We start from the raw sequence: 56584 nt of genomic DNA, 5'->3' as shown, positions 1-56584 counted from the left end.
AGTTGTGCAGGACCTACAACCTCTGGAGGCTCGGCTTGAAGCTTGAAGCCGCCCCTCAGACCGTATGCAGGTACCAGTTGTATTCGAGGTCGGAAATCGAGTGTTCGAACTCGGCCAGTTCGCTCTCCTTGCAGGCCACGAAGATATCGATGTAGTCGGGGCTGATATAGCGCGCCATGATCTCGCTGTCGTCGAGCACCCGCAGGGCGTCGCGCAGGTTGGTCGGCAGGCTGGGCTCCACCTGTTCGTAAGCATTGCCTTCGGTCGGCTCGCCCGGTTCTATGTGATTGAGCAACCCATGGTGGATGCCGGCCAGTACCGAGGCCATCAGCAGGTAGGGGTTGGCGTCGGCGCCGGCGACGCGGTGTTCGATGCGTACCGCATCGTCGCTGTCGGTCGGTACGCGCAGGGCTACGGTGCGGTTGTCCAGCCCCCAGGACGGGGCATTGGGCACATAGAACTGCGCACCGAAGCGCCGGTATGAATTGACGTTCGGGCACAGGAAGGCCATGGACGCGGCCATGGTCTCCTGCAGGCCGCCGATGGCATGCCGCAAGGTCTGGCTTTCCAGGGGATTTTCGCAGGCGAAGATGTTCCTGCCCTGCTTGTCGAGAATCGAGATATGCACATGCAGCCCGTTGCCGGCCTGGCCGGGATAGGGCTTGGCCATGAAGGTGGTGTCCATCTCATGGTCGTAGGCGATGTTCTTGATCAGGCGCTTGAGCAGCACCGCGTAGTCGCAGGCCTTGAGCGGGTCGGCGACGTGATGCAGGTTGACTTCGAACTGCGCCGGGGCGCTTTCCTTGACGATGGCGTCGGCCGGGATGCCCTGTTCCTTGGCGCCTTCGAGAATGTCCTGCAGGCAGTCGACGTATTCGTCCAGGTCGTCGATCAGGTAGACCTGGGTCGATTGCGGGCGTTTGCCGGAAATCGGTGAGCGCGGCGGCTGCGGGCGGCCGTTCACGTTCTCCTGGTCGATCAGGTAGAACTCCAGCTCGAACGCGGCGCACAGGGTCAGCCCCAGTTCGTCGAACTTGCTTACCACCTGGCGCAGCACTTCCCGCGGGTCGGCGAAGAACGGCGAACCATCGCGCTCGTGCATGGTCATCAACAGTTGTGCGGTGGGGCGGCGCTGCCAGGGCTCCCTGGCCAGGGTGTTGGGGATCGGGAAGCAGATACGGTCGGAGTCGCCGATGTCCATGCCGAGGCCGGTGCTTTCCACGGTGCTGCCGTTGATGTCGAGGGCGAACAGCGACGCCGGCAGGTTAATACCCGCTTCATAAACCTTGTGCAGACTGGCGCGCTCGATTCGCTTGCCGCGAACCACACCGTTCATGTCGGCGATCAGCAGGTCGATGTAGAGAACCTCGGGATGCTCCTTGAGAAAGGCGTTGGCTTCATTGAGCTGAATGGCACGTGGCGGCGGTGACATGGCGAAGTACCTTTCTTGTAGAAAATATGATCATTCCGCGACTTTACCGTGAGTCAACCGAAAAGCCCTGCGGCTGTCAATAGCGCCGCAGCGCCCTGAAAACGGGCGTCGTGGGCGATTTCGGAGCGATATCGAAGGGGCCGCTGGAAGTGTGCATGCTACGACGAACCAACGGTTGTCCGGGAAAATGAACAGGATTAATCTCATCGAACACACTGCAAGGAAGGTGATCAACCCATGCCCCGCTCGCCCTTGATCGGTGTATCCGCCTGTAGCCGCAAGCTCGAAGATCATGATTTTCACATCGCCGGGGACAAGTACCTGCGCGCCGCCGCGTTGGCGGGGTTGCCTCTGGTGATCCCTGCCCTGGAATCCCTGAAGCTGGAGGACCTGCTGGAGAATGTCGACGGGTTGTTGTTCACCGGCTCGCCTTCCAACGTCGAGCCCCATCGCTACAGCGGTCCTGGCAGTGCGCCGGGCACACTGCACGATCCGGCGCGTGACGACCTGACCCTGCCGCTGATTCGCGCGGCGGTGGACGCCGGCATTCCAGTGTTCGGTATCTGCCGGGGCTTCCAGGAAATGAACGTGGCCTTCGGTGGCAGCCTGCACCAGAAGGTGCATGAGCTGCCCGGCTATCTCGATCACCGTGAAGACCCCGAAGCGCCGTTGCCGGTGCAATACGGTTTCAGCCACGACCTGCTGCCGGAGCCGGGAGGCTTGCTCCAGCGCCTTGGACTGGTGCAGCGTTGCCAGGTCAATTCGCTGCACAGCCAGGGCATAGATCGCCTGGGCGACGGCCTGAGGGTGGAGGCGCGTGCCCCGGACGGATTGATCGAAGCCATTTCCGTCGAGGGTGCGCGCAGTTTCGCGCTCGGCGTGCAGTGGCATCCCGAATGGGACGTGCAGGCGGTCCCCCATTATCTGGCCCTGTTCCGGGGCTTCGCCGACGCCTGTCGCGCACACGCAGAACAGCGCTGAGCGCTTTCGTTCCAGCCAATCGAGGCCAACATGTCGAACAAGCTCGACCAGCTCACGGGCTGGCTCAAGGATCACAAGATCACCGAAGTGGAATGCGTCATCAGCGACCTGACCGGCATTGCCCGCGGCAAGATTTCGCCGACCAGCAAGTTTCTCGGCGAAAAGGGCATGCGCCTGCCGGAAAGCGTGCTGCTGCAGACCGTCACCGGCGACTACATCGCGGACGACATCTATTACGAACTGCTCGATCCGGCGGATATCGACATGATCTGCCGGCCGGACCCGGATGCCATATACAGCGTGCCCTGGGCCATCGAGCCGACCGCGTTGGTGATCCACGACAGCTACGACAAGCAGGGCAACCCCATCGAACTGTCGCCGCGCAACGTGCTGAAGAAGGTGCTGGCGCTCTATGCCAATCGCGGCTGGCAGCCCATCGTGGCGCCGGAAATGGAGTTCTACCTGACCAAGCGTTGCGAGGACCCGGACCTGCCGCTGCAGGCGCCGATCGGTCGCTCGGGCCGCCAGGAAACCGGGCGCCAGTCATTCTCCATCGATGCCGCCAACGAGTTCGACCCGCTGTTCGAGGATATGTATGACTGGTGCGAGACCCAGGGGCTGGATCTGGACACGCTGATCCACGAAGAAGGCACGGCGCAGATGGAAATCAACTTCCGTCATGGCGAAGCGCTGCACCTGGCCGACCAGATCCTGGTGTTCAAGCGCACCATGCGCGAAGCGGCGCTCAAGCACAATGTCGCCGCCACCTTCATGGCCAAGCCGATGACCGGTGAGCCGGGCAGCGCCATGCACCTGCACCAGAGCGTCATCGACGTGGCCAGCGGGCGCAATATCTTCTCGGACGAGAGCGGCGGCATGAGCCAACTGTTCCTCGATCACGTCGGCGGCCTGCAGAAATACATCCCCGAGCTGCTGCCGATGTTCGCCCCCAACGTCAATTCGTTCCGCCGTTTCCTGCCCGATACCTCGGCGCCGGTCAATGTCGAGTGGGGCGAGGAGAACCGTACGGTGGGCCTGCGGGTACCTGACTCCTCGCCGGACAATCGCCGGGTGGAGAACCGCCTGGCCGGGGCGGACGCCAATCCCTACCTGGCGATAGCGGCCAGCCTGCTGTGTGGCTATATCGGCATGACCGAGGGCATCCCGCCCAGCGCGCCGGTCAAGGGGCGCGGTTACGAACGACGCAACCTGCGCCTGCCCTTCACCCTGGAAGCCGCGCTGGAGCGGATGGAGAGCTGCCAGGACCTGCACCGCTACCTGAGCCCGAAGTTCATCCAGGGCTATGTCGCGGTCAAGCGCACCGAGCAGGAAAACTACAACCGTGTGATCAGCTCGTGGGAGCGCGAATTCCTGCTGCTTTCGGTATAGAAAATGCACCGTTATGGTGCGCAAAATTAACAGGCTCTTCCGATAAAGGTGCTGGAGGCTGGAAAGCTGGACGAAAAACAACGGGGTCGCCGCGCTCTTTCGTTCAGCCTCCAGCCTTCCAGCGCTGTTTGCGGCTTTTTGCAGCGTCATCCTGGGCAATTGGCGTTGGCGGTGGACGCCGGGTTTTCCGGCACCCTATTTGCTAAAAGACACTGTGGGTCGAGCACGCTGGAAAAATTGTCTCTGGAGCTGTGTCAGGTGTTTAAAAATGGTGACGAAGTTGCCAGACTGCGCGGGTTTCCAGGCCTGCCGGGAATCCTCGCGGACCAGACAGACGAAGCCTGATCTTGCCCTGAAAACAATCTATCAACGACAGGAGTTGCACTGATGAAACCCTTTGCCAAGACCCTCATCGCCTTGACACTCGTCGGTGCCGCCGCCGGGGCCGCGCAGGCCAAAGACAAGGTCCTGCACGTCTACAACTGGTCCGACTACATCGCTGAAGACACCCTGGAAAACTTCACCAAGGAAACCGGCATCAAGGTGGTCTACGACGTGTTCGACAGTAACGAAGTGCTGGAGGCCAAGTTGTTGGCCGGTGCTTCGGGCTACGACATCGTCGTGCCTTCCAACCCCTTCCTGGCCAAGCAGATCAAGGCCGGCGTGTTCCAGAAGCTGGATCGTTCGAAGCTGAGCAACTGGGAAAACCTCGACAAGGACCTGCTCAAGGCCCTGGAGCCGAGCGATCCGGGCAATGCCTACTCGGTCCCCTATATGTGGGGCACCATCGGTATTGGCTACAACGTCGACAAGGTCAAGGCGGTACTGGGCGAGAATGCACCGGTCGACTCCTGGGACCTGGTGTTCAAGCCGGAGAACATCGAGAAGCTCAAGTCCTGCGGCGTGGCCTTCCTCGACTCGCCCACCGAGATCCTGCCGGCAGCCCTGCACTACCTGGGCCTGCCAACCGATAGCGGCGATAGCGGTGAATTGAAGAAGGCGGAGGACCTGTTCCTGCAGATCCGCCCGAACGTGGCCTACTTCCATTCCTCCAAGTACATCTCCGATCTGGCCAACGGCAATATCTGCGTGGCCATCGGCTATTCCGGGGACATCTACCAGGCCAAGTCCCGCGCCGAGGAAGCCAATAATGGCGTGAACGTGGGCTACAAGATTCCCAAGGAAGGCGCCGGCAGCTTCTTCGACATGCTGGCAATCCCCTCTGACGCCAAGAACGTCGAGAATGCCCATGTCTTCCTCGACTACCTGCTGCGCCCGGAAGTGATGGCTCCCATCGTCGACTATGTGCAGTTCCCCAGCGCCAACGCGGCGGCGACCCCGCTGATCGACAAGAGCATCAGCAGCGACCCGGGCATCTACCCGAGCCAGGACGTGCTGCAGAAGCTGTATACCTTCCCCGATCTGGAGGCCAAGACCCAGCGCGCCATTACCCGTAGCTGGACCAAGATCAAATCGGGCCGTTGAGGGTCCAACTGAAACCGGGTTGTCGCCAACGACTGTTACCGTCGCTGGCGCCCCGGGCTGGAATGTCGGTGACGCGCCTGCTGAAAGGTGCGTCGTAGCCATGGGTTTTCAGGGTTGCGGAACGGCAACACATTGCAGGCCGGAAGGCCTGGTGTCGTTCCCCCGCTGCCCGACATCCGTACCAGGCCTTGCCTGAACCTGAAGACGATCGGCCACTGGCCGCCCCCACCATTCTGAATTCGGGAGTTCGCGCATGGCCGTAGCCTCCAGCGCCTACAAGAAAGCCCTTTCGGGCGAAAGCAGAAGCAGGCAGGTGCTGCTGAAGATCGACCGCGTCACGAAGAAGTTCGACGAAACCGTCGCGGTCGACGAGGTTTCCCTGAATATCCACCAGGGCGAGATTTTCGCCTTGCTCGGCGGTTCCGGCTCCGGCAAGTCGACGTTGCTGCGCATGCTGGCCGGCTTCGAGCGGCCGAGCGAAGGGCGCATCTACCTGGATGGCCAGGACATCACCGACCTGCCGCCCTACGAGCGGCCGATCAACATGATGTTCCAGTCCTATGCGCTGTTCCCGCACATGAGCGTCGAGCAGAACATCGCCTTCGGCCTCAAGCAGGACGGCCTGCCCAAGGCCGAGCTCGCCGAGCGCGTGGCCGAGATGCTCAGGCTGGTGCAGATGAGCCAGTACGCCAAGCGCCTGCCGCACCAGTTGTCCGGTGGCCAGCGCCAGCGCGTGGCCCTGGCGCGCTCGCTGGCCAAGCGCCCCAAGCTGCTGCTGCTCGATGAGCCGATGGGTGCGCTGGACAAGAAGCTGCGCTCGCAGATGCAACTGGAGCTGGTGGAGATCATCGAGCGGGTCGGCGTGACCTGCGTGATGGTCACCCACGACCAGGAAGAGGCCATGACCATGGCCGAGCGCATCGCCATCATGCACCTGGGGTGGATCGCCCAGGTCGGCAGCCCGATGGACATCTACGAAACCCCGGCCAACCGCCTGGTGTGCGAGTTCATCGGCAACGTCAACCTGTTCGACGGCGAACTGATCGAGGACCTGGAAGACCATGCGGTGATCGCCTGCCCGCAACTGGAGCGGCCGATCTACATAGGCCATGGCATCAGCACCCGTGCCGAGGACAAGCGCGTGACCTTCGCCCTGCGCCCGGAAAAGCTGCTGATGAGCCTGGACAAGCCGGAGCTGGAGCACCCGGACTACAACTGGGTGGTCGGTACCGTGCATGACATCGCCTACCTGGGCGGGCATTCGGTCTACTACATCCGCCTGGAGTCCGGCCTGCTGCTGCAGGCTTTCGTCGCCAACGCCGAGCGCCATGTGAAGTGGCCGACCTGGGAGGAGCAGGTCTACCTGTACTGGCTGAGCGACAGCGGCGTGGTGCTGCAGGCATGAAGCGGGTAGCGTTGAACAGGGGGCGCCGGCTGGTCATCGGCATTCCCTTCCTGTGGTTGATACTGTTCTTCCTGCTGCCGTTCGCCATCGTGCTGAAGATCAGCTTCTCCGAGGCGGACGTGGCGATCCCGCCATATACGGAGGTCTTCAGTTACGCGGACCAGCAACTGCAGGTACTGATCAACCTCGGCAACTACATCTTCCTCAGCGAGGACGCGCTGTACCTGGCGGCCTACCTGGGCTCGCTGAAGATCGCCTTCTTTTCCACGCTGCTGTGCCTGCTGATCGGCTACCCGATGGCCTATGCCATCGCCCGGGCGCGCAAGGATGTGCAGACCGTCCTGCTGCTACTGATCATGATGCCGACCTGGACCGCGATCCTGATCCGCGTCTATGCCTGGATGGGCATTCTCAGCAACAACGGCCTGCTCAACAGTGCGCTGATGGGCATCGGCCTGATCGACCAGCCGGTGCAGATACTCAACACCGACCTGGCGGTGTATATCGGCGTGGTCTATTCCTACCTGCCGTTCATGATCCTGCCGCTTTACGCCAACCTGGTGAAGCACGACATGAGCCTGCTGGAAGCGGCCGCCGACCTTGGCGCCAGGCGCTTCACCAGCTTCTGGAAGATCACCGTGCCGCTGTCGAAGAGCGGCATCATCGCCGGCTGCATGCTGGTGTTCATTCCGGTGGTGGGTGAGTTCGTCATTCCCGAGTTGCTGGGTGGGCCGGAGACGCTGATGATCGGCAAGGTGCTGTGGCAGGAGTTCTTCAACAACCGCGACTGGCCGGTGGCTTCCGCGTTGGCGGTGGTGATGCTGGCGATCCTGCTGGTACCGATCATTCTGTTCAACCGCAACCAGGCGAAGGAACTGGAGGGAAAACTATGAGCAGCCGATCGTTCTGTTCAAGCGGTGTTCCATCCAGATGCGTGGCGAAGCAGTTGGAAGGAAAACTATGAAGCGCTACAGCTTTTCCAACCTGATCCTGGCGCTCGGCCTGCTGTTCATCTACCTGCCGATGGTGATCCTGGTCATCTATTCGTTCAACGGCTCGCGGCTGGTGACGGTATGGGGCGGCTGGTCGGTCAAGTGGTACACCGGCCTGCTGGACAATACCCAGTTGATGAGCGCGGTGATGCGTTCGCTGGAGGTGGCGCTGTACAGCGCTATCGCGGCGGTGGCGCTGGGCACCATGGCGGCCTTCGTGCTGACGCGCATCCCGGTGTTCCGTGGCCGCACCCTGTTCGGCGGGCTGGTCACCGCACCGCTGGTGATGCCCGAGGTGATCACCGGCCTGTCGCTGTTGTTGTTGTTCGTGGCCATGGCGCAACTGGTCGGCTGGCCGGCCCAGCGTGGCATCGTCACCATCTGGATCGCCCATACCACCTTCTGCTCGGCCTATGTGGCGGTGATCGTGATGGCGCGCCTGCGCGAGCTGGACCAGTCCATCGAGGAAGCGGCGATGGACCTCGGCGCACGGCCCTGGAAGGTGTTCTTCGTCATCACCATGCCGATGATCGCGCCGTCGCTGGTGGCGGGGGGCATGCTGTCCTTCGCGCTGTCGCTGGATGACCTGGTGCTGGCCAGCTTCGTTTCCGGACCCGGCTCGACCACCCTGCCGATGGAGATATTCTCGGCGGTGCGCCTGGGGGTGAAACCCGAGATCAACGCGGTGGCCAGTCTGATCCTGCTGGTGATCTCGCTGTTCACCTTCCTCGCCTGGTATATCACCCGCCGCGCCGAGAAGCGCCGCGGTCGTGCATTGCAGCAGGCGCAGGAGGAAGCGGCGGCGGCCTGACCTCAGCTCCCGGGCAAGCCTATGCCCTGCTTGAGGGGCGAGGCAGTGCGACCGGATTGGCAATAGTGAGTCTGGCTTCAGGGCCGTACAGCGCGATCTCGGGCTCAGCGTTCCTGTGCGAATGCCAGGTGGCGGGACGGGGCCTTCGCCGCCAGGGATGGCGGCGAAGAGCTACAGGGATGTATTCACGCGTGCCCCGTCCCGCCACCTGGCATTCGCACAGCCACTATCGGCGGCGCCTGAAAGAAACAGCCTGTGAAACTGAAAGTCCTGCGAATAATTCATTCGCCACGCATACGGCTCTTTCCATAGTCGCCACGGTAGCTCGACGCGAGCCCGGCCAACCCCGCTACGAAACCTTCGTCGACAGGGATGTCAGCGAAGAGCACCCCTTATTCATATTGGCGACAGGTTCATGCGTGTTTCGCAGCGGGGCTGGCCGGGTTCGCTACACCACGGGCACCAGGACACCACCAGCGGCGTACGATGAAACGCACACTGGATTGCCAATCCGGACGCAACGAGGCAGCTCTACGGCGAAGGCGCAGAGGATATTCGGTCGCGACGAAACGTCAACAGACCCTAGGACCGGCCGGCCGGGGCCGTCCGCCCATATTCGCTGGGGGCCATGCCGTGATGGCGGCGGAACACCTTGGCGAAATGGCTGGGGTTGGAGTAACCCACCGCCAGCGCCACCTCGGCGACCCGTTGCCCATCCGCCAGGCGCCATGCCGCCTGCTGCATGCGCAGGTCCTGCAACAGCGCGTAGACGCCCTTGCCATGCAACTGGCGGAAGCCTTCCTTGAGCTTGCGCAGGCTCAGTTGCGCTTCGTCCGCCAGGCTCTCCAGGGTCCAGGCGCGATCGAGGTTTTCCGTCAGCAACCGATGGGCACAACGCAGGCGGGCCATGTCGCGCCCGCCGAGTGCCCGTGGTTGCCCGTGCGACTGCAGGTGGTCCAGGGTTTCAGCCAGCATCTCCAGTGCCTTGCCGCGCAGGAACAGGTCGCGGGCGATGCCCGGCAGGCGGCAGTTGAGCATCTCCAGGCCGATCCGCCGCAGCGGCTGGGGTGCCGGGAATTGCAGCAGGTGCGCCTGGCCATCGCTCGAGTTGGCCCGCTCCCAGGGGCCGGAGGCTTCCAGCAGTTTTTCGCCGATGCCGAGGCGCGCCAGGGTGTCTACCGAGAAGCTTACGTTGACCCCGCGCAGACGCTCGCCTGCCGGTAGAAAGCCTTCGCCTTCCAGCGCCACCGAGGCGTGATAGAGGCAGCCGCAGCCATCGCGGAACGCCAGTGGCGCGGTGTCGGCGAACTGTCGCCAGCCGCTGCCGTGTTCGTAGTAGGCGACGGTGAGGGAAGGCTCGCTGTGTGCGAAGGCGCGGCTGTCGTGGGGTAGCAGTGCCTCGATCAGGCGGATGTCCAGTTCTTCATCGGCCAGGCCGAGCAATGCCGGCGGCAGGGGCAGGTCGGACAGGTAGTGGTTGATGGCCATGGCGCGGGCTCCTTCTGCAAGCGCCAAAGATAAACGAGAACACTTATCACTAAAAGTGCCGATCGCAGGTATCCGCGCCCCGATCCCGCGCGCAAGCCCTGGCGCCTGCCGCCATCATGGCGGCATATTCGTTTTCAGGAGCACACCATGCGCCGTCATCCTCTCAGCCTCGCCGTCTTCCTCGGCCTGCCGCTGGCTGCCCAGGCCGCCCTGGACCTGCCCGGTATCGTAGTGACCGCGAGCAAGCGCGTCACGTCGCTGGAACGGACCGATATGGCACTCTCCGTGGCTGACGCGGAGGAGCTGCGCCAAGCCAATATCAGCAATACCGATGAGCTGAACCGGGTATTCCCCGAGCTGTTCGCCAGCGATACCGGCTCGAGCCTGTTCCCCAGCCTGAGCCTGCGTGGCATTTCCTCATCGGACCCGTACAACGCGCCAGTGGCGGTTTATGTCGATGGTGTGCCGCAGGCCGTTGGCGGTTTCAGTCAGCGGTTGCTGGATATCGAGCGCATCGAACTGCTCAGGGGGCCGCAGGGGACGCTGTACGGCCGCAATGCCCATGCCGGAGCGCTGAACATCATTACCCGCCAGCCCGGCAACGAGGCGCGCTTCGGCCTGCAGGGCCGTTACAGCAATCTGCATCGCGAGATCGGCACCAGTGCCAGCGGAGCCTTGCTGGAGGACCGTCTGTTCGCCGAGGCGGCGCTTTACCACGACGACATCCAGGGCGAACTGCATGGCACCAGGCGCCATGGGGACGGCGACAACGGCGGCGGCCGCTTCGCGCTGACCCTGACGCCGAACGATGATTTGCGCCTGCGGCTATCGTATTCCCGCGACCGCCTCACTTCCCATGAGGAGCATTACCTGCCGTTCCACGGCTATTCGCGGCGTGACATCGTGCCCGCCTGGCGCGAGTCCAGCTACACCCGCCGGGTGGAAACCAGCAGCGCGACCCTCGACTGGATGCTGAACGACGACTGGACGCTGACTTCCGTCAGTGCCTATCAGCACTACCGCCATTCCCGGCTGCTGGGCGATTTCGGCCTGTTGCACCCGGAGCAGGAGCGCAGTTCCAGCCAGGAATTGCGGCTGGGCAGCAACGGCGAGGGGCGTCGCTGGGATGCCACCTTCGGTTTCTACTGGCAGGAGCGGGAGATTCATGCCCGGCGCAGTGTGGCGGCCGGTGGCCCCTACGACGGTTTCCTCGGCGCCGCCGACAGTCGCATCGACGGTACGGAGAAGGCGCTCTTCGGCGAGTTCACCTGGCACTTCGACCCGCGCTGGGATCTGACCCTCGGCCTGCGCCATAGCCGCGAGGATGCCGATACGCACTTCGAGCAGCAGGGCAGCCTGCTCGGCGCGGGCTTTGCCTATCGTGGCAGCGACCGTTTCACCAGCACCACGCCGAAGGTCGCCGTTGGCTTCCAGGCCAGCGACGAACTGCGCCTGTATGCCCTGGCCAGCGAAGGCTTCAAGGCCGGCGGCTATAATCGCATCGGCGCCAGCACGGCGGATGCCGTGGCTTTCGATCCGGAGCGCTCGCTGAACCTGGAGGTCGGTGCCAAGGCCACTCTGTTCGAACACCGCCTGAGGCTCAACGCGACGCTTTACTGGATGCGCATCGAAGACGTTCAGCAGTTTGTCGGGCCAGTGGGCATGCAGTCATTACAGAACATGGGGGAGGCGCGCAGTCGCGGGGCCGAGCTCGCCCTCGACTGGTTGCCGGACGAGGACACCCGGGTGCGTCTGGCCGGCAGCGTCAACGATAGTGAATTGACGGATTCCACTGTACGCCAGGGCAACCGCCTGGCGCTGGCGCCGCGCTCCAGCCTGCGCCTGTCCGGCGAGCGTCGTCTGCGCTGGGACGGCCTGCCTGGTGAACTGGTGCCGAGCGTCGGCTTCTCTTATGTCGGCCAGCATTACTTCGATGTCGACAACGTGCTGGCGCAGGGTGGCTATGGCCTGTTCGACGCGCGCCTGGCCTGGCGTCCCGCCGAGGGTTACGAACTGGCGCTGTATGGCAACAACCTGAGCGACAAGGACTATCGCAGCTATGCCTATACCTCCGGTGCCAGCGCCTTCGCCCAGGCCGGCGCGGGACGCGAGCTAGGGCTGGACCTGAAGCTGGAATTCTGAAGCGGGAGGTCCGTTCCTGTACGGCCGGTACAGGGACGGGCTTCGTTTGTGGCTGCTCTTATCTGAACACAGTGGCTTCAATACCAGCGCTTTTCCCCGTCCGGCCGCTGCTTGAAGCGTTTCATGCTCCACATGTACTGGTCCGGGTAGTCGCGCACGTAGCGCGCCACCACCTCGCTCATGGCCGCCGCGCTGATGTCCGCGTCCTCGCTGTACATGGCCTCGGGCGCGGCCTCGAGAATCACGCGAAAGCCGCTGCCATCCTCCAGCCGCAGTGCATGCAGGAATACGCCCGCGGCCTTGCCGCCCTTGAGCATGCCGGGGACGAACCTGCTGGTCAGCGCCCGGGTGCCGAGGAAGGGCACGAACACACCGCTGGAGCGGCTGGGCTCGGGGTCGGCGGGGATGCCCACCGCGCCGCCCCGGCGCACTTCCTTGATGACGCCGAGAATGCCTTCCTTGGTCGAGGGGGCCACGCGGTTGCCCAGTTGCACGCGCTGCTTCTGCAGCAGGTCGTCGAGGGCCTGCAGCTTGGGCGGGCGATAGAAGATGATCGGCTTGCATTGCGAGCAGTAGAAGTGATTGAGCACTTCCCAGTTGCCCAGGTGGCTGGTGATGCCGACCACGCCCTTGCCGGACGCCAGGGCCTGCTCCAGCACTTCCAGCCCCCGTACCTCCTTGACCAGGGCCAGCGATCTTTGCGCCGGCCAGATCCAGGCGCAGGCACTCTCCGCCAGGGACTTGCCGATACCGCGCAGGCTCCTGCCGAGCAGCCTCTCCAGTTCGGCTTCGCTCAGTTCAGGGAAGCAGTGGCGCAGATTGATACGCGCCACCTCGCGGGAGCGATTCGGCAGTTTCCACATCAGCCAGCCGATCAGCGCGCCACTCTTCTGCACCAGTGGCCACGGTAGCGAGGCCAGCAGGCGCAGGAAGCCGACGGCGAGTACACCTTTGAGCTTTTCCACAGGAGTGCTTCCGGACCCGAAAGGGGCGCATTGTAACCAGCAGGCCGGCCGGGGCGTTAATCCCCTGCTGCTGTAGGGTGTGCCGTGCGCACCAGCAAGCGACGCGCCATCACCCCTGGTGCGCACGGCGCATCCTACGGGAGTGGATAGCGGTCGCAGTCGATGGTGTGGTCCATCACCATGCCGCTGGCCTGCATGAAGGCATAGCAGATGGTCGGGCCGACGAAGGTGAAACCGGCCTTTTTCAGCGCCTTGCTCATGGCCTCGGCTTCCGCGGTGACGGTGGGTATTTCGCCGCGCCCGCGCCAGTGATTGACGATGGGGGCGCCGCCGACGAACGACCACAGCAGGGCCACCGGGTCGTCCTGGGCCAGCCAGGCGCGGGCATTCTGCCGGGCAGCCTTGAGCTTGAGGCGATTGCGGATGATGCCGGGGTCCTGCAGCAGCGCCTCGATCTCGTCGTCGCTCATGCGTGCCAGGCGTTCCGGCTCGAAGCCCCAGAGCACCTGCCGGTAGCGTTCGCGCTTCTTCAGCACGGTGATCCACGCAAGCCCGGCCTGGAAGCCCTCCAGCAGCAACAGCTCGAACAGCGCCCGGGGCTCGCGCAAGGGCACGCCCCACTCATGATCGTGGTAGGCGATATACAAGGGGTCGTCGGTACACCAGAAGCAACGGGGCATGGGAAATCCTACAGCCTTAATACAAACGGGGTGATCGCGCTAGGCACTCGAAGAGCCGAAAACAGCGCTGGAAGGCTTGGGGCTGGACGACAAGCCTGTGCGGAAGCGGAGTCTCTACCTCCAGCTTTCCAGCCTCCAGCGCTTTTAATCGAAGCCTTTGTAGCGCAATAGCAGCGTAGCGCGAGCGCCCTGCCTATACAAAGGCTGCATCTTGCGTTGCAAGCCAGGGGCCGACATTATCTGCGCCCCTTTTCTGGCGATCGCCAATCCATACAGATGAGACAGCGTCATGCCTGATACGCGTGTGTTGGAGGGGGCGGTGGAGAAACCCGCCTTCCTGTCGAAAGAGCGGATCACCGCCAAACCCGGATTCAACCGCTGGCTGGTCCCACCGGCGGCCCTCGCCATCCACCTGTGCATCGGCATGGCCTACGGCTTCTCGGTATTCTGGATACCGCTGTCCAAGGCCATCGGCATCGACAAGGCGGTCGCCTGCGCGCCCGGGATCGGCTTCTTCGAGCAACTGTTCTCCAGCCAGTGCGACTGGCCGATCTCCATGCTCGGCTGGATCTACACGCTGTTCTTCGTCTTCCTCGGCTGCTCGGCGGCGGCCTGGGGCGGCTGGGTGGAGCGGGTCGGGCCACGCAAGGCCGGCCTGGTGTCCACGCTGTGCTGGTGCGGCGGCCTGCTGATCTCGGCGCTGGGTATCCATCTGCACCAATTGTGGCTGCTCTGGCTCGGTTCCGGGGTGATCGGCGGCATCGGCCTGGGGCTGGGCTATATCTCGCCGGTTTCCACGCTGATCAAGTGGTTCCCGGACAAGCGTGGCATGGCCACCGGCATGGCGATCATGGGCTTCGGCGGCGGGGCGATGGTCGGTGCGCCACTGGCGGCGCTGCTGATGGAGCATTTCTCGACGTCGCAGGGTGTCGGCGTCTGGCAGAGCTTCGTGGTGATGGCGCTGATCTACCTGCTGTTCATGATCGGCGGCGCCCTTGGCTACCGCGTGCCGCCGGTAGGCTGGAAGCCCGAAGGCTGGGTGGTGCCCCGGGCGAAGGTGGACAACGCGATGATCACCCGGGGCCACGTGCATGTGAACACGGCCTGGAAAACACCGCAGTTCTGGCTGATCTGGGGCGTACTCTGCCTGAATGTGTCGGCGGGTATCGGCATCATCGGCATGGCTTCGCCGCTGTTGCAGGAGGTGTTCGCCGGGCGCCTGATCGGCCTCGAGCTGTCCTTCGACCAGCTCGACAAGGCGCAACTGGCCGAGATCGCGGTGATCGCTGCCGGCTTCACCGGGCTGCTCAGCCTGTTCAATATCGGCGGGCGTTTCTTCTGGGCCTCCTGCTCGGACATCATCGGCCGCAAGGCCACCTATTTCGTCTTCTTCGGCCTGGGCTTCGCCCTTTACGCCGCCGTGCCGCTGCTCGGCCAGTGGGGCAACCTGGCGTTGTTCGTGCTGGCGTTCTGCATCATCCTGTCGATGTACGGCGGCGGCTTCGCCACGGTGCCGGCCTACCTGGCCGACCTGTTCGGCACGCAGATGGTCGGCGCCATCCATGGTCGCCTGCTGACCGCCTGGGCGGTGGCCGGTGTGCTCGGGCCGGTGCTGGTCAACTACCTGCGCGAATATCAGTTGGGCATCGGCGTGGAGCAGGCCGCGGCCTACGACATCACCCTGTATATCCTGGCCGGGCTGCTGGTGCTGGGGTTCATCTGCAATGCCCTGGTGCGCCCGGTGGCGGCCAGGCATTTCATGAGTGAGGCGGAACTGGCCGAACTGCGGGCGCATGGCGCAAAAGCGGTGCCGGCCTGCGCCGAGCTGGAGTGGTCCGCCGATCCATCCAGCAGGCCGCTGGTGATCGTCTGCTGGCTGCTGGTGGGTATCCCAATGCTCTGGGGCATGTGGATCACCCTGCAGAAGACGGTGGTGCTGTTCCAGTGATTCCGACTCTTTAAGAATCTATTCACCATGGCACCGTAGGGTTCGCCGTGTGCACCGGGGTGATGACGTGTCGCTTGCCGGTGCGCGCAGCGCACCCTACGTGGTGATCGTCACCATCCGTACAGAACCACAAGCTTCGAGCTTATGGCTTGAAGCTTGTAGCTGTGTCTGCCGCTTTCAGCGTGCGTTGCGTACGCCTTCGGCCAGCGCGGCGCACAGGCCGAGTACGCCGTCGATGGCCTGCCGGTCGTTTTCCGCCTTGGCGATATGGTCGATCAGCGCCGAACCCACCACCACGCCATCGGCCAGGCGGGCGATGGTCGCCGCGTGTTCCGGGGTGCGGATGCCGAAGCCGATGCTGACCGGCAGCTCGGTATGGCGACGCAGGCGCGCCACGGCCTGTTCCACATGTTCCAGGGTGGCGCTGCCGGAGCCGGTGACGCCGGCCACCGAGACGTAGTAGACGAAGCCCGAGCTGTTCGCCAACACCTTGGGCAGGCGTACATCGTCGGTGGTCGGCGTGGTCAGGCGGATAAAGTCGATACCTGCGGCCTGGGCCGGTTCGCACAGGTCGGCGTTGTGCTCCGGCGGCAGGTCGACGACGATCAGGCCATCGACGCCGGCGGCTTTCGCATCGGCGACGAAGCGCGCTACGCCATAGCGGTGGATCGGGTTGAAGTAGCCCATCAGCACGATCGGCGTGGCCTGCTCGTGCTGGCGGAACTCGCGCACCATCTGCAGGGTTTTCAGCATGTTCTGCCCGTTGGACAGGGCGCGGATATTGGCCAGCTGGATCGCCGGGCCATCGGCCATCGGGTCGGTGAACGGCATGCCCAGCTCAATCACGTCGGCGCCGGCGGCCGGCAGGCCCTTGAGGATGCTCAGGGAGGTGTCGTAGTGCGGGTCGCCGGCGGTGATGAAGGTCACCAGGGCGGCGCGGTTCTGTTGCTTCAGTTCGTCGAAGCGGCTCTGCAAACGGCTCATGCCTGCTTCTCCTCCAGGGTCAGGTGGTGCATCACGGTCTGCATGTCCTTGTCGCCACGGCCGGACAGGTTGACCACCATGATGTGCTCCTTCGGCAGTGTCGGCGCGCGCTTGAACACTTCGGCCAGCGCATGGGCCGACTCCAGCGCCGGGATGATGCCTTCCAGGCGGCAGCACTGGTGGAAGGCGGCAAGGGCTTCGTCGTCGGTGATCGAGGTGTACTCGACCCGGCCGATATCGTGCAGCCAGGCGTGTTCCGGGCCGATGCCGGGGTAGTCGAGGCCGGCGGAGATGGAGTGGGCGTCGATGATCTGGCCGTCGTCGTCCTGCAGAAGGAAGGTGCGGTTGCCGTGCAGCACGCCGGGCAGGCCGCCGTTCAGGCTGGCCGCATGCTTGCCGGTATCGATACCGTGGCCGGCGGCTTCGACGCCGACGATCTTCACGCTCGGTTCGTCGAGGAACGGGTGGAACAGGCCCATGGCATTGGAGCCGCCGCCGATGCAGGCGACCAGGGAGTCCGGCAGGCGGCCTTCCTTCTCCTGCAACTGCTCGCGGGTTTCCTTGCCGATCACCGCCTGGAAGTCGCGCACCATGGCCGGGTAGGGGTGCGGGCCGGCGACGGTGCCGATCAGGTAGAAGGTGCTGTCGACGTTGGTCACCCAGTCGCGCAGGGCTTCGTTCATCGCGTCCTTCAGGGTGCCGGTGCCAGAGGTGACCGGGATCACCTCGGCGCCCAGCAGCTTCATGCGGAAGACGTTGGCCTGCTGGCGGTCGATGTCGGTGCTGCCCATGTAGATCACGCATTGCAGGCCGAAGCGCGCGGCCACGGTGGCGGTGGCCACGCCGTGCATGCCGGCTCCGGTCTCGGCGATGATGCGCTGCTTGCCCATGCGCCGCGCCAGCAGGATCTGGCCGATGCAGTTGTTGATCTTGTGCGCGCCGGTGTGGTTCAGCTCCTCGCGCTTGAGGTAGATTTTCGCGCCGCCGCAGTGCTCGCTCAGGCGCTCGGCGAAATACAGCGGGCTGGGGCGGCCGACATAGTCGCGCTGGAAATACGCCAGTTCTTCGAGGAAGGCCGTGTCATCCTTGGCTTTCTCGTATTCGCGGCCCAGTTCGAGGATCAGCGGCATCAGCGTCTCGGCGACGTACTGGCCGCCGAATGCGCCGAACAGGCCGGTGGCGTCGGGGCCGTTGCGCAGTGTGGTCATGGTGGGTTCCTTGCAATCCGGTGGCGCCGGTGACAGCGCGGTGCCGTCATTCTACCGCTGGCGCTCATGGGGAAAAGCGATTAGATTGCCATGACCTGTCAGGAAATCTCACATATTCCATGAGTCGCGACCTGCCTTCCCTGAATGCCCTGCGCGCCTTCGAGGCCGCTGCCCGCCTGCTCAGCATCGGCAAGGCCGGTGAAGAGCTGCATGTGACCCATGGGGCGATCAGTCGGCAGGTGCGGTTGCTCGAAGAGGAACTGGGCGTGGCCCTGCTGGTGCGCGATGGGCGTGGCGTAAAACTCACGGATGCCGGGCAGCGCCTGCGCGATGTGGCCGGCGAAAGCTTCCAGCGCCTGCAGACGTTGTGTGGCGAACTGCGGCGACAGCCGCTGGATGCGCCCTTCGTCCTCGATTGCCCGGGCAGCCTGCTGGCGCGCTGGCTGATCCCGCGGCTCAGCCGTATCGACCGCGACCTGCCGGAACTGCGCCTGCAACTCTCCAGCAGCCAGGGCGAACTGCAGCCGCTGACCTCTGGCGCCCATGCCACCCTGCTGTTCTGCGAGCCGCCCTGGCCGGCGGATGTGCGTGTATACGAACTGGCCAGCGAATCCATCGGCCCAGTGCTGAGCCCCCGCTACGGCCATTACCCGCAATTGTGCGGGGCCGCTCCAGACGCGCTGCTCGGCGAGGCGCTGCTGCACACCGGCTCGCGCCCCCAGGCCTGGCCGCAATGGGCGCTGCGCAATGGCCTGGCGCCAGAGGAACTGCGCTTCGGCCAGGGCTTCGAGCACCTGTACTACCTGCTGGAAGCGGCGGTGGCCGGCCTCGGGGTCGCCATCGCGCCTCGGCAACTGGTCGCCGACGACCTGGCCTCCGGGCGCCTGGAGGCGCCCTGGGGGTTCGTCGAGACCCAGGCCCGGCTCGCTCTCTGGGTGCCGGCCAGGCAGGCCGATCCGCGTGCCGAACGGCTGGCGGCCTGGCTGTACCGGGAACTTGGCGAGCGGTGAAAAAATCTGTGACCCATGGGCGTGTCGCGCTGTCCATCTAAACGTGAATCAGACCTGATCGGGAACAGCATAATGAGCAAGAAAAACAGCCAGCCGGAAACTGCCGAAGTCGCCCTCCAGCATATCGTCACGGGTGTGCGGCGCTTCCGCGAAGACGTATTCCCGGCGCAGCGCGAGCTGTTCAAGAAGCTCGCCCATGAGCAGACCCCGCGCGCCATGTTCATCACCTGTGCCGACTCGCGCATCATCCCCGAACTGATCACCCAGAGTTCGCCGGGCGACCTGTTCGTCACCCGCAACGTCGGCAACGTGGTGCCACCCTATGGGCAGATGAACGGGGGCGTCTCGACCGCCATCGAGTTCGCCGTGATGGCCCTGGGCGTGCACCACATCATCGTCTGCGGCCACTCGGACTGCGGTGCGATGAAAGCCGTGCTCAACCCGGCGGAGCTGGAGAGCATGCCCACGGTCAAGGCCTGGCTGCGTCACTCCGAGGTGGCCAAGACCGTGGTGGCGGAAAACTGCGGCTGCGCCGACCACAACACCCTTGGCATCCTCACCGAGGAAAACGTCCTGGCCCAGCTCGACCACCTGCGTACCCACCCCTCGGTGGCGGCGCGACTGGCCAGCGGGCAGTTGTTCATCCACGGCTGGGTCTACGATATCGAAAGCTGCGAAATCAGGGCCTACGACGCCGCCAAAGGCGAGTTCCGCCCGATCGGCGATGGCCCGTTGCCGATGGCGACGCCGAAGGCGCGCTATTCTTCGGAATAACCCGAAACATTTAGCAGTGGCGCTATGGCCCGACGCTGGGCAACATGGCGTGCGTAAACCCACCAGATAAAGCGGAACCCCCTAATGCAACGAGTGCTCAGCCTTTTCATGGCCCTTTCCCTGTGTGTCGGCCTGACCTTCAGTATCGACGCCGAAGCCCGACGCATGGGCAGCGGCAAGAGCTTCGGCGCGGCCCCCAGCCACCAGACTCGCCAGGCGCAACCGCAACGCAACGACACCGCCGCCGCGCCGGCCACCGCTGGCCGCCAGACTGCCGCCAGCGGCGCTTCGCGCTGGCTCGGCCCGCTGGCCGGCATCGCCGCCGGCGGTCTGCTCGCCTCGATGTTCATGGGGGACGGCTTCGAGGGTATCCAGTTCCTCGACATCCTGATCTTCGGCCTGATCGCCTTCCTGCTGTTCCGCTTCCTCGCCGCCCGCCGCCAGCAGCAACCCGCCGCTGCCGGGCATGCGCCGTTGCAGCGTGAAGCCGCACCGCAAGCGTCGATCTTCGGTGGCAGCGCGCCCGTCGCCAGTGTGGCGCCGGTGATCAACGCGCCGGCCTGGTTCAACGAGCAGAGCTTCGTATCGGCGGCCCGCGAGCATTTCCTGTCCCTGCAACAGCATTGGGACGCCAACGAAATGGACAAGATCGCCGAGTTCGTCACCCCGCAGATGTTCGAATTCCTCAAGCGTGAGCGCGCCGAACTGGGCGACGGCTACCAGTCCACCTATATCGATGGCCTGGAAATCCAACTCGACGGCGTCGACGACAATCCGGAGAAGACGGTCGCCACCCTGACCTTCTCCGGTGTCTCGAAGAACTCGCGTTTCGACCAGGGCGAAGCCTTCAGCGAAAGCTGGCGCATGGAGCGCCAGCAGGGCGAGAACCAACCCTGGCTGGTCGCCGGTATCCGCCAGAACGGCTGATACGCTTTCATTGCGCTACAGGAAACCCGGGCTTGCCCCGGGTTTCCTTGTTTCAGGGTGCCCATTTTAGCTGGGCATACCTCTCCCCGTACCTGGTATCGCCTCAACGATCCGTTGTCGTGGCGGCTGACGGCACCCTACACAAGGCATTCGCGCGCAGGCCGATGGGTATTTGATTTCGATCAAGGCTCGCGGGGGTATTGCCAGGAAATAAGAATCAATGGCGGGTTGGTGATGGCAAAAGGATATTCGTCCTTTATCATTTCCCCGCCGCTATTCATCCGTGGCAGTCAATCACAGACATTCAAGGAAGATCCGATGATCCCCTCTGGTTTTTGCAAGACACTGCTCGCCCTCGCTGTCACCGCAGCGGCATTGCCCGCCCTGGCGCAGACCGTGCAACTGAACGACAGCGGCTTGCTGTCGGAGAACCAGGCGTATACCGACAGCCTGGAAATCACCGGTGCTTTCAGTGGCAGTGCTGCCGACGCGGTGCGCCTGACCAATGTATCCATCGCACAGGGGCTGACCCTGGATGCCGGCATCGAGAATGCCGGGGGCAATGGGGTGGTTTTCGATGAGGTCTTTGGCGAGGGCCTTGTTCTCAGCAATGTGGGTGGGGATCTGCTGAACAAGGGCAGTATCTCGGTCCTGAGCGATGCCAGCAGCGCCTTGCGGATCGAGCAGGTCGGCATCCAGGGCAGCCTGCTCAACCAGGGGAGCCTGGCGGTCCAGGGCAACGGATCGAGCGGGACTCTGTCCATCCATAACAGCACCATAACCGGCGATCTGCACAATCAGGGCAGTATCACTACCGAGGGGTTGAACACCACGGCTCTGGATATCCGCCACGATACCTACCTGGTCGGCAGCCTGATCAACTCCGGCCTTATCCAGGCCCAAGGTTTGGGGGACCCGGTTACCGATATGATCTCTGCCATCCATATACGCGATAGCGCTATCGATGGGGATATCCATAACGAGGCAGGGGCGACTATCCGGGCGGTAGGCTTGAATAGCAGCGGTATAGGTTTGCAGGGGGTCGAGCTGGCCGGCAGCCTGATCAACGACGGGACCATCGAGGTCGTTGGCGATGGCGTGGCTATCGATCTTTATCGAGGGTTTCAATACGACAGCCAGTTCGAGTGGCTTGGCCCCACTACACTCAAGCAACTGGTCAACAATGGCAGCATCATCGGTCGTGACGAAGAGTCCATCGCTATTCTGGTCGATGGCGCAACCTTTACCGGGGAGGGGCCGGGTATCCTCAACAATGGCCTGATCCAGTCGGTCGACGATGCGATCACTTTCGACGCGAACGGGTTGGGGGAGGATAATGCCTTCCTGCTGGTCGAAAACAACGGCGATATCATTTCCCAGGCCAATGCCATCGATGCCAGCTACCTGGAAAATGGCGAGAGCATCTATCTCGACTGGAACAGCGGTCGCATCGAGGGCAACCTGGTCGATCTGACCAGCATCAATATCATGGGCGAGGTGGCCTTCTCCGGTACCGATATCACTGAAACCGGCGCCAATATCCGCATGAAGGACGGCGGCTGGATCGACATCGGCGCTACCTCGGACAATATCGTCGGGCATCTTGAGCTGGTGCAGGCCCATACCCTTATCGACGGCAGTCTGAACCTGGCCGGCCCTTCGTCCCTGGGCATGACCCTGAGCAGCGCCACCGATGCCGAAAAGGCCGTGCTGGAGGTATCCGGTATTGCGGAGTTCAAGAATGGCTCGCGTATCCGCCTGGCGGCCCAGGGCGAGGACTTCAGCCCTGACGGTAGCCAGTACATCCTGGTCAAGGCCGGTACCCTGGATGACCAGGGGCTGAGTGTGGTCAGCAGCTCGGCCCTGCTGCGGGTCGATACCTATGGCAGCGAAAACGACCAGGTGACGGCCACCGTATCGCTGCGCAGCGGTACGGAGATCGACGATATCGTCGTCGGCAATGGTGGTTCGCGCAATGCCGGTCGTGCATTGAAGTCCTTCAGCGGCATCTTGGGCCAACTGGAACAGCGCGATCCGCCGTTGTTCCAGGCCTTCGCCAATGCCGACCAGGCCCAGGCCGCCAGGCTGGCCGGCGAGCTGACGCCGGATATCCATGGTGCCGCGCGCGAGGCGGCGCAGAGGGGCCATCAACTGATCGGCAATGCCGCCAGCAACCGTACCGGCAGCCTGCGCAGCGGGCTTTCCTCCGGCGACGGGCTGAGCCGGACCGGCGCCTGGGGGCAAGCGCTCTACAGCGAGAGCGACCAGGGGCTGCGTGATGGCATCACGGGCTATAACGCCTACAGCCGGGGCGTGGCCATCGGCGCCGACGGCAAGCTCGAGGAGCGACTGACCCTGGGCCTGGCCTACAGCTTCATCGACACGAGCGTCAATGGCAGCGATGGCGGCAATCGCACCGAGATCGAAAGCCATGCGTTCTCGCTCTATGGCGGCTTCGAGCAGGGGCCATGGTTCGCCGATGCCAGTCTCACCTATGGCCTGAACGATAACCAGGGCCGGCGCCGGGTCGCCAGTACCCTGGCCAAGGCCGACTACGACAGTCGCCTGCTCGGCCTGAACCTGGTCGGTGGCTATGGCTTCCAGTTGCATGACGGCCTGCTGCTCGAACCGCGCCTGGCGGCCCGCTACAGCCTGGTGGATATCGATGGCTACCGCGAGCAGGGCTCGTCTGCCGCGCTGCGTGTCGATGACCAGCGCTATGAGGTGGCCGAGCTTGGCGCCGGGCTTCGTCTGGCAGGCCGCTATCCGCTGGCGCATGGCACCCTGGAGCCGCAGGTACGGCTGATGGCCTACCACGACTTCGCCGCGGACAGCAGCCGCAGTACGTCGACCTTCCTGGTTGGCGGTACGCCTTTCGTCACCAGCGGCACCAGCCCGGTGCGCAACAGCTATGAGGCCTCCGTGGGGCTGGACTACCTGCTGGGGGCGGTGACGCTGGGCGTCAACTACGAGCATGTCGGCAAGAGCGATTTCAACGCCGATACCTTCGCCGCCAGGGTGCGTTACGACTTCTGAGGGCTGCGTCTTTCAACGCCCTCGCAAGAGCGCTAGCGGGGCGGGGCGACGGCAGGTCACAGGCTTGAAGCATCATTTCCGCAGGGTGCGCCGAAGCCTGTGGCCGCGCGGGTATGGAAGACCTGGCCAGAACATGAACTCGGGCTTGCACCTGGGTTCATGTTCTGGTTGTAACGCGCTTGAAAGTCGGCTTAGGATAATAAGAATTATCATTAGCAAATTTTCCCATGACGCAGCCCGATAGCGAGATATCCGAATTCCAGGCGCTCTATAGCGAACACCATGGCTGGCTACAGGTCTGGTTGCGCCGTCGCCTGGGCAACAGCAGCGAAGCTGCCGACATCGCCCAGGACACCTTCGTCAATGTCCTGGCCAGCGACAAGGCCAGGGATATCCGCGAACCACGTCCCTTCCTGGCCACGGTTGCGCGCAACCTGATTTCCCATCGCCTGCGGCGCAAGCGTCTGGAAGAAGCCTACCTGGAAACCCTGGCGAACCTGCCCGAGGCCCAGGCGCCTTCGCCGGAAGTACGCTGGCTGGCCCTCGAGGCCCTGCAGGAAATCGACCAGGCGCTCGATGGCCTGCCCGCCCGCGTGCGGCAAGCCTTCCTGCTGGCGCACCTGGAGGGGCTCAACTATGCACAGATCGCCAGGCGCATCGGTGTTTCCAGCAGTTCGGTCAAGCAGTACCTGACCCGTGCCAACCGCCACTGCCTGTTCAGCCTGAAATGAGCGAGCGCAACCTGCTGGCCGGCGGCCTGCCCATCGACGCGAAAATCGCCGACGCGGCGGCCGACTGGTTGACCTTGCTGATGTCCGGCGAGGTCAGTGCGGCGCAACTGGCCGAGTTCCAGTACTGGCGCCAGGCCCATCCCGACCATGAGCGCGCCTGGCGGCATATCGAGAATGTGACCGGGCGGCTGCGCCACCTGCCGGGCGAAACGGTCTATCGCACCCTCGCCAGTGTTCCTCCCGGTTGCCAGCGGCGGGCCGTGGTCAGGGGCTTGTTCTGGGTCGGCGCGCTTGGCGCCAGCGGCCTGCTGGTCGGGCGCAGCGGCGCCTGGCAGCAGTTCAGTGCCGATTACGCCACGGCCACGGCCGAGCGGCGAACGGTACAGTTGCCTGATGGCACGCGCCTGCTGCTGAATGCGCGCAGTGCCCTCGACCTGGCGTTCGACGAGCGCCAGCGCGGGGTGCGCCTGCTGGAAGGGGAGGTGCTGGTCAGCACCGGCCATGGCGATACGCGGCCTTTCGTGGTCGCCGCCGGCCCCGGGCGTATCCAGGCGCAGGCTGGCCGCTTCAGCGTACGGCGTGTCAGCGGGCAGTGCCGGGTCGCGGTGTTCGAGGGGGCGGTGGATCTCGATGCTGCCAGCCAGCGCCGGCGCCTGGAAGCGGGCCAGGCCAGTGATTTCGACCATAAGCATATCGCCGCGCCCGTTGCTGCCGCCGAACAGGACATCGCCTGGAGCCGGGGGCAACTGATCGCAGACAACCAGCGCCTGGGCGATTTCATCGATGAACTGGCGCGCTACCATCATGGCCTGTTGCGCTGCGACCCGGCGGTCGCCGGGCTGCGCTTGTCCGGCGTGTTTCCCCTGGATGACAGCGAGCGCATCCTGCAGACCCTGCCCAGGGTCCTGCCAGTGCATATCGAGCGGCGTACGCGCTACTGGGTGACGGTGCTGGCGACAGAGCGCTCCTGAGACCCAGGCCTCTCAACACCTTTGAATAAATGCTCTGGCGCCTTCGGTGCCCATGCTGTCGAAGCCAGTGTTCGTTCAAATCCCGAGTGAATTCGGATGGGTTGAGCGCCGCGATACCCACTTGCGCCCTATGTGCCTGAAAAGCCGACAAAAGCGCTGGAAGGCTGGACAGCTTGATGCGGGCAGAACACGAACGGCTTGTCGTCCAGCCTCAAGCCTCGGCCTTGTCTTGTGAGGCCGTGAACAGCTTCTGCGCGGCGCAGGCCTGCTCTCGAGAATGTGGAAATAATTCACATTTGCTCCTGCCCGATTTTTCGTTTCGCGGTACCTATCCCATGAGTGCGATTTTTCAGCCCGTTGGGAGGGGACTGCGACATGACCGTAGACGTTGGCTTCAGGCCATATCAATACCAAGCAAAATACCGCATACGCCCGCTGGGCCGGGCCATCGGCCTGGCACTGGTCGGCCTTGGCCTGGGCGCTGCCAGCGTCACGCTGTCGGCACAGGAGTATCGGACGCAGCAGGTTGCCCGGCAGGATTTCGATATCCCCGCAGGCGATCTCGCCCCGGCATTGCGCGCGTTGGCCAGCCAGGCCGGCGTACTCTTGACCTTCACCGAGGCGCAGGTGGCTGGCAAGCACACCGCCGGGGTGAGCGGCAGCCATAGTCCATGGCAGGCGCTGGCGCTGCTGCTGGCGGGCAGCGGGCTGGCGCCCGAGCGCCTGGCCAATGGCGCCTATATCCTGCGCCCCGCCACGAACGACGACAGCCTGGAGTTGCGGGCGGTCGAGATCGGCGCCAGTCGCCAGGCCCGCGCCGCAGATTTGCCGGAAAGCTATGCCGGCGGGCAGGTGGCGCGCGGTGGCAGGCTGGGCATGCTGGGCAACCTGGACATCATGGAGGCTCCCTTCAGCCAAACCAGCTACACCTCGGAACTCATCGAGAATCAGCAGGCCAAGACGATCGGGGATGTTATCCAGAACGATCCTTCCGTCCGCCTCTCCTCTCCAACCAGTGGCTACTACCAGTTCCTGCAAATCCGCGGCTACCAGCTTCAAGGCAATGATATTTCGATCAACGGGCTCTATGACCTGGCGCCGACCCTTGCCGAAACCCCGGTCGAATTCGCCGAGCGCGTGGAAGTGCTCAGGGGGCCGAATGCGCTCTTGAGCGGCATGTCGCCCGGTGGTGCCGTCGGTGGTGCGGTGAACATCCAGACCAAACGTGCCGGCGACGCCCCATTGAGCCGCCTGACCCTGAGCCTGGATTCGGACTCATTGTGGAAAGGCCACGTGGACGTGGGGCGGCGTTTTGGCGAAAGTCGCTGGGGCGTGCGCTTCAATGGCAGCCAGACCGGCGGTGAAACCTATATCGACGGGCAGAAAAGGCAGGGCAATAACTTTGCCCTCGCGCTGGACTATCGGGGCGAGCGGACACGCATGGCCCTGGATGTGATGCGACTGGACCAGAAGATCAGGAACGGCGCACCGTTCTTCGTCAACATGAGCGGACTCAGCAAAGTGCTGTCGCCCCCGGATGGCAGCACGAACATCATGCCTGGAGCCGACGCGCATCATGTCGCGGAAACCGCCATCTTCAGCGGGGAATTCGATCTCACGGGCAACCTGACGGCCTATGCGAAGCTGGGCTACAAGGATTATGACTACGACGGAATCCTTGGCCATACGGTCTTCGGCATGACGCCCGATGGCAGTGGCTCGCTGATGGGCATGGAGTGGCGGCAGGAAGAGACGGCCAAGGTGGCGGAGACAGGGTTGAATGCAAACTTCGCCACCGGCCCGATATGGCACACCCTGGTCGTGAGTTCCTCCTACACCGATAGGGAAGTCCGTAGTGCGTTCAACCGCGACACAAGCTGGACCACCAATATCTACAACCCGCAACAGTCCTTGGTCTATCCCGCCGCGCCAGGAAAACCGCTGGGCGGCAGCGACAATACGCTACGCAGCCTTGCCCTGGCCGATACCCTTCGGCTTGTGGATGACCGTTTGCTGGTGACGCTGGGTGTACGCAGACAAAATGTAAAAGTCGAGAGCCTGGGTTCGACCGGCGTACGCACCGCTCCCCCCTATGACGAGCATGCATGGACACCAATGACGGGCATCGTATTCAGGCTGCATGGTGGTCTGTCGATCTATGCAAACTACATACAGGGGCTGTCGCAGGGGGCGACGGTGGGCGCCAGCTACCTGAATGCAGGCGAGGTTTTCCCACCCTACAAGACCAAGCAACTGGAGGTGGGCGTCAAGCTTGAAACGGGCGGCTTCACCAATACCTTGGGCGCATTCCAGATCAAGCGCCCGAGCACGCTGGTCGACTACAGCACACAGCCGAGCCCTTCGCTGCGGCTGAATGGAGAGCAGCGCAACCGAGGCATCGAATGGTCGGTCTTCGGCGAAGTGACTCCCGGCGTGCGTGTCCTGGGCGGGGCTACCTATATCCAGGGACGGCTGACCCGGACCCAGAACGGACTGCAGGATGGCAACGATGCTCCAGGCGTAACGCCTTTCGCGGTCAATCTCGGCGGGGAGTGGGACTTGCCAGCCATTGCCGGCCTGACCCTCAGTGCACGCCTTATCCATAGCAGCGCGCAATATCTGGATGCAGACAACAAGCTGAAAGTCCCCGACTGGCGCCGCGTGGACATCGGCGCACGCTACGCCACCCGTCTGGGCGGCAGGCCGGTCGTGTTGCGCGCAGGTGTCGACAACCTGCTCGACAAGACCTACTGGGTGGGCGGAGCCAGCATTGCAACGGTCGGCGCACCGCGTACCTTCGGCTTATCGGCCACGGTGGATTTCTGAGCGAAGCCATCCCATATGCGCGGCAGGCTGTCCAGAAACCGACACATTGCCTGTCGCGGCATCAATCGAGAAAACGGGGTTCATCGTGAAGCAGGACGTCCACAAGTCGATGACTGCCTTATGTTGCGTAGCCGCCCTGCTCCCGGCGTGCGCCCAGACCACACAGCAAGGTGAAGGTCCCCGGAAAATGGAAGACATGATCCATGTACCGGCGGGATGGTTCTGGATGGGCTTGTCGGCAGACGCATCCCGTCAATTCGTCGCGGCCTGTACCAGGGAGCGCGAAGAGGGCGAGGATTGCCCGGGTTGGTTCCAGGCGACTGAACCACGGCATCGGGTCTGGCTGGGCGCCTTCCGGTTGGATCGGCATGAGGTCTCCAATGCCGATTTCCGCCAATTCGTGCAGGCGACCGGCCATGTGACGGATGCCGAGCGGGAGAACAGAGGCGCGGTGCGGCGCGAGCAGGATGGCACTTGGGGCTGGTTCATGGTGGACGGGGCAACCTGGCGTTCACCACAGGGCGCCGGCAGCGACATCGAAGCCGACGATCACCCTGTGCTGCAGGTCAGTTGGCATGATGCCCTGGCCTATTGCCGGTGGGTTGGCAAGCAACTCCCCACGGAAGCGCAATGGGAGAAAGCCGCGCGCGGCACCGACGAGCGACTCTATGCATGGGGCAATGACTGGAATGCCGCACGGCATTCCAACAGTGCCAAAAGCGTAGCCCGCACCAGGCCCGTGGGCCATTACCCCAGTGGCGCCAGCCCCTATGGAGCGCTGGACATGACCGGCAATGTATGGGAATGGGTGGCCGACTGGTTCGCCCCCGATTACTACGCCGTCAGCGAGACCCGTAACCCGCATGGCCCTGCGCAGGGAAGCTCGCGTGTATTGCGGGGCGGCTCCTGGCATCACAGCAGCGTAATTTCACTGGCAGCCTATCGCATCCATCAGCCGCCCGGCGCACGCAACAACCTGGCAGGCTTTCGCTGCGCCGCATCCGGCGCCTGAGCGTCACACCGCCCGCCACTGCCGGCGGGCTGTTGCTCCTTTGCCTGGCACAGGCCGCGGTGGCCATGCACGGCCACGATTGTGAAGCGCGTCACGGCGGCAAATCCCTGGATCTGCCAGCATCCACTCCTGTGCAAACCGTACGGGAGCAGGAGCGGGAACATGGTCCAGGATCACGACGCCGGCTACAAGCTGCTGTTCTCCAATCCGGACTTCGTACGCGATCTGCTGCTGGGCTTCGTGCCCCAGGCCTGGGTGGGCAATGTGGATTTCTCCACGCTGGAGCTGCTCAACGGCCACTATGTCAGCGAGGACATGCAGGGGCGTTACGAGGATATGGTCTGGCGGCTTCGCCTCGATGACGAGGTGGGTGGCGACTGGGTCTACCTGTACCTGCTGCTGGAGTTCCAGTCCACCCCCGACCGTTTTATGGCGTTGCGGCTGCTGAGCTATATCGGCCTGTTCTGGCAGCAACTGGAAAAGCAGGGCCAGCTCACCTCGGATGGGCGCCTGCCGCCGGTCCTGCCGCTGGTGCTCTACAGTGGTCGCCAGCGCTGGAAGCACGCCACCCGCTTGCGCGACCTGTGCTACCCGGCGCCAGAGGGTTTGCAGGCCTGCCAGCCGGACTTCCGCTACCTGCTGCTCGACGAAAACCACTACCCGCAGAACGAGTTGCATGGCCGGCGCAACCTAGTGGCGGCGCTGATGCGGCTGGAACAGGCGGAGACGCCACAGGCCATGGGCGAAGTGATCCGGGACCTGCACGGGTGGCTGAGGCTGGACGACCAGACCCCCTTGCGCCGCAATATCGTCAGGTGGATCATCGGCCTGATCCGGCGCCGGGTACCGCGCCATGAGATCCCACCGCTGAACGACTTGCTGGAGGTGAGCACCATGTTGGCAGAACGTCCGGAAACCTGGGCCGATAAGTGGGTGCAGGAAGGCTTGCAGAAGGGGCTCGAGCAAGGCTTGGAGCAAGGCCGGAAAAACCAGGCGGCCTTGTTGCGACGCCTGTTGGCTGGCCGTTTTGGCCCACTGCCGGCGTGGGCCGTGCAGCGGGTCGAGGGTGCCGGGGTGGAGCAGATCGGTGCCTGGACCGAAGCGCTTTTCCATGCACGGGAACTGGAGGCGTTGCTGGGGCGCGCCGACGAATAGGCGGCTGTCGGTCATGCGGGATCAGGCATTTGCCGGGGCCGGGTTCATATATAGGCCTGATCTATCGCTGTAATAGGCTGACAACTGCGATTTGTGGTCTACCTTTTCCATTGTTCGTGAAAAGGAGATACCCGTATGTTGGCCAGTCTACTTCCGGCGTTGCGCGAACTCGATCTGCCGTTGCGCCTGCAACTGTGGGATGGGCAGGTGTTCGACCTCACCCCCGCACCCCACGTCACCTTGATCCTCAAGGATCCTTCGTTGCTCGGCGAACTGTCCCGCCCCAGCCTGGACAATCTCGGGGCCGCCTATGTCGAGGGGCGGCTCGATCTTTCCGGCCCGCTGGACGAGGTGATTCGTATCGGCGACCGGATCAGCCAGGCGCTGGGCGAGGACAGGCCGGTCGAGCACCAGCCCTGGGCCCATGACCGGCACACCGATGCCGAGGCGATTTCCTACCATTACGACCTGTCCAACGACTTCTACCGGCTCTGGCTCGACCCGGACATGGTCTATTCCTGCGCCTATTTCGAAACCGGGACGGAAGACCTGCAGCAGGCCCAGCAGGCCAAGTTGCGCCACCTGTGCCGCAAGCTGCGTCTCAAGCCCGGCGAGCGCTTGCTGGATGTCGGCTGTGGCTGGGGCGGGCTGGCGCGTTTCGCGGCGCGGGAGTTCGGTGTCGAGGTATTCGGCATCACCCTCAGCCAGGCGCAACTGGAGCTGGGCCGCCAGCGGGTGATCGACGAGGGCCTGCAGGACCGGGTCCGGCTGGAGCTGCTGGATTATCGCGATCTGCCGCAGGATGAAAGCTTCGACAAGGTGGTCAGTGTCGGCATGTTCGAGCACGTTGGCCATGCCAACCTGCCGCTCTATTGCCAGCGGTTGTTCGGCGCAGTACGTCCAGGCGGGTTGGTGCTCAACCATGGCATCACCGCCAGGCATCTGGATGGCCGTCCGGTTGGCCATGGGGCTGGCGAATTCATCGGGCGCTTCGTCTTTCCCCACGGCGAGCTGCCGCATCTGGTGAATATCTGCGCGGATATCAGCGAGTCGGGCCTGGAAGTGGTGGATGTGGAAAGCCTGCGCCCGCATTACGCACGTACCCTCGAACTCTGGAGCCAGCGCCTCGATGAGCGCCTGGATGAAGCGCGTGGGCTGATTCCCGAGCGGGCGCTGCGTATCTGGCGGGTGTACCTGGCGGGTTGCGCCTATGGTTTCAGCCGCGGCTGGGTCAACCTGCACCAGATCCTTGCCGGCAAGCCCCGGGCCGATGATTCGCTGGAACTGCCCTGGAGCCGTGCGGATATCTACCGCGACTGAGGCAGTCTCAGCGTTCTGCGAGCAACAGCAGGTTGCGTGGCGTCAGGCTGGCGGCGCAGAAGGTGCCCAGGCGTACCCGGTAGCCGTGTTCCTCCAGCAGCAGGGCGCGGTCGAGTGCCAGCCAGAGTTCCAGCGGGCGGCGGAACAGGTTGCGCAGCCGTTCGAGATTGCGTACCTGGGCCAGGCGCTCCCAGCCGGCCCGTTCCAGAGCCTGCCAGTCCTGTAGGGCTGGCCCGGGGAGCATCTTCAACCGTGCCAGGTCGCGGATATAGTGCTCGAAGCCCTTGCGCAGCCAGGCGCTGGGCAGCGAGGGCGTTGGCAGGTAGCTGTCGGTCTGGCGCGCCTGGCGCTGGTACAGGTCGAAGCCCAGCCGCCAGGCCATCGACTGGTCGCGCTGGCGGCGTTCACGGGCGCCGGCGGTGACCGTTTCGCTCAGCGGCAGGCCGAGGTCGTCCTTGTCCAGATGCAGCGCCGAGCCCAGGGCGGCCTGTGACAGTGGCTGGTACTGGTCGCTGGCGATGCGGTTGTAGCAACAGGGCGCCAGGGCCAGTTGCCGGCAGCCCTGTTCGATGGCCACGCGCAACAGCCGGCAGTGCAGGTCGCCGCAGGCATGCAGGGCGACCGGGGTGTACGAGGCCGGCAGGCCATCGTGCAACTCGGCCATGACATCCTGCTGGCGATGTTGCGCGCGGATCCCGGCCCGCTGGCTGAGGCGGCGACCTTCCTCGACCAGCGCCGCATTCCACTCCAGGCAAGTCAGGGGCGTGCCATCCAGTGCCAATAAGCGCCCCAGGTGGCCCTTGCCGGCGCACCAGTCCAGCCAGTGCCCGGGTTTTTCGGTGAACTGCAGTGCGCTGGAAAAAGCCTGTATCTGCTGCCACTTGCGCCCGGGGATATGCGCACTGGTGCGGGCAGCGACCGGCGCGACCGGCCGGCTGGGCAGGGGTTGGAGCCGGGCAAGGCGTTCGGCCTGGCGCGCCAGTTCGGCGAAGGGTGCGGGCACGTCTTCCACGATTATGGTGTGTTCGGCATCCTCCAGGCTACGCTGGCGCAACCAGTGCGCCAGTTCCGGGCAGTCCTTTTCCCAGGGCAGGTGCAGGGCCGTGAAGGGCCTGGGGCGCCACAGGCCCTGATGCTCCAGCAGGAAGGCATCCAGGGCCAGGAAGCGTTGCAGGCTTTCGCTCACGCCTTAGCGGCCATAGACCTGTTCCGGTAGCCAGGTGATCAGGCTGGGCCAGAAGTAGGCGATCACCAGCATGGAAATCTGGATGGCGATAAAGGGAATCACACCCTTGTACATGGTGGCGGTCGACACCGAACGCGGCGTCACGCCACGCAGGTAGAACAGCGAAAATCCCAGTGGTGGGGTGAGGAAGGAAGTCTGCAGGTTCAACGCGATCATCACCCCGAGCCAGATCGGGTCCAGGCCCATGGCCAGCAGCACCGGGCCGACGATGGGTACCACGACGAAGATGATCTCGATGAAGTCGAGAATGAAGCCGAGCAGGAAGATCACCAGCATCACCAGGAAGAAGGCGCCCAGTACGCCGCCCGGCAGTTGCTGGAAGACTTCCTCGATCAGGTGTTCGCCACCGAAGCCGCGGAATACCAGGGAGAACAGCGAGGCGCCGATCAGGATCAGGAACACCATGCAGGTGATCGAGGTGGTGCCGTTGGCCACGTCGCGCAGTTTCGGCAGGGTCAGTTGGCCGCGCGCCAGCGCCAGCAGGGTGGCGCCCACCGCACCGATGGCCGCGGCTTCGGTGGGGGTGGCGTAGCCGGCGAGGATCGAGCCGAGTACCGCGACGATCAGCGCCAGTGGCGGCACCAGGGCGCCGAGCAGCTTGCCCCACTGCACCTCGCCGAGCTCTTCCTTGGGCACCACCGGCAGCTTCTTCGGTTGCAGGATCGCCACCACCACCAGGTAGGTGACGTACAGCAGGATCAGTAGCAGGCCGGGGAGCAGCGCGCCCATGAACAGGTCGCCGACCGAAACCGTCTTCGGCGAGAACACACCCAGGCGCAACTGGGCCTGCTGGTAGGCGCTGGACATCACGTCCCCCAGCAGTACCAGCACGATCGACGGCGGGATGATCTGGCCAAGGGTGCCGGTGGCGGCCAGGGTGCCGGTGGAAATGGCCGGATCGTAGCCACGCCGCAGCATGGTCGGCAGCGCCAGCAGGCCCATGGTCACCACGGTGGCACCGACGATACCGGTGCTGGCCGCCAGCAGGGCGCCGACCAGGCATACGGAAATCGCCAGGCCGCCGCGTATGCCGCCGAACAGGCGCGCCATGGAGTCCAGCAGGTCTTCCGCGACCCGCGATTTCTCCAGCATCACGCCCATGAACACGAACAGCGGCACCGCCAGCATGGTCTGGTTGTTCATGATGCCGAACAGGCGGTTGGGCAGCGCATGCAGGTAGGTGCCATCGAACGTGCCGGTGAGGATGCCGACCCCGGCGAACAGCAGCGACATGCCGCCCAGGGTGAAAGCCACCGGGTAGCCACCCATCAGTGCCAGGCAGATGCTGGCGAACAACAGTATCGACATGAACTCAGCCATGCTGCACCTCTGCGAACGGCAGGCGGCCGCTTAGCTGGTAGACGATCTTGATCAGGTCCGAGATGGCCTGCAGGGCCAGCCCGAACACCAGGATCAGGATGATGCTCTTCTGCAGGTAGACGAACTTCAGCCCTCCCGACTCGTTCGAGCCTTCCCGGGTGGCCCATGAGTTGGCGACGTAGTCCCAACTGTTCCAGGCCAGGAACAGGCACACCGGCAGCAGGAAGAACAGATGCCCGAGCAGTTCGACGACGGCTTGCCGGCGTGGCGAGAACTTCTGGTAGAAGATGTCCACGCGCACATGGCCGCCGCGCTGCAGGGTCCAGGCCGCGGCGCCCATGAAGATCAGCGCATGGGCGTACATCACGCTTTCCTGCAGGGCGATGGCGCCGATGCTGAAGCCGTAGCGCAGCAGGACGACGGTCGCGGTGCCGAGTACGAGGAAAACCGTGAACCAGGAACAGAATTGCCCGAAGCGGGCGTTGACGCGATCTATGCCGCTGGCGATGCGCAGCAAGGGCGGGGTTTTGGTGGACATGCAGCAGTCCTTTGTTATTGGCTCGGGAGGGATCGGCAAGCGGTCGATTCTAGGCAGACCTCCATCCGTACAGCAATTGGCTTACGACTTTAGTTGCGTGAACTAGGCTTGAGAGGCCCGAGTCTCTAATGTAGACGAGCCGGTAATAGTGGGCCGGCCTTCGTCGAACGGCCAGGCGCAACGCTCGAGGGGCGTGCTGGCGTGGGCCTGCGATTATCGAATAGAAGCTGCGTGTCTGCCTTGCGCAGCGCTTGCCGAATAAACAAGAACAAGGACAACCGCACATGAAACGTCGTGACATTATCGCTGCCGCAGGCGTGGGCCTGGCTGCAACCGCACTGGTCGGCTGCAAGGAAAAGGATCAGTCCGTCGCCGGGGGGCCGGCCGCGGAGCAGCAGAAGTTCAACTGGAAGATGGTTACCTCCTGGCCGAAGAACTTTCCCGGCGTCGGCGTCGGCGCCGAGAATTTCGCCAGGCTGGTCACCGAGATGAGTGGCGGGCGGCTGACGGTCAAGGTCTATGCCGCCGGTGAGCTGGTGCCGGCGCTGGAAGTGTTCGACGCGGTTTCGCGCGGCACGGCCGAGCTGGGCCACGGCGCGCCCTACTACTGGAAGGGCAAGGTGCCGGCGGCGCAGTTCTTCTGCGCGCTGCCATTCGGCCCCAATGCCGCGGAGATGAACGCCTGGCTGCACCATGGTGGCGGGATACAACTGTGGGAAGAAGCCTACAAGCCTTTCGGCATCCTGCCGCTGGCCTGTGGCAATACCGGGGTGCAGACCGCTGGCTGGTTCAACAAGGAAATCAAGTCGGTCAACGATTTCCGTGGCCTGAAGATGCGCACCCCGGGCCTGGGTGGGGAAGTGCTGACCAAGATGGGCGGTACCGTGGTCAATATGCCGGCGGGCGAGATATTCACCGCGCTGCAGACCGGTGCCATCGACGCCACCGAGTGGATCGGTCCGTACAACGACCTGGCGCTGGGCCTGCACAAGGCCGCCAAGTATTACTACACCCCGGGCTGGCAGGAGCCGAGCGTGCAGTTCGAACTGGACATCAACCTCAAGGCCTGGGAAACCCTGCCCGCCGACCTGCAGGCCATCGTACGGGCGGCCGCGCGGGCCGTGAACGGCGATATGCTCGACGACTACAACGCCAGGAACATGGAAGCCATGGAGCAGCTCAAGTCCGAAGGCGTGGACGTTCGTCGCCTGCCCGACGATGTGCTGGCACGGTTGAAGGAAGTGGCGGGTGAAGTGGTGGAGTCCTCGGCCAACGCCGACCCGGTGGCGAAGAAGGTCTGGGAGCAGCAGAAGGCCTACCTGAAGCGCCTGTACGACTACGCGGAAAGCAACGAGAAGGACATCTACACCATCCGCGGCTGATCGCACTCCGCTGTGCAGCCATCCCCCCACAGGGGGTGGCTGTGTCCGTTCAATCCAGCAGGGTGGTGTCCAGGCTGATCTCGGCGTCCAGCAGCCGTGAAACCGGGCATCCTTCCTTGGCCTTGCAGGCGATCTGCCGGAAACGTTGCTCATCGATGCCGGGGATGAGGGCTTCCAGGGTCAGGTCGACCGCGGTGATGGTGAAGCCGCCATCGTCCTTTTGCAGGGTCACCACGGCGCGGGTTTCGAGCTGTTCGGCGGTAAAGCCTTCCTCTCCGAGCATGGCCGACAGCGCCATGGAGAAGCAGCCGGCATGAGCGGCGCCGATCAATTCCTCGGGGTTGGTGCCCGGCTTGTCTTCGAAGCGGGTATTGAACCCATAGGGGTTGTCCTGCAGGGCGCCGCTTTCGGTGCTGATGGTGCCTTTGCCTTCTTTCAGGCTACCGCTCCAGACTGCTGATGCGCTTTTCTTCATGGGACTGCCTCCTCGTTCGAGTGGGTTATTGCGATTGGCTCAACAGAGCCCTGGCCAGTTCCAGGTCAGTGGCCCGCAAATGCGGGTGTTCACTGCGGAGCTGGCGTAGCCGTGCTTCAAGGTAAGGGCCACGAATGCTTCCTTCGCTGGCGACAAAGGTGCCGGCGTCCTCGCGGGTCGCGACGACCTGCTTGTCGTCCTTGAAGGTGAGGTAAGTGGAACCCGTGGTGGCGCCCGACGACAGGATGTCGCGTAGCAGCCCGTCGGCCTGTGCCATGGTCAGCGGGGCACCGGCCAGAAGCAGCAGGGTCAGGATTCTTTTGCGCATGTTCGGTTCTCCAGGCGTACCCAGGTATTGAGAGTGGGCAAGGGGGAGGGAGTTCAGCCTTGCGCGCCGGACGGTAGGTTCTCGAGGACGCGGATATTTTCCAGCGCCTGGCGCAACCTGGGCGGGATTGTCGCGGGCTGGTTGCTCGTGCGCTCCACGAAGACATGCACGAAGCGGCCAAGGGCACAGGGAGACGCCTCCGTGCTGCGGAAAACCGCCAGCTCGTACTCCACCGAACTGCTGGCGAGCTTGCTGACGCGCAAGGCCACGTCGACGACATCCGGAAAGGACAGTGAAGAAAAATAGTCGCAGGACGAGCTGACCATGAACGCCACGACATCGCCGTCATGGATGTCCAGCCCGCCATGTTCGATCAGGTAGGTGTTCACCGCGCTGTCGAAGAAGCCATAGTAGGCGGCGTTGCCGACGTGGCCGTGGATGTCGTTGTCCTGCCAGCGGGTGGTGATGGGCTGGCGGTAGTGATAGTCACTGCGCCGGATGTCGCCGGGTGCGGACATAAGGGCTCCAGATACGATGCAGGGGGTTGTTCGTGCTGCATTATTCCCCAATCCCTCGCCAGCGCGCATGCGGCGTGACGGTCGTTGATACGATAATGCTTATCAGCTATCTTCGCGCACTTCGACAGGCAGAGGGCGGAGCAATGGGCAGTGACCCGCTGGGCCAGCTATATCGTGAGCACAATGGCTGGCTTAATCGCTGGCTCTATCTCCGGCTGGGTTGCCGCAGCCAGGCGGCCGATGTCGCCCAGGACGCCTTCCTGCGAATTCTCCGCCAGCAGCGCCGCGAGGGCAGCCTGCCCCCCTTGCAGGAGCCGCGAGCCTACCTCGCCACCATCGGGCGGCGGCTGGTGTATGACTACTTCCGCCGCCAGTCCCTCGAACAGGCCTACCTGGACAGCCTGGCATTGCTGCCAGAGGCTCATGCGATCTCCGCAGAGGAGCAACTGGCCATGCGCGAGGCGCTGTTCGAGCTGGATGCCTTGCTCGACAGCCTCAAGCCCGTGGTGCGTGAAGTCTTCCTGCTGTCGCAGCTCGAGGGCCTGACCTATGCGCAGATCGCCGGGCGGAAAGGGATCAGCGAACGCACGGTCAAGCGCTACATGGCCAGCGCGTTCGAGGCCTGCATCCTGTTCGTGGACTGATCATGCAGGGACAGCAGAACCCGATTAGCCGCGATGTCGCGCGCCAGGCGGCGCACTGGATGCTGCTGCTGCACAGCGGCGAGGCCGACTCGCAGGATCATGCCGACTGCCAGAAATGGCGCTCCGCCAGGCCCGAGAACGAACTGGCCTGGCAGCGTGTGGCCCGAGTGCAGGAGCGTCTGGGCGTATTGCCGCCCGCCGTGGGCATGGCCAGTTTCAACCGTGAGCGGCGCCAGGGCCTGAAGAAACTGCTGATTTGCGCAGCCCTGCTGCCAGCCGGCTATCTGGCTTACCAGAGCCTGCCCTGGAACCCGTGGATGGCCGATCACCGCACCGCCGTCGGTGAGCGGCGCCGCATCGAACTGGCCGATGGCAGCCTGCTGTACCTCAATACCGATAGTGCCGTCGACCTGCATTTCGATGACGAGCAACGGCTGATCCAGCTGCATCGCGGGGAAATCCTCGTCACCAGCGGGCGTGACCCTGGTTACCCGAGGCACCGACCGTTGCGCGTGCAGACTGCCGAAGGTCGCGTGCAGGCGCTTGGAACCCGTTTTGGCGTGCGCCAGTTGCCAGGCCAAACACAGTTGGCGATGTTCGAGGGAGCGGTGCGGGTCGAGCCGCTGGAAGGGAAGGGACGAACGCTTTCGGCGAGTGAGCAGTTGCGGTTTCGCCGCGATGGGTTCGGTGCCATGTCGGTGGCCAATGAGCAATCCATCGGCTGGCAACGGGGGCAGTTGATCGTCGAGTCGATGCAACTGGCGGAGTTTCTTGCCGAACTCGACCGCTACCGGCCTGGCCTGCTGCGCCACGACCCGCAGGTGGCCGACCTGCGTATCAGTGGCACCTTCCAGCTCGACAACACCGACGCCATCCTCACCGCCCTGCCAGCGACCTTGCCGGTCACGGTGAGCTATCGCACCCGCTACTGGGTGCATGTAGCCGTGCGGGAATAGCAGACGACTATTTTTCTCAAACGCTAATAATTCCTGTCACCTTTTTCGGACTTGTCAGTCCTTGTCATGGAAATCCACCCACTATAAGGATTGCCAGCCCATGACACGTCAACACCATTCTCTGGCCCGACAGGTTCGCCAGGTCTTGCTGCTTGGACTACTGAGCGCGCCATTGGCAGGCCTGCCGGGCGTTGCCCAGGCCGCAGGCGAAGCGGCCAGCTACAGCATTCAGGCCGGGAGCCTGAGCCAGGCCCTGACCCGTTTCGCCGCCGAAGCGGGGATTACCCTGCAGTTCTCCCCTGACCTGACCGAAGGCCTGGTATCTCCCGGTCTGAGCGGCGGCTTCAGCGTCGAGCAGGGGCTGGCGCAATTGCTGGCCAATACCCGCTTGCAGGCGGTTGGCCAGGGCAATGGTGTGTACGTGCTGGTGCTGGTAAGCGAGCAGGAACAGGGGGAAGAGGGAATCCAGTTGCCCGATCTGGCGGTCAGTGCCAGGAGGACGCAAAGCGCGACCACCGAGCGATCGGGTAGCTACGGCAGCAGTACCGGTACCACGGCATTACCCTTCAATGCGTCTCTGCGCGATACGCCGCAATCCGTCAGCGTAATTACCCGGCAGATGCTGGATGACAAAAAGATCGATAACCTGATCGATGTCGTTGAACACACGCCCGGACTGTCGATCAGTCGCTACGAAAGCAACCGTGGCAGCATGTTTTCGCGCGGATTCAAGATCGAGAACTACCTGATCGATGGCGTACCGACGACCATCGACGAGCAGTGGAGCGCTGGCGAGATACTGAACGGCACGTCGATCTATGACCGTGTCGAAGTGCTGCGAGGCTCCGACGGCCTGATGACCGGTGTGGGCAACCCGTCCGCCGTGATCAATATGGTTCGCAAGCGGGCGGATAGCAAGGAACTGAAGGGCAGCGTGTCGGCCGAGGGCGGGAGTTGGTCGCACTATGGTGCCAGCCTCGATGTCAGCGCACCCCTCAGCCCGAGTGGCGGTACGCGCGGGCGCCTGGTGTTGGACCATGACCAGGAGGATAGCCATGTTGACTACCTGGAAAGCCGCAAGGATGTGTTCTATGGCACCCTGGAACAGGACATTGGCGACCGTACCCTGCTTTCCGCCGGGTTCTCCCACCAGAAGGACGACACCAATGGCCCGACCTGGGGCGGTTTGCCTGCCTGGACCATGAACGGTGACTACAGCCAGGTTGTCGCCTTGAAAACCAAGCGCAGCCAGGGCGTATCGCCGGACTGGACGTACTGGGATAGCGACTACAGCAACTGGTTCGTCGAAGCCGAGCATCGCTTCAACGACAACTGGAATGCCAGGGCCCGCTACAGCCGTGGCGAGCGCGAGTCGGAAGCGAAGATCGCCATGCTCTACAGCTACCCGCTCGACTCCGAGACCGGTAAGTCCGGGTTGTTCTACACCTTGTTCCCCGGCTATGTGTACAAGCTGTACATGCCCGGTTATGCCGGCATCTATTACGTCGAGAACATCAAGAACGACGTCAATCTGCAGTTCGACGGGACCTTCCAGTTGCTCGGGCGCAACCATGAGGCTGCGTTCGGCTACGATCGCTCCAAGGAGCGCTTCACCGCGGATAGCCGGCCAGGAAGCATAAGTGCCGATGATATCCCTGGTTTTCGTGATTTCGCAGGGCATGTTGCAGAGCCGGACTACTGGTTCCGGCGCAACAACAAGAAGCACGAGATCACCCAGGAAGCCTTCTATGCGGCCAGTCGTATCGAGCTGGCCGATCCACTCAAGCTGATTGTCGGCGGGCGCCTGATCGATTATCAGGTCGACGATATCAAGACATCCGCCAACAGTTTCGAGTCCAACAACGAGGTGGTGCCGTATGCGGGGCTGGTGTTGAACCTGAACCGCCAGTTGTCGGCCTATGCCAGCTACACCAGCATCTTCCAGCCACAGAATTACCGGGACATCGACAACAAGTTGCTGGCGCCCATCGAGGGCAATACCTACGAAGCAGGTCTCAAGGGGATGTTTTTCGATGACCGCCTGAGCGCCAGCCTGTCCGTCTACCGCATGGAACAGGACAATGTGGCTCAGTCCATCGGCCAGGCCCCGGATGATCCGACACGGCAGGCCTACAAGAGCATCGACGGTGTGGTCAGTAAGGGCTATGAGGCTGAAATCGCCGGGGAGGTCACGGAGAACTGGCAGGTCTATGCCGGTTATAGCCAGTTCAAGGCCCGCGATGCCAACGGCAATGATGTCAACTCGCTGATCCCGCGCCGACAACTCACCATGTTCACCAGCTATCGCCTGCCTGGTGCCCTGAATGCCCTGACCGTCGGGGGCGGTGTGCGCTGGCAGAGCAAGGTCTGGGTCCACCAGCCCGTGGCGAAGACATTGGGTGTACCAAGGCTGGAGCAGGAGTCCTATGCGATCGTGGACCTGATGGCCCGCTACCAGGTGGATGCCAACTGGTCGGCGCAGCTCAACATCAAGAATGCCCTGGACAAGAAATATTTCGCGCCCACCGAGGACGGCCTGCAGCTCTACTGGCAGGAGCCGCGCAATGCAGAGCTCAGTGTGAAATACCAATTCTGACCTGTACTGGTCAGTGCCAGGCTGCCATGGCGTCCATGGCAGCCTTTGCTTTTACCGATCCATGACTGGTTTGTTGGGAAGGCCCGCGCTTGCACATACAGGAAAAGAAAACCCACTCCCGCTGGTACAGGGCGAACTTGTGGATCCACCGCTGGATCAGCCTGTTCGTCGCACTGCCTTTTGCCATCCTGTGCATGACGGGTGTGGTGCTGATCTTCCATGAGGAGATCGAGCACCTCACGGGATCTGCCCCCCAGGCTGCCCAGTCCGGAGCGCAGGCACCACGACCGCTGATGGCATCGATCTTCGCCGCCGAGCGGGCATATCCCGGCGAGCGTGTGCAGAGCGCCACGCTCGATGCGGAGCATTTCCCTGGGCTAGTGCTGCTGGGGCTGCTCAAGGATGGCGAAGGTTTCCAGCAGGCACGCTGGGTCTATGCCGACATCGCGCAGGCGACGCTGGTCGAGCAGCCTGCCTTCGACGAAACGCTGATGGGGTTTCTGCTCGAACTGCACGCCCAGTGGTTCCTGGGCACCGTCGGCGAACTGATCGGCGCGCTCATCGCCCTGCTGGTGCTGCTGTCGCTGGTGTCGGGCGTGGTGGTGTATGCCCCGTATATCAGGAAGTTCCTGTTCGGCATCATTCGTTCCGGAAAGGGCAGGAGGTTGCTCCAGCTCGACCTGCATAACCTGATTGGCTCGGTCGTGCTCGGTTGGGTGTTCGTCGTCACGCTCACGGGCGTCCTGCTGGGCTTCGGCACGGTTGCGATAGGTGTCTGGCAACTGACCGAACTCGATGCCCTGCGGCAGCAATACAGGCAGGAAATTCCATCGCCTGGCCTTACTGCGCCGGACCTCGACCGCGTCTATGCCGCCGCCGCCGAGGCGGCCAGGGGCTGGAACCCCACCACGGTGCTTTTTCCTGGCTCCGAGTATTCGACCCCTATGCACTATCTGGTGTTGTTGCAGGGAGGCCATGGGTTCGACGAGAAGATGCTGCAACTCGCCCTGGTCGATTCGCACAGCTTCGAAGTGACCAGGCTCATGCAACTGCCGGTCTATCTGAAGGCGATCCTGTTATCCCAGCCGCTGCACTTCGGCGACTATGGCGGCATGCCGCTGAAGATCCTCTGGGCGTCGTGCACCTTGCTGACCCTGTTCATCACCCTGAATGGCGCCTGGCTGTGGTGGGCGAAGCGCAGGAAAATCAACTAGGAGTCCGAATATGCGGCTGTGGAATGGTTTGAACGTGGTCGTGCTGCCAGCGTTCTTGAGCGTGCTGGGCATCGTCATGATGCTGGTCGTGGATAGCGCTTGGTGGGACAAGGTGATGCTGTTTCTCGCTGCCTTGCCAATTCTGCTGGCTTGTCATCGTATATACGCACTCAGGCGCAAGCGTCAGGTCTTGTGCTGAATTGCGCTGGAGTGCCGTAGTTTCGGCTTCCCCGAGCCGACAGGAGAGAGGTCTTGGGTCGTTCCTTGGCGCTTGAGCCGTTCAGGATACTGAGGGAGAAGGTTCCCTTCGTGTGATGCTTTTTTGATCGTTCCCACGCTCCAGCGTGGGAAGACAACGCATGAGTATCGCTTCGCTCGTCCCATCCTGCGGAGCTGCGTGATCGTCGCCAGTTTGTCGTCAGCCCTCCCGCTCCGCATCCTGGCGCTTGATCTGCTTGTGCTGATCCTCGCTGCTGCCGTGTTTCCAGTAGCTGGAGATATACAGGTCGTTGCGCCCGACCTGGCGTTCTTCCTTGAAGTGGCGACGCAGTTCGCGCATGGCGCTGAACTCGCAGGCGGCCCAGATGCTGACGCGCCCCGGCAGCCATTCGAGCTGGCGCACATGCTCGGCCAGCAGCCGGCTGTCCTCGCCCGGGTGCGGGTTGACCAGCCAGTGGATGGCAAGGCCCGACGGATGCCGCAGGGCCTGGATGTCGGCCTTGTCGATAACTTCGATCAGCGCATGGCCGCGGGCGTCCGGCGGCAATCGTTCGATATTCACGCTCAGCGCGGGCAAGGCGGTCATGTCGCCCACCAGCAGGAACCAGTCGGCGCTGAAGTCGACCAGTTTCTTCGGTCCGGGGCCGCCGACCAGGACCGGGTCGCCGGGCCTGGCCTGGCTCGCCCAGGTCGAGGCGGGGCCGCCATCCTCGTGCAGGACGAAGTCGACATCGAATTCATCGGCTCGCTGCTGGCGCACGGTGTAGGTGCGCATCAGGCCGCGCGGGTTGTCGGCTTGCGGGAAGATCAGCTTGATATAGGCGCTTTCCTGGTCGGCCGGGAAGTGCTCGGGGCCGGCGCCAGCCAGGGTGATACGCAGCATATTGGGCGTGATGCGCCGTGTCGCGCTGACGTGCAGGGTGCGTGGTGCGGGTCTGGACATGGTGACCTCGTCATGTATTCAGGTTGTTCGCCATCTGCCTGGCGAGTTGGATGAAGTTTTCCAGTTGTTCGTTCGTCAGGCCTTCACTCATGCGTTGTGCCGCTTCGCTTTCCAATACCTGTAGCCGCTGCATCAGGGCTTCGCCCTGGGCGCTGAGATGCAGGTATTGGCTGCGGCGGTCTTGTGGGTTGTCACGTTTGACGATCAGGCCGCCGGCCAGCAGGTCATTGAGCGCCCGTGTGATCTGCGCCTTGTCGCGGCGCATGTGCTGCGTCAGGGTCTGCGCGGTGCAGTCGCGGGTATGGCCGATGAACTTCAAGGTGCGCACATGGGTGATGGGCAGCGCTATCCCGGCCTGCTGGATGGCGCGGCGGATATGGGACTTGTAGGCGTGGGTCAGTTGTTGCAACGGATCGGCCAGGTTGCGGGTGTGCATGCTGCTGCCTTCTTGGTTGATAGTGTCAACTTAGTCTTGAAGGTTGATACTGTCAACCATGCGTCTGGCAGGGGAATGATGGCCTTTTGATGCGGGTCTACTGAAACCGTGTCCCAGACCTGTAACATGCAGGGAGTGTCGGTCCCGGTGCTATGGAGTAGGGGCTGGTATCACCTGACTGACGTGGGCGATCGGCCGCCGTCTGCATGCCTCGATATGAGAAGGAGCGCCACCATGTTTTCGTTTTCCCGTCATCGGTCCGCGCGCAGCGCCGGCGCCGGAGTAGCGAGCCTGGTCTGCTCCCAGGCGCAGTTGGCCGAGGCGTTGGCGGCGGTGAAGTTGGTGCCGACCTATGTCTGTGGCTTTGTCTCGCCTCATGTGGAGATCGACACGGTGGCGCGTCAACTGAGCCAGCGCTTCCCACAAGCCGCGATCAGCCTGAGCAGTACGGCGGGGGAACTGTCCAGCGAGGCCGGCAAGCTCTACTGCGACACGAACGGGCAGTGGGACCGTATCGTCCTGCAACTGTTCGACGCCAGTGTGATCGCCGCTGCCGAAGTGCTCATGGTGCCGCTGGAAAGCCAGGATATCCGTGGCCAGGGCTCGCGCCGTTCGCTGGCCGAGCGTATCGCCGGGCTGACGGAGAGCATCAAGCGGCTGTCGCTGGCCATGCCCATCGATTACCGAGATACCCTCGCCTATGTCAGTTTCGATGGCCTCAGTGCCTCGGAGTCGTTCTTCATGGAGGCGTTGTACGAGTCGGGGCGTTTCCCCTGCCTGTTCGTCGGTGGCTCGGCGGGCGGCAAGCTGGATTTCGTGACGACCAGCATCCATGACGGCAAGCGCCGCTATGAAAACCACGCGCAGATCGTATTCCTGAAATGCGCCGCCGATGTGCGCTTCGGCGTGTTCAAGAGCCAGAATTTCGAGCCGACGCCCTTCAGCCTCAGTGTGCTCAGTGCCTCGCTGGAGGATCGCTATATCAGCCAGGTGGTCGACCCGCAGGGCAACGTCCGTTCGATGGTGGCGGCGTTGTGCGACAAGTTCGGCTGTGCCACCCACGAGCTGGAGGCGCGGCTGGCCGACTATTCCTTCGCCATCCGTGTCGGCGATGAACTCTTCGTACGCTCCATCGCCCGCATCGACCAGGCCAGCGAGCGTGTGCACCTGTTCTGCGACGTGGCCTCTGGCGAAGAACTGGTGATGGTCAAGCGTACGCCGCTGATCGAGTCCACCCGCCGGGATTTCCAGCGCTTCATGCGGCACAAGCAGGGTCGACCGCTGGTCGGGCTGCTCAACGACTGTATCCTGCGGCGTCTGAACAACCAGCGTGAACTGGCGGGTATGGACGATGTATTCCAGGGGATTGCGGTCAGCGGTTTTTCCACCTTCGGCGAAATCCTCGGCTTGAACCTGAACCAGACGTTGACGGCGGTGTTCTTCTTCCGGGTTGGCGCCGGAGACGAGTTCCGCGATGACTATACCGACAACTTCGTCGCCTATCATGGCGAGTTCAAGGCGTTTTTCCTGCGTCGGCAGATCAAGAAGCTGACCGGCCTGAGCCAGGTGGTGATCCGCCAGATCGAGCAGTTCAAGTCCCGTGATTTCAGCAGCAGCCTGGATGTAGACGGCCTGGACGAGGGTATCCGCCCGGTGTTCCACGGGCTGGCCGACCTGGGCCAGGTGCTCAGCGATGCCCAGCGCCAGCAGGAGCTGATGGATGGCGAGTTGCGCAACTGTGCCAACGACCTGCACCAGTCGATGGACGACCTGAGCGGCAATATCGGCCAGCAGAGCGAGGTGATCGAGCAGGCCGATGGCTCGGTGCGGCAACTGGTGAGCAAGGCCGAACAGGTGGTCGGCAGCGCCCGCGACCTGGCGCAGTCGAGCCAGCGCATCCAGTCGGTGGTGCAGGTGATCCAGCAGATCGCCGGGCAGACCAACCTGCTGGCGCTGAACGCCGCCATCGAGGCGGCGCGGGCCGGCGAGATGGGGCGGGGCTTCGCGGTGGTCGCCGATGAGGTGCGGCAACTGGCGGAGAAGACCCGGCAGAACGCCGAGGAGATCGGCAGCGATATCGATCAGCTCGCCGAGGCCATCCGCCTGGTGGCCGAGCATATCGAAACCCAGTCGGGCGATGTCGCCGCCCTGACCGGGCTGCTCGATACCTTGCAGGCGTCGAGCGGCTCCACCGCCGAGACTTCTCTCCGCACCAAGGGTGTCGCCGATACGCTGATCGGCCTGGCCAGTCGGTAACAGCAGCCGCCAGCTTCAAGCTGCAAGTGACAAGATAGACGCGGTGATGCATGGCGCTCTACTTGCAGCTTGTGGCTTGAAGCTGGCGGCTTTGTCTCAGGGTTTGACGAAGCGCAGGGTGAAGCGGTCGGATTCGCCGATGGCCTGGTAATGGGCGCGGTCCTGATCGCCATGGCGCAGGACCGGCGGCAGCGACCAGACGCCGCCCGGATGGTCCTTGGTGTCCCGGGGGTTGGCGTTGATCTCGCTGCTGGCATCGAGCCTGAAGCCGGCATCCGTGCCCAGCCGGATGACCTCCTCGGTCGGCAGGTAGCCGTTCTTCTCGCTCTCCTCGGTACTGGCGCCCTGGCGGGCGCGGTGGTCCACCACGCCGAGCACACCACCGGGCTTGAGCACATCGAAGAAGGCGTTGAAATAGGCGGGCGCGTTGCCGGCCTGGGTCCAGTTGTGCACGTTGCGGAAGGTCAGCACCACATCGGCGGAAGCCGGGTTGCCGAACCGCGGGGTGGCGGGCTTGAATTCCAGCCATTCGACCTTGCCGTAGCGCTCGGGGTCGGCTGTGTATTTTGCCTTCAGGCCCTCGGCACTTTTACGAAAGTAATCGCCATCCGCCGGGTCGTGCACGGCGGCGACATAGTGGCCATCCTGTCGCAACCAGGGCGCCAGTATCTCGCTGTACCAGCCGTTGCCGGGGGTGATCTCGATCACCCGATGGTGCTGGCGTACGCCGAAGAACCGCAGGGTCTGCGCCGGGTGCCGCCAGTCATCGCGGGCGCGGTTCTCCGCCGAGCGCCAGTCGCCGTCGATGTTCCGTTGCAGGCTGGCGTCGGTCGCGGATGCCGTGCCGGCAAAGCCGAGCAGCGCCAGTGCCAGGGCACCGGCAAGAGCGTGTCTGCGCATGAGGGGGGATTTCCAGTGAGGAGCCGGAATGGCACCCTACCACGGGTATTTCATTCCTATATTGTTGATCTTGTTAGATGCTTATTCCCTCGCGGACTATGCCGTCGGATCACAGGAGAGCGCCATGATTCGTGAAATCCTGAAAATGGGTGACGAGCGTCTGTTGCGGGTGGCCCAGCCGGTGCCCGGGGACTGGTTCGGCAGCCCCCGGTTGCGGGCGCTGCTGGAGGATATGTTCGACACCATGCAGGCGGCCGGTGGCGTAGGGCTGGCGGCGCCGCAGATCGGTGTCGACCTGCAACTGGTGGTGTTCGGTTTCGAACGCAGCGAGCGCTATCCGGATGCGCCGGCGGTGCCGCGCACCATCCTGATCAATCCGCGCATCACGCCGCTCACGGACGAGCGCGAAGACGGCTGGGAGGGCTGCCTGTCGGTGCCGGGCCTGCGCGGCCTGGTGCCACGCTACCGGCATATCCGCTACAGCGGCTTCGACCCGGACGGGCAGCCCATCGAACGCGAGGCCGAGGGCTTCCATGCGCGGGTGGTGCAGCATGAGTGCGACCACCTGATCGGCCGCCTGTACCCGTCGCGTATCGAGGACTTCGGCAAGTTCGGCTTTACCGAGGTGCTGTTCCCCGGGCTGGACCCGGCACAGGACGATTGAGCCGTTCCGGCCAATACCCTCGAAGGCTGCGACCAGGGATGTCGCCAGCCGTCGCACTTTCCAGCGGCGGTCGCTCGCGGGGCGGGTAGGCGGTGTAGATCGCGTTTGGCTCCTGGTTGGCGGAACTCGCCCCGGTATCGCCCAGGCTGGCTAGAATATCCAGAAAGTCGAGTCGATAAACTGGGCCATATAACAAGTACATCCCAAGAGGACTCCAGCATGGACATCACGATCATCGGTACCGGCAACATGGGTTCGGCATTCGTCCAGTGCCTGAGCAAGGCAGGGCACCGGGTTACCGTCACCGGGCGCGAAACGGAACAGGCCGAGGCACTGGCCGCCGCCCACAAGGGTGTCAGCGCCGCTCCGGTGGCGCAGGCACTGGGGCTCAACGAAGTGATCATCCTGGCCACCGGCCATGCCGATGCCATCGACGCCCTGAAGTCGCTGGGCGACGTTCGCGGCAAGGTGGTGATCGATATCACCAATCCGCTGACGGCCGACTACATGGGGCTGGCCATCGGGCACAGCACCTCGTCCGCCGAGGAAATCGCCAAGGCGGTGCCGGGTATCGAGCTGGTCAAGGGTTTCAACACCCTGCTCGCCGAAGTCCTGATCCAGGGCCCGAAGTTTCCCGGTGGGCAGACCGCGCCGGTATTCCTCGCCAGCGACAGCGAGCGTGCCCGGCAGACCGCGAAGGCCCTGGCCGAGAGCATGGGCTTCAGCACCATCGACGCGGGCGAGTTGCGCAATGCGCGTTATCTGGAGCCGCTGGGTGGTTTGAATATTTACCTGAGATATGGCACCGACCTGGGCAAGCAGATCGCCCCGACCTGGATCAGGCGCTGAATCGACATCATTGGAGTCGCGTCGCCTGGCGGCGCTGGAGATCATCATGGCTACGCTTCCCGTACTGTTCGTGTCCCATGGCGCGCCGACCTTCGCCACCGAGCCCGGCCTCGCCGGGCCGCTGTTGGGGGAACTGGGGCGGCGCCTGGGTGGAATCGAGGCGGTACTGGTGCTGTCGCCGCACTGGATGACCCGTGGCGGCGTGGCTGTGACCGCCAGCGAGCGACCGGAAACCATCCATGACTTCGGCGGCTTCCCTCAGGCGCTGTACCAACTGCGATACCCGGTCGCCGGCCATCCGGCGCTGGCGGCGCGCACCGTCGAGCTGCTGCAGGCGGCGGGCTGGGCGAGCGCGCTGGACCCGCATCGCGGGCTCGACCATGGCGCCTGGGTGCCGCTGCTGCACCTGCTGCCCGAGGCGCGCGTGCCGGTGTTCCAGGTGTCGCTGCCGTATCCGCTGGACACCGCCGGCGCGTTGCGCCTCGGCCAGGCGCTGGCGCCGCTGCGCGATGAAGGCGTGCTGATCGTCGCTTCCGGCAGCCTGACCCACAACCTGTACGAATTCCGCCAGCAGGGCGAGGCGGCCGGGTATGTCAGGGATTTCACCCGCTGGATTCGCCAGACCTTGCAGGCGGATGATTCCCAGGCACTGGTCGATTACCGCCAGCGAGCGCCACAGGCCGAGCGCGCGCATCCCAGCGAGGAGCATTTCCTGCCGCTGCTGGTGGCACAGGGCGCACGGCGCGTCGATGATTCGCTGCAGGTGCTGGATGGCGGCATCGAACATGGCGTGCTGTCGATGGACGCCTACCTGTTCGGCACATGCGACAACGTGAACAGCCCCTGAGCACGAGCATTCCAGCGCCAGGCGGGTCCAACGCCATGACTCGCCGAGTCGTCTGCGTCATCCAAGGAGAAACACCATGATCGATACCCGTACCGCTCTCTATGCCGCCCTGGTCCTGCGCATCGCGCTGGGCGTGATGTTCCTCGCCCACGGCCTGACCAAGCTGCTGGTGTTCACCCCGGCCGGCACCGCCGGGTTCTTCGAGTCCGTCGGCTTCCCGGGTTTTCTCGCCTATCCGGTGATCGCCTTCGAGATCGTCGGTGGTGCGCTGCTGTTGCTCGGGGTCTACGCCCGCTGGATCGCCGCCATCGCCGTGGTGCAACTGTTCGGCGCTTCCACCGTGCATTTCGGCAACGGCTGGAGCTTCACCAACCCCAATGGCGGCTGGGAATACCCGATCTTCCTGACCCTTGCCGCGCTGGCGCTGGCATTGCTGGGGGATGGCCCCTTCGCGCTGAAACGCTCCACGCGCTGAGAACCTGTTCACGATCTGCTGCGCGTCGGCCCTGCTGCGTTAAAAGCAGGCTAAGCCGCTTGCGGCTAACGCACTTCCAGTGCGGCTCCGCAGGGGCGAGCCTTTGGTCGTTGCGCCTTGCCGGACCAGGCTCGCGAGATCGTGAACAGGTTTCGCGCCGGGCAGGGCGATGAATCCGGTCGCGCAGCAGGTATAACCGACGGCGCTCTATTCGGGGCGTTCGAAGGCATGGCGTTCAGAGGGCATCCTGACCGGTCAACTCCAGCAGCAGCTCGTCCCTGAGCTTGTGCAGGCGGGGGGACTGGCGGTCGCGTGGGTGTGGCAGGCCGACCTCGACCACATGGCGGATGCGGCCCGGCCTGGGGTCCATGACGATCACCCGGTCGCCCAGGTAGAGCGCCTCCTCGACATCGTGGGTGACCATGATCATGGTGCTGCGCTGCTGCACCCAGATGCGTTGCAGTTCGTGCTGCAGGCGGATGCGGGTGAGGGCGTCGAGGGCGCCGAAGGGCTCGTCCAGCAGCAGCACCTTGGGTTGCGTGACCAGCGCCCGGGCGATCGCCGCGCGTTGCGCCATGCCGCCGGACAACTGGTGCGGGTAGGCCTGTTCGAAGCCGCCGAGGCCGACCCGTTCGAGGTGTTCGGCGACCCGTTCGGCCTTCTCCCGCTTGCCCAGGCGGCTGTTCTTCAGCGCCAGCAGGATGTTCTGCTCGACGGTCTTCCAGGGGAACAGGCGGTGATCCTGGAACACGATGCCACGTTCCAGGCTGGTGCCGGAAACGGACTCGCCATCCACGCGGATCTGCCCGTCGAAGTCGTCTTCCAGGCCGACGATCAGCCGCAGCAGGGTGGATTTGCCGCATCCGCTGGCGCCGACGATGCTGAGGAATTCGCCGGGCAGCACTTGCAGGTCGATGTTCTGCAGCACCGGCAGCGCCTGGCCGTCGATCCGGTAGCTTTTGTTCAGGTTGCGGATCTCCAGGGCTCCGGGCTGGTGCTGTTCGCTGTCGAGCGGTAGGGGCGCGGGAATGGCGGTCATCGGGGTCACCTGGCGGCGGAGGGTTAGGGACGAAAATCAGCGGTGCAAATCAGCGGCGCAAATCAGCGGCGAAGGTTGCGCCAGCGCAGCAGGTGCCGGCTGAGACGGGAAAAGAGCTGGTTCATGGCGTAGCCGAGCAGGCCGACGCAGAGCACGGCGATCACCACGATCTCCATGCGCGAGCCGGTCTCGGCGTTCATCATCAGGTTGCCCAGGCCCATGCCGGTGGCGAGGAACAGTTCGCAGCCCACCGAGCTGACCCAGGCGAAGGCCAATGCGTGCAGCACGCCATTGGACAGGCTCGGCAGGGCGCTGGGCAGCTCCACGTGGACGAGCCGCTGCAGCGGCGTCAGGGCATGGACGTGGCCGACTTCCAGGTAGCGGCGCTCGACGTGGGAAAAGCCCTCGAAGGTGTTGAGCACCATCGGGTAGAAGGCCGCCAGCGAAACCAGCAGCACCTTGGAGAACTCGCCGCTGCCGAACCACAGGGCGATCAGCGGGATCAGCCCGAGGATCGGGACCTGGCGCAACGTGTGGTAGAGCGGCGCCAGCAGGCGTTCGGCGATGCGCGAGCGCGCCATCGCCAGGCCGACGACGAAGCCGGCGAGCACGCCGTAGAGCAGGCCGAGGCAGGTGCGTTGCAGGCTGGCCGATACGCTCAGCCAGAGTTCGCCGCTGGCCAGCAGTTCGCCGAGCGCGGTGCCGATGCGCGACAGCGGGACGAAGGCGTAGGCATGGCTGGCGCTCTGCCGCGAGAGGTATTCCCAGGCGGCGACCAGCAGCAGCGGCAGCAACAGGCCGCGCAGGCGCAGGAGGTAGTTCTTCATCATCGTGTCTTCCAGCGGAACAGGCGTTTTTCCAGCAGGCGCAGGCCATGGTCGAGCACGCAGCCGACCAGGCCGGCGACCACCACACCGACCATCACCACGTCGATGCGCATCATCTGCCGGCTCATCTCGATCATCTGCCCGAGGCCGCTGTCGGCGGCCAGCAGCTCGGCGGCGACCAGCACCATCCAGGCGCGGCTGAGGCCGATGCGCAGGCCGGTCACGATCGGCGGCGCGGCGGCCGGGAAGGCCACGTCCCTGAGCAGGCTCGGCAGGGGCAGGCGGAAGACCTCGGCCACCTCGAAATGGCTGCGCGGGATGCCCCGCACGCCTTCGCTGGTGGCCAGCGCTACCGGGAAGAAGGCGGCCTTGAGCACGATCAGGATCTTGAAGGTTTCCTCGACGCCGAACAGCAGGATGAACATCGGGATCAGCGCGATCGAGGGGATCTGCCGCAAGGTATGGAACAGCGGTGCGCAATAGGCTTCGACCTGCCTCGACAGCGCCAGGGCGGTGCCGAACAGCAGGCCGCCGAGGGCGCCGAGGGTAAAGCCGATGGCCAGCCGCGACAGGCTCACGGCAAGGTGTTCGCGCAACTCGCCGCTGCCGAGCAATTCGCTGAAGGCCTGGTAGACGTGGGCCGGGGGCACCAGCAATTGCGGCGGGAACCAGCCGGCGGCGGCCACCAGCAGCCAGGCCGCGAGCACCAGGAGGGGCGAGACCAACCAGCTCAGGCGTTCCAGTACGACGTTCGCCATGTTCAACCCTCCACCACGGCGGTGCCCGTGGACCGGCGCTGTTTGCGCCACCAGCAGTAGGCGGCGGCCAGCAGTACCAGCGGCATCCAGGCAAGGAACAGGTTATGCAGCCCGAGCCACTGGCTGAGCGCGCCGCCGAGCAGGGCGCCGGCGAAGCCGCCGAGCATGCTGGCCAGGTTGAACAGGCCGGACACCTTGCTCTTGTCCCCTCCGTGCTCGCTGAGCTGGGCCATGTTGATCAGGTGCACCAGGGCCGTCGCCGCGCTGAGCAGCACGGCGCCGCCGGCCAGCAGCCAGTAGTCATGGCTGCGGCCCAGCAGCGCCAGCCCGAGTAGCGCGGCGAGCAGCCCGCACAGGTAGGTGAAGCGCCGCTGCCGGCGTGCGACCAGGCGGCCGAAGCCGAACAGGCCGAGTACCGTGGCCAGGCCCTGGACCATCACCAGGCTGACCGCCTGGGCCTGCGACAGCCCGGCGATGTCCATCGCCAGCAACAGGATGAACGTGGCGAACAGCGCGTTGGTGGCGCCGGAGAGCATCTCGACCAGGCAGCTCTCGGCGATTTCCACATGGCCGAGCATGGCCAGCGTCTGCGCGAGCATGCCGCCGGCCGGCTGCTCGGCCAGCTCTGGCCCGGGCGCTGCCGCCTCCCAGAAACCGAGGCTGTAGAAGGCCATCGCGCCGAAGCACAGGCCGATCGCCACGAAGCCCAGGGTGAAGCCGGCGCCGCCACTCAGCCAGTGCCCCAGCAACGGCCCGAGCAGGCCCATGCCGAGGGTCAGCGAACCACGGTACCAGCCGGCCCTGGCGTGGCCGATATGGCGCAGCCGCTGCAGGAAGGCGCTGTTCATGGCGACGATGCGGAACGGGATGCACAGGCCGATCAGCAGGCGCGCGATGGCCAGCCACAGCCAGCCGCCGAACAGCGGGATGGCCAGGTTCAGCAGCATCGGCCCCAGGCTGGCGAGGAAGTACACGCGGCGCGCGCCATAGCGGGCGATGACGAAACCGGCTGGCAGGGTCAGCAGGATCATGCCGAGGGCCTCCATCGCTGAGATGATGCCGATCTGCATGGCGTTGGCGCCGATCTCGATGGCGTACAGCGTGGTGACGATCTTCGCCATGCCGATGGTGGCGCCACTGAAGGTGGCCAGCAGCATGAAGTTGACCAGGAACGCCGGCCTAGATGGCGACATTCACCTTCTCCAGCAACTGCTCCAGCGGTCGGCTCTCGATCCAGTCGCGCACGTCGAAGCGGCGTGGGATGAAGTCCCAGCGCTCGAGGAAGTCGGTCAGGTCCTGCAGGGCACCGATGGAGCGTTCGGCCAGGTTGGTGTGCAGGCGCAGGTGGGCATCCTCGCCATAGGCGTTGGCCACCCAGTATTCGCTGGTGTTCAGCTCGCGGGCGAGGAAGCGCCGGGTTTCCTCGGGGTGCGCCCAGGCCCATTGCTCGGCGCGCAGCACGGTCTCGAGGATCAGTACGGAAGCCTCGAAGTGCTCGTCGAGCAGGTGCTGGTCGACGGTCAGGGTGCGCGGCGTGCCGATGTTGGCGCGGATCAGCGGGTCGGGGTGGGAGCCGACATCGGTGATCACCCGCAGGCCGAATTCGTCGGCCAGGTGCAGGCCGTGGGCGCCCTTGAGGAAGATGGCGTCGATATCGCCGCGCAGCAGGCCGATCAGTTCGTTGTTGCGCCGCCGTACGCGGTTGCCGTTGAAGGTCACCTGGGCGCCGTGGATATGCCGCACCTGTTCATCGCTGTAGGTGCCGCCGTAGGGGTAGTCGACCAGTTCGACATCGGCGACCTCCAGGCCTTCCAGCCGCAGTGCGTTCTCCAGGCCGCGAATGGCCTGGGCGCGGGTGAAGTCGATCTGTACGTTGGCCCACTTGGGCAGGCCGAAGCGCCGGTTCTTCAGGTCGCGGATATCCTTCAGCGGGCTGTCGGCGGTGGTGACGATCAGTTGCACCTCGTCGCTCCAGGACAGGCCGATGACCCGCGTCGAGCGGCCACTGGCGCGGGCCCAGATGGCCGGGATATTGCCGCCGTGGCGTACCGAGTTGGGCAGGTGGTGGTCGAAGTGGGCTTCGCGCACTTCGCGGTCGGATGATTCGCGCAGGGCCTGGATACGGGTCCCGAGGGGCCGGAACGCTTCCGCCAGCCGGCCGGATTCGACAGCGATGCCGAGCCCTGTGGGTACCGGACTGTGGGTGTACCAGAGGGTATCGAGGGTGGTGCTCATGGGAGTCCTGATTCACGCAAGGCTGCTCTCCGCTCCCTGGAGGACGAAGAGGCGGAGGCGGCCCGCCGGGCCGCTCCGCGGGTGGTAGGGAAATGGAGCGCTTCAACCGGCACGCTGGGCCGCGGCGTCGCGCAGGGTTTCCAGGGGGCGTGGGTCGATCCATTCGCGCACGTCGAAACTGTGCGGGATGAAGTTCCAGCGGCGCAGGAAGTCGGTGAAATCCTGCAGGGCATGGATCGAGCGTTCGTCGAGATCGGTGCGCAGGCGCCGGTGGGCGTCCTCGCCATAGGCCTGGGTCACCCAGTACTCACTGCTGTTGGTCTCGCGCGCGAGGTAGCGGCGGGTGTCGTCCGGATGGCCCCAGGCCCATTCCTCGGCGCGCAGCACCGCAGCGAGGATCGCCACCGCAGTGCCGTAGTGATTGTCCAGCAGGTGCTGGTCGACGCTCAGGGTGCGCGGCGTGCCGTTGTTCGAGCGCACCAGCGGTTCCGGGTGGGCGCCGGTGTCGATCACCGTATGCAGGCCGAACTGCTGGGCCAGTTGCACCGCCTGGGCGCCCTTGAGGAAGACCGCGTCCACTTCGCCGCGCAACAGGCCGGTCAGCTCCGGGTTCTGGCCACCGTGGCGGCGTCCGCCGAAGCCGGCCAGGCCATTGCTGGACTGCACCACCTCGTCGCTGAAGGTGCCGTGCTGGTGATAGTCGACCAGTTCGACATCCTTCACTTCCAGCCCTTCCAGCCGCAGTGCGTTTTCCAGGCCACGGATGGCCTGGGCGCGGGTGAAGTCGATCTGTGCGTTGCTCCAGTCCGGCAGGCCGAAGCGGCGGTCCTTGAGGTCCCTGGCGGTCTTGATGCCACTTTCCGGCAGGCTGAGGATCAGTTGCGCCTCGTCCGCCCAGGACAGGCCGATCACCCGTGTCGCGCGGCCGCTGGCACGGGCCCAGATGGCCGGGATATTGCCGCCATGGCGTACCGAGTTGTGCAGGCTGTGGTCGAAGTGCGATTCGCGCACCGCCTGGCTCGTGGACTCGCGCAGTGACTTGATGGCGGTGCCCTGGGTGCCGAGGATTTCCTCCAGCCAGCCTTTTTGCACGGCGATGCCAAGGCCGGTGGGGACCGGACAGCGGGTGTACCAGAGGGTGTCGAGCGGTTGTGTCATGAATGTCTTCCTTTCTCAGGCGCTGGCTTTCAGCGTGACTGGGTGTTGGTCGGTCTGCTCGGCGCTCGCCTGGATCAACGGCAGGACTT

General features: G+C 64.1%; 51 protein-coding genes (1 of these 51 running past the window's edge). 29 read left to right on the top strand and 22 right to left on the bottom strand.

The window, feature by feature from the left end; all coding sequences use genetic code 11:
* Nucleotides 1-55: 55 nt before the first annotated feature.
* Nucleotides 56-1432 (bottom strand): glutamine synthetase family protein, encoded by a 1377-nt coding sequence (locus tag DNJ95_RS01490; protein WP_131182956.1) that lies wholly within the window; start codon nucleotides 1430-1432, stop codon nucleotides 56-58.
* A gap of 237 nt (nucleotides 1433-1669) precedes the next feature.
* On the opposite strand from DNJ95_RS01490, the gene DNJ95_RS01485 reads away from it, so the two are divergent.
* The 6 genes from DNJ95_RS01485 to DNJ95_RS01460 all read left to right on the top strand — a co-directional run bounded on the left by DNJ95_RS01485 (nucleotide 1670) and on the right by DNJ95_RS01460 (nucleotide 8495).
* Complete coding sequence (locus DNJ95_RS01485) at nucleotides 1670-2413, top strand: gamma-glutamyl-gamma-aminobutyrate hydrolase family protein (protein WP_131182955.1); 744 nt, start codon at nucleotides 1670-1672, stop codon at nucleotides 2411-2413.
* 30 nt (nucleotides 2414-2443) lie between these two features.
* Nucleotides 2444-3802, top strand: a complete 1359-nt coding sequence (locus DNJ95_RS01480; protein WP_131182954.1) for a glutamine synthetase family protein — start codon at nucleotides 2444-2446, stop codon at nucleotides 3800-3802.
* A gap of 384 nt (nucleotides 3803-4186) precedes the next feature.
* The gene (locus DNJ95_RS01475) at nucleotides 4187-5287 is read left to right on the top strand and encodes a polyamine ABC transporter substrate-binding protein (protein ID WP_165491554.1); all 1101 of its coding nucleotides are present in this window, start codon (nucleotides 4187-4189) and stop codon (nucleotides 5285-5287) included.
* A gap of 253 nt (nucleotides 5288-5540) precedes the next feature.
* Nucleotides 5541-6692, top strand: a complete 1152-nt coding sequence (locus DNJ95_RS01470; RefSeq protein ID WP_131182952.1) for an ABC transporter ATP-binding protein — start codon at nucleotides 5541-5543, stop codon at nucleotides 6690-6692.
* Nucleotides 6689-7585: an ABC transporter permease subunit gene (locus tag DNJ95_RS01465; protein ID WP_131182951.1), complete on the top strand. Its 897-nt coding sequence runs from the start codon at nucleotides 6689-6691 to the stop codon at nucleotides 7583-7585. Before DNJ95_RS01470 ends, DNJ95_RS01465 begins: the two co-directional genes overlap by 4 nt.
* A 67-nt stretch (nucleotides 7586-7652) precedes the next feature.
* Complete coding sequence (locus tag DNJ95_RS01460) at nucleotides 7653-8495, top strand: ABC transporter permease subunit (RefSeq protein WP_131182950.1); 843 nt, start codon at nucleotides 7653-7655, stop codon at nucleotides 8493-8495.
* 582 nt (nucleotides 8496-9077) lie between these two features.
* On the opposite strand, the gene DNJ95_RS01455 is transcribed toward DNJ95_RS01460, so the two are convergent.
* Nucleotides 9078-9983, bottom strand: coding sequence for a helix-turn-helix transcriptional regulator (locus tag DNJ95_RS01455; protein WP_131182949.1), 906 nt, complete (start codon nucleotides 9981-9983; stop codon nucleotides 9078-9080).
* A gap of 147 nt (nucleotides 9984-10130) precedes the next feature.
* Between DNJ95_RS01455 and DNJ95_RS01450 the strand changes: the two genes are divergently transcribed.
* Nucleotides 10131-12125, top strand: a complete 1995-nt coding sequence (locus DNJ95_RS01450; RefSeq protein WP_131182948.1) for a TonB-dependent receptor — start codon at nucleotides 10131-10133, stop codon at nucleotides 12123-12125.
* Between the two features lie 77 nt (nucleotides 12126-12202).
* Here DNJ95_RS01450 and DNJ95_RS01445 read toward each other — a convergent pair whose 3' ends face one another.
* Together DNJ95_RS01445 and DNJ95_RS01440 are read right to left on the bottom strand one after the other, a co-directional pair.
* Nucleotides 12203-13090: a lysophospholipid acyltransferase gene (locus tag DNJ95_RS01445; protein ID WP_131182947.1), complete on the bottom strand. Its 888-nt coding sequence runs from the start codon at nucleotides 13088-13090 to the stop codon at nucleotides 12203-12205.
* Nucleotides 13091-13224: 134 nt separating this feature from the next.
* Complete coding sequence (locus DNJ95_RS01440) at nucleotides 13225-13770, bottom strand: DNA-3-methyladenine glycosylase I (RefSeq protein ID WP_131182946.1); 546 nt, start codon at nucleotides 13768-13770, stop codon at nucleotides 13225-13227.
* Nucleotides 13771-14059: 289 nt separating this feature from the next.
* Here DNJ95_RS01440 and DNJ95_RS01435 point away from each other — a divergent pair, with 289 nt between their 5' ends.
* The gene (locus DNJ95_RS01435) at nucleotides 14060-15718 is read left to right on the top strand and encodes an OFA family MFS transporter (protein ID WP_131182945.1); all 1659 of its coding nucleotides are present in this window, start codon (nucleotides 14060-14062) and stop codon (nucleotides 15716-15718) included.
* 177 nt (nucleotides 15719-15895) lie between these two features.
* Here the strand turns inward: DNJ95_RS01435 and trpA are convergent, their stop codons facing one another.
* Nucleotides 15896-16702, bottom strand: a complete 807-nt coding sequence (trpA, locus tag DNJ95_RS01430; protein ID WP_131182944.1) for a tryptophan synthase subunit alpha — start codon at nucleotides 16700-16702, stop codon at nucleotides 15896-15898.
* Nucleotides 16699-17910, bottom strand: a complete 1212-nt coding sequence (gene trpB, locus DNJ95_RS01425) for a tryptophan synthase subunit beta (protein WP_131182943.1) — start codon at nucleotides 17908-17910, stop codon at nucleotides 16699-16701. Before trpB ends, trpA begins: the two co-directional genes overlap by 4 nt.
* 119 nt (nucleotides 17911-18029) lie before the next feature.
* On the opposite strand from trpB, the gene DNJ95_RS01420 reads away from it, so the two are divergent.
* From DNJ95_RS01420 to cfaB, 10 genes are all read left to right on the top strand, one after another.
* A complete protein-coding gene (locus DNJ95_RS01420) occupies nucleotides 18030-18920 on the top strand; it encodes a LysR family transcriptional regulator (RefSeq protein WP_131182942.1) in 891 nt (296 codons plus the stop codon).
* Between the two features lie 72 nt (nucleotides 18921-18992).
* Nucleotides 18993-19694 carry a carbonic anhydrase gene (locus DNJ95_RS01415; protein ID WP_131182941.1) on the top strand — a complete coding sequence of 234 codons (702 nt, stop codon included), beginning with the start codon at nucleotides 18993-18995 and terminating at the stop codon, nucleotides 19692-19694.
* A gap of 84 nt (nucleotides 19695-19778) precedes the next feature.
* A complete protein-coding gene (locus DNJ95_RS01410) occupies nucleotides 19779-20621 on the top strand; it encodes a Tim44 domain-containing protein (RefSeq protein WP_131182940.1) in 843 nt (280 codons plus the stop codon).
* Nucleotides 20622-20939: 318 nt separating this feature from the next.
* On the top strand, nucleotides 20940-23657 hold the full coding sequence (locus DNJ95_RS01405; RefSeq protein ID WP_131182939.1) for an autotransporter family protein: 2718 nt from the start codon (nucleotides 20940-20942) through the stop codon (nucleotides 23655-23657).
* Between the two features lie 227 nt (nucleotides 23658-23884).
* The gene (locus tag DNJ95_RS01400) at nucleotides 23885-24388 is read left to right on the top strand and encodes a sigma-70 family RNA polymerase sigma factor (RefSeq protein WP_131182938.1); all 504 of its coding nucleotides are present in this window, start codon (nucleotides 23885-23887) and stop codon (nucleotides 24386-24388) included.
* Entirely contained in the window at nucleotides 24385-25359 is a 975-nt protein-coding gene (locus DNJ95_RS01395) for a FecR domain-containing protein (protein WP_131182937.1), read from the top strand. The genes DNJ95_RS01400 and DNJ95_RS01395 overlap by 4 nt, the downstream gene beginning before the upstream one ends.
* A gap of 375 nt (nucleotides 25360-25734) precedes the next feature.
* Nucleotides 25735-28185 carry a TonB-dependent receptor gene (locus DNJ95_RS01390; RefSeq protein WP_131182936.1) on the top strand — a complete coding sequence of 817 codons (2451 nt, stop codon included), beginning with the start codon at nucleotides 25735-25737 and terminating at the stop codon, nucleotides 28183-28185.
* An 85-nt stretch (nucleotides 28186-28270) separates the two neighbouring features.
* Entirely contained in the window at nucleotides 28271-29197 is a 927-nt protein-coding gene (locus DNJ95_RS01385; RefSeq protein ID WP_131182935.1) for a formylglycine-generating enzyme family protein, read from the top strand.
* 162 nt (nucleotides 29198-29359) lie between these two features.
* A complete protein-coding gene (locus tag DNJ95_RS01380; protein ID WP_131182934.1) occupies nucleotides 29360-30352 on the top strand; it encodes an Rpn family recombination-promoting nuclease/putative transposase in 993 nt (330 codons plus the stop codon).
* A 135-nt stretch (nucleotides 30353-30487) separates the two neighbouring features.
* Nucleotides 30488-31672, top strand: a complete 1185-nt coding sequence (cfaB, locus tag DNJ95_RS01375) for a C17 cyclopropane fatty acid synthase CfaB (RefSeq protein ID WP_131182933.1) — start codon at nucleotides 30488-30490, stop codon at nucleotides 31670-31672.
* 7 nt (nucleotides 31673-31679) lie between these two features.
* Here the strand turns inward: cfaB and DNJ95_RS01370 are convergent, their stop codons facing one another.
* From DNJ95_RS01370 to DNJ95_RS01360, 3 genes are read right to left on the bottom strand one after another with little or no spacing between them, the layout of a single operon-like run.
* Complete coding sequence (locus DNJ95_RS01370; protein WP_131182932.1) at nucleotides 31680-32858, bottom strand: methyltransferase; 1179 nt, start codon at nucleotides 32856-32858, stop codon at nucleotides 31680-31682.
* Between the two features lie 3 nt (nucleotides 32859-32861).
* Nucleotides 32862-34238 (bottom strand): TRAP transporter large permease, encoded by a 1377-nt coding sequence (locus tag DNJ95_RS01365; RefSeq protein ID WP_131182931.1) that lies wholly within the window; start codon nucleotides 34236-34238, stop codon nucleotides 32862-32864.
* Nucleotides 34231-34776: a TRAP transporter small permease subunit gene (locus tag DNJ95_RS01360; RefSeq protein WP_131182930.1), complete on the bottom strand. Its 546-nt coding sequence runs from the start codon at nucleotides 34774-34776 to the stop codon at nucleotides 34231-34233. The genes DNJ95_RS01365 and DNJ95_RS01360 overlap by 8 nt, the downstream gene beginning before the upstream one ends.
* Nucleotides 34777-35060: 284 nt before the next feature.
* On the opposite strand from DNJ95_RS01360, the gene DNJ95_RS01355 reads away from it, so the two are divergent.
* Nucleotides 35061-36158 (top strand): TRAP transporter substrate-binding protein, encoded by a 1098-nt coding sequence (locus DNJ95_RS01355; protein ID WP_131182929.1) that lies wholly within the window; start codon nucleotides 35061-35063, stop codon nucleotides 36156-36158.
* Nucleotides 36159-36207: 49 nt separating this feature from the next.
* Here DNJ95_RS01355 and DNJ95_RS01350 read toward each other — a convergent pair whose 3' ends face one another.
* Genes DNJ95_RS01350 through DNJ95_RS01340 form a run of 3 tightly spaced genes read right to left on the bottom strand, consistent with a single transcriptional unit; the run spans nucleotide 36208 to nucleotide 37479 of the window.
* Nucleotides 36208-36633, bottom strand: coding sequence for an OsmC family protein (locus DNJ95_RS01350; RefSeq protein WP_131182928.1), 426 nt, complete (start codon nucleotides 36631-36633; stop codon nucleotides 36208-36210).
* A gap of 25 nt (nucleotides 36634-36658) precedes the next feature.
* Entirely contained in the window at nucleotides 36659-36961 is a 303-nt protein-coding gene (locus DNJ95_RS01345) for a DUF2388 domain-containing protein (RefSeq protein ID WP_131182927.1), read from the bottom strand.
* Nucleotides 36962-37014: 53 nt separating this feature from the next.
* Nucleotides 37015-37479 (bottom strand): acyl-CoA thioesterase, encoded by a 465-nt coding sequence (locus DNJ95_RS01340; RefSeq protein ID WP_131182926.1) that lies wholly within the window; start codon nucleotides 37477-37479, stop codon nucleotides 37015-37017.
* Nucleotides 37480-37622: 143 nt separating this feature from the next.
* Here DNJ95_RS01340 and DNJ95_RS01335 point away from each other — a divergent pair, with 143 nt between their 5' ends.
* The 5 genes from DNJ95_RS01335 (at nucleotide 37623) to DNJ95_RS01315 (ending at nucleotide 43088) form a co-directional block, all read left to right on the top strand.
* Nucleotides 37623-38123 carry a sigma-70 family RNA polymerase sigma factor gene (locus tag DNJ95_RS01335; protein ID WP_131182925.1) on the top strand — a complete coding sequence of 167 codons (501 nt, stop codon included), beginning with the start codon at nucleotides 37623-37625 and terminating at the stop codon, nucleotides 38121-38123.
* Between the two features lie 2 nt (nucleotides 38124-38125).
* Nucleotides 38126-39079 (top strand): FecR domain-containing protein, encoded by a 954-nt coding sequence (locus tag DNJ95_RS01330; protein WP_131182924.1) that lies wholly within the window; start codon nucleotides 38126-38128, stop codon nucleotides 39077-39079.
* A gap of 100 nt (nucleotides 39080-39179) precedes the next feature.
* A complete protein-coding gene (locus tag DNJ95_RS01325) occupies nucleotides 39180-41675 on the top strand; it encodes a TonB-dependent receptor (protein ID WP_131182923.1) in 2496 nt (831 codons plus the stop codon).
* 137 nt (nucleotides 41676-41812) lie between these two features.
* A complete protein-coding gene (locus DNJ95_RS01320) occupies nucleotides 41813-42889 on the top strand; it encodes a PepSY-associated TM helix domain-containing protein (RefSeq protein WP_242671863.1) in 1077 nt (358 codons plus the stop codon).
* A gap of 10 nt (nucleotides 42890-42899) precedes the next feature.
* Nucleotides 42900-43088: a hypothetical protein gene (locus DNJ95_RS01315; protein WP_131182921.1), complete on the top strand. Its 189-nt coding sequence runs from the start codon at nucleotides 42900-42902 to the stop codon at nucleotides 43086-43088.
* 219 nt (nucleotides 43089-43307) lie between these two features.
* Here the strand turns inward: DNJ95_RS01315 and DNJ95_RS01310 are convergent, their stop codons facing one another.
* Together DNJ95_RS01310 and DNJ95_RS01305 are read right to left on the bottom strand one after the other, a co-directional pair.
* Nucleotides 43308-44051: a siderophore-interacting protein gene (locus tag DNJ95_RS01310; protein WP_131182920.1), complete on the bottom strand. Its 744-nt coding sequence runs from the start codon at nucleotides 44049-44051 to the stop codon at nucleotides 43308-43310.
* Between the two features lie 10 nt (nucleotides 44052-44061).
* Complete coding sequence (locus DNJ95_RS01305; protein ID WP_131182919.1) at nucleotides 44062-44487, bottom strand: MarR family winged helix-turn-helix transcriptional regulator; 426 nt, start codon at nucleotides 44485-44487, stop codon at nucleotides 44062-44064.
* Nucleotides 44488-44721: 234 nt separating this feature from the next.
* Here DNJ95_RS01305 and DNJ95_RS01300 point away from each other — a divergent pair, with 234 nt between their 5' ends.
* Entirely contained in the window at nucleotides 44722-46743 is a 2022-nt protein-coding gene (locus tag DNJ95_RS01300) for a methyl-accepting chemotaxis protein (protein ID WP_131182918.1), read from the top strand.
* Nucleotides 46744-46839: 96 nt separating this feature from the next.
* On the opposite strand, the gene DNJ95_RS01295 is transcribed toward DNJ95_RS01300, so the two are convergent.
* On the bottom strand, nucleotides 46840-47643 hold the full coding sequence (locus tag DNJ95_RS01295) for a class I SAM-dependent methyltransferase (protein WP_131182917.1): 804 nt from the start codon (nucleotides 47641-47643) through the stop codon (nucleotides 46840-46842).
* 124 nt (nucleotides 47644-47767) lie between these two features.
* Between DNJ95_RS01295 and def the strand changes: the two genes are divergently transcribed.
* From def to DNJ95_RS01275, 4 genes are all read left to right on the top strand, one after another.
* Nucleotides 47768-48307, top strand: a complete 540-nt coding sequence (def, locus tag DNJ95_RS01290) for a peptide deformylase (protein ID WP_131182916.1) — start codon at nucleotides 47768-47770, stop codon at nucleotides 48305-48307.
* A gap of 219 nt (nucleotides 48308-48526) precedes the next feature.
* On the top strand, nucleotides 48527-49156 hold the full coding sequence (locus DNJ95_RS01285) for an NADPH-dependent F420 reductase (RefSeq protein ID WP_131182915.1): 630 nt from the start codon (nucleotides 48527-48529) through the stop codon (nucleotides 49154-49156).
* A gap of 43 nt (nucleotides 49157-49199) precedes the next feature.
* Complete coding sequence (locus DNJ95_RS01280) at nucleotides 49200-50003, top strand: dioxygenase family protein (RefSeq protein ID WP_131182988.1); 804 nt, start codon at nucleotides 49200-49202, stop codon at nucleotides 50001-50003.
* 76 nt (nucleotides 50004-50079) lie between these two features.
* Nucleotides 50080-50478 (top strand): DoxX family protein, encoded by a 399-nt coding sequence (locus DNJ95_RS01275; RefSeq protein ID WP_131182914.1) that lies wholly within the window; start codon nucleotides 50080-50082, stop codon nucleotides 50476-50478.
* A gap of 235 nt (nucleotides 50479-50713) precedes the next feature.
* Here DNJ95_RS01275 and DNJ95_RS01270 read toward each other — a convergent pair whose 3' ends face one another.
* The 7 genes from DNJ95_RS01270 to DNJ95_RS01240 all read right to left on the bottom strand — a co-directional run.
* Nucleotides 50714-51517 (bottom strand): ABC transporter ATP-binding protein, encoded by an 804-nt coding sequence (locus DNJ95_RS01270; RefSeq protein WP_131182913.1) that lies wholly within the window; start codon nucleotides 51515-51517, stop codon nucleotides 50714-50716.
* 62 nt (nucleotides 51518-51579) lie between these two features.
* The gene (locus DNJ95_RS01265; RefSeq protein WP_131182912.1) at nucleotides 51580-52344 is read right to left on the bottom strand and encodes an ABC transporter permease; all 765 of its coding nucleotides are present in this window, start codon (nucleotides 52342-52344) and stop codon (nucleotides 51580-51582) included.
* Nucleotides 52344-53102 carry an ABC transporter permease gene (locus DNJ95_RS01260; protein ID WP_131182911.1) on the bottom strand — a complete coding sequence of 253 codons (759 nt, stop codon included), beginning with the start codon at nucleotides 53100-53102 and terminating at the stop codon, nucleotides 52344-52346. The genes DNJ95_RS01265 and DNJ95_RS01260 overlap by 1 nt, the downstream gene beginning before the upstream one ends.
* Before the next feature lie 2 nt (nucleotides 53103-53104).
* A complete protein-coding gene (locus tag DNJ95_RS01255) occupies nucleotides 53105-54295 on the bottom strand; it encodes an MFS transporter (RefSeq protein WP_131182910.1) in 1191 nt (396 codons plus the stop codon).
* Complete coding sequence (locus DNJ95_RS01250; protein ID WP_131182909.1) at nucleotides 54282-55337, bottom strand: ABC transporter substrate-binding protein; 1056 nt, start codon at nucleotides 55335-55337, stop codon at nucleotides 54282-54284. Before DNJ95_RS01250 ends, DNJ95_RS01255 begins: the two co-directional genes overlap by 14 nt.
* 102 nt (nucleotides 55338-55439) lie before the next feature.
* On the bottom strand, nucleotides 55440-56495 hold the full coding sequence (locus DNJ95_RS01245; protein WP_131182908.1) for an ABC transporter substrate-binding protein: 1056 nt from the start codon (nucleotides 56493-56495) through the stop codon (nucleotides 55440-55442).
* A gap of 15 nt (nucleotides 56496-56510) precedes the next feature.
* On the bottom strand, nucleotides 56511-56584 hold the end of the coding sequence (locus DNJ95_RS01240; RefSeq protein ID WP_131182907.1) for an LLM class flavin-dependent oxidoreductase. The gene runs 1093 nt beyond the window's last position; the window shows 74 of its 1167 coding nt (coding positions 1094-1167); the start codon falls outside the window, past its right edge; the stop codon is at nucleotides 56511-56513.

Source organism: Stutzerimonas kirkiae (assembly GCF_004327335.1).
GTDB lineage: Bacteria > Pseudomonadota > Gammaproteobacteria > Pseudomonadales > Pseudomonadaceae > Stutzerimonas > Stutzerimonas kirkiae.
The sequence above is the reverse complement of the archived record's forward strand: the minus strand, read 5'-3'. Positions and strand labels throughout refer to the sequence as shown.

Excerpts from the sequence above, each read along its gene's own strand:
- DNJ95_RS01490 (WP_131182956.1), bottom strand. The coding sequence starts at position 1,432 with ATGTCACCGCCGCCACGTGCCATTCAGCTCAATGAAGCCAACGCCTTT.
- DNJ95_RS01485 (WP_131182955.1), top strand. The coding sequence starts at position 1,670 with ATGCCCCGCTCGCCCTTGATCGGTGTATCCGCCTGTAGCCGCAAGCTC.
- DNJ95_RS01480 (WP_131182954.1), top strand. The coding sequence starts at position 2,444 with ATGTCGAACAAGCTCGACCAGCTCACGGGCTGGCTCAAGGATCACAAG.
- DNJ95_RS01470 (WP_131182952.1), top strand. The coding sequence starts at position 5,541 with ATGGCCGTAGCCTCCAGCGCCTACAAGAAAGCCCTTTCGGGCGAAAGC.
- DNJ95_RS01465 (WP_131182951.1), top strand. The coding sequence starts at position 6,689 with ATGAAGCGGGTAGCGTTGAACAGGGGGCGCCGGCTGGTCATCGGCATT.
- DNJ95_RS01460 (WP_131182950.1), top strand. The coding sequence starts at position 7,653 with ATGAAGCGCTACAGCTTTTCCAACCTGATCCTGGCGCTCGGCCTGCTG.
- DNJ95_RS01455 (WP_131182949.1), bottom strand. The coding sequence starts at position 9,983 with ATGGCCATCAACCACTACCTGTCCGACCTGCCCCTGCCGCCGGCATTG.
- DNJ95_RS01450 (WP_131182948.1), top strand. The coding sequence starts at position 10,131 with ATGCGCCGTCATCCTCTCAGCCTCGCCGTCTTCCTCGGCCTGCCGCTG.
- DNJ95_RS01440 (WP_131182946.1), bottom strand. The coding sequence starts at position 13,770 with ATGCCCCGTTGCTTCTGGTGTACCGACGACCCCTTGTATATCGCCTAC.
- DNJ95_RS01435 (WP_131182945.1), top strand. The coding sequence starts at position 14,060 with ATGCCTGATACGCGTGTGTTGGAGGGGGCGGTGGAGAAACCCGCCTTC.
- trpA (WP_131182944.1), bottom strand. The coding sequence starts at position 16,702 with ATGAGCCGTTTGCAGAGCCGCTTCGACGAACTGAAGCAACAGAACCGC.
- trpB (WP_131182943.1), bottom strand. The coding sequence starts at position 17,910 with ATGACCACACTGCGCAACGGCCCCGACGCCACCGGCCTGTTCGGCGCA.
- DNJ95_RS01420 (WP_131182942.1), top strand. The coding sequence starts at position 18,030 with ATGAGTCGCGACCTGCCTTCCCTGAATGCCCTGCGCGCCTTCGAGGCC.
- DNJ95_RS01415 (WP_131182941.1), top strand. The coding sequence starts at position 18,993 with ATGAGCAAGAAAAACAGCCAGCCGGAAACTGCCGAAGTCGCCCTCCAG.
- DNJ95_RS01410 (WP_131182940.1), top strand. The coding sequence starts at position 19,779 with ATGCAACGAGTGCTCAGCCTTTTCATGGCCCTTTCCCTGTGTGTCGGC.
- DNJ95_RS01405 (WP_131182939.1), top strand. The coding sequence starts at position 20,940 with ATGATCCCCTCTGGTTTTTGCAAGACACTGCTCGCCCTCGCTGTCACC.
- DNJ95_RS01400 (WP_131182938.1), top strand. The coding sequence starts at position 23,885 with ATGACGCAGCCCGATAGCGAGATATCCGAATTCCAGGCGCTCTATAGC.
- DNJ95_RS01395 (WP_131182937.1), top strand. The coding sequence starts at position 24,385 with ATGAGCGAGCGCAACCTGCTGGCCGGCGGCCTGCCCATCGACGCGAAA.
- DNJ95_RS01390 (WP_131182936.1), top strand. The coding sequence starts at position 25,735 with ATGACCGTAGACGTTGGCTTCAGGCCATATCAATACCAAGCAAAATAC.
- DNJ95_RS01380 (WP_131182934.1), top strand. The coding sequence starts at position 29,360 with ATGGTCCAGGATCACGACGCCGGCTACAAGCTGCTGTTCTCCAATCCG.
- cfaB (WP_131182933.1), top strand. The coding sequence starts at position 30,488 with ATGTTGGCCAGTCTACTTCCGGCGTTGCGCGAACTCGATCTGCCGTTG.
- DNJ95_RS01365 (WP_131182931.1), bottom strand. The coding sequence starts at position 34,238 with ATGGCTGAGTTCATGTCGATACTGTTGTTCGCCAGCATCTGCCTGGCA.
- DNJ95_RS01360 (WP_131182930.1), bottom strand. The coding sequence starts at position 34,776 with ATGTCCACCAAAACCCCGCCCTTGCTGCGCATCGCCAGCGGCATAGAT.
- DNJ95_RS01355 (WP_131182929.1), top strand. The coding sequence starts at position 35,061 with ATGAAACGTCGTGACATTATCGCTGCCGCAGGCGTGGGCCTGGCTGCA.
- DNJ95_RS01350 (WP_131182928.1), bottom strand. The coding sequence starts at position 36,633 with ATGAAGAAAAGCGCATCAGCAGTCTGGAGCGGTAGCCTGAAAGAAGGC.
- DNJ95_RS01345 (WP_131182927.1), bottom strand. The coding sequence starts at position 36,961 with ATGCGCAAAAGAATCCTGACCCTGCTGCTTCTGGCCGGTGCCCCGCTG.
- DNJ95_RS01340 (WP_131182926.1), bottom strand. The coding sequence starts at position 37,479 with ATGTCCGCACCCGGCGACATCCGGCGCAGTGACTATCACTACCGCCAG.
- DNJ95_RS01335 (WP_131182925.1), top strand. The coding sequence starts at position 37,623 with ATGGGCAGTGACCCGCTGGGCCAGCTATATCGTGAGCACAATGGCTGG.
- DNJ95_RS01330 (WP_131182924.1), top strand. The coding sequence starts at position 38,126 with ATGCAGGGACAGCAGAACCCGATTAGCCGCGATGTCGCGCGCCAGGCG.
- DNJ95_RS01325 (WP_131182923.1), top strand. The coding sequence starts at position 39,180 with ATGACACGTCAACACCATTCTCTGGCCCGACAGGTTCGCCAGGTCTTG.
- DNJ95_RS01315 (WP_131182921.1), top strand. The coding sequence starts at position 42,900 with ATGCGGCTGTGGAATGGTTTGAACGTGGTCGTGCTGCCAGCGTTCTTG.
- DNJ95_RS01310 (WP_131182920.1), bottom strand. The coding sequence starts at position 44,051 with ATGTCCAGACCCGCACCACGCACCCTGCACGTCAGCGCGACACGGCGC.
- DNJ95_RS01305 (WP_131182919.1), bottom strand. The coding sequence starts at position 44,487 with ATGCACACCCGCAACCTGGCCGATCCGTTGCAACAACTGACCCACGCC.
- DNJ95_RS01300 (WP_131182918.1), top strand. The coding sequence starts at position 44,722 with ATGTTTTCGTTTTCCCGTCATCGGTCCGCGCGCAGCGCCGGCGCCGGA.
- DNJ95_RS01295 (WP_131182917.1), bottom strand. The coding sequence starts at position 47,643 with ATGCGCAGACACGCTCTTGCCGGTGCCCTGGCACTGGCGCTGCTCGGC.
- def (WP_131182916.1), top strand. The coding sequence starts at position 47,768 with ATGATTCGTGAAATCCTGAAAATGGGTGACGAGCGTCTGTTGCGGGTG.
- DNJ95_RS01285 (WP_131182915.1), top strand. The coding sequence starts at position 48,527 with ATGGACATCACGATCATCGGTACCGGCAACATGGGTTCGGCATTCGTC.
- DNJ95_RS01275 (WP_131182914.1), top strand. The coding sequence starts at position 50,080 with ATGATCGATACCCGTACCGCTCTCTATGCCGCCCTGGTCCTGCGCATC.
- DNJ95_RS01270 (WP_131182913.1), bottom strand. The coding sequence starts at position 51,517 with ATGACCGCCATTCCCGCGCCCCTACCGCTCGACAGCGAACAGCACCAG.
- DNJ95_RS01265 (WP_131182912.1), bottom strand. The coding sequence starts at position 52,344 with ATGAAGAACTACCTCCTGCGCCTGCGCGGCCTGTTGCTGCCGCTGCTG.
- DNJ95_RS01260 (WP_131182911.1), bottom strand. The coding sequence starts at position 53,102 with ATGGCGAACGTCGTACTGGAACGCCTGAGCTGGTTGGTCTCGCCCCTC.
- DNJ95_RS01255 (WP_131182910.1), bottom strand. The coding sequence starts at position 54,295 with ATGTCGCCATCTAGGCCGGCGTTCCTGGTCAACTTCATGCTGCTGGCC.
- DNJ95_RS01250 (WP_131182909.1), bottom strand. The coding sequence starts at position 55,337 with ATGAGCACCACCCTCGATACCCTCTGGTACACCCACAGTCCGGTACCC.
- DNJ95_RS01245 (WP_131182908.1), bottom strand. The coding sequence starts at position 56,495 with ATGACACAACCGCTCGACACCCTCTGGTACACCCGCTGTCCGGTCCCC.